The sequence below is a fragment of the Paraglaciecola aestuariivivens genome (assembly GCF_052983255.1).
The window spans coordinates 1-57671 of record NZ_JBRKBA010000003.1; the positions used below are offsets into that span (position 1 = coordinate 1).

Below are 57671 nucleotides of genomic sequence, written 5' to 3' on the forward strand. Positions count from 1 at the left end.
AATTTGCCTTGAACTGACGTTGAATTGTTTTGAAAGCAGACGCGAACCTTTGGTGTTGGCTTGCGTTGCTACTTCTAGTTTGAACTCTCTACTGTATGCAGACATAAAACCCCCAGTAATTGGTATGTCCAACTATTGGGGGTCACTTCATAAACAGGGCTTTTTTATTGCTGCTAGCTTTAAGCCGCTTTGGTGGCTTTAGGCTTACGTTTGGCTTTAGCTTTGGGCTTTTCAACTTGTTGCACTAATTCACTGTGTGCAAAGTCATCTACATTGATGGCTCTTAATCGGCCCTTTTCGGCTTCAATCAAAATATCAGCCTGGGCTTGATCTAATACACCTAGCTCAATACCTTTAGCCGCCACTTCATTAAGCTGAGTGAAAGGCAGGTATTCTTTTGCTGCTTTACAAACCTTGTTATACAAAGGCTCGGCAGCAATGATTTGTTTAAGAGTTAGTTCAAGATCGCCCATCAAACTATCTCCATCGGTAGGAATAAATTGCCCTTCTCCTAGACGGCTACGAGCTTCAGACGGCGTTTGTAATATATGCGCGACTTGATGTTCTAATTCATCTGAAGGCTTTTTATAGGCCTTACCTAACGGCATGATCACCAATTTTAGACTTTTACCCAAAAGCTTGTTAGGGAAGTTATCTAATAAGTTTTCTAAGGCTTCTTCTAATTTATACAAACAATCTTGCATAGCCCAATGTACAAAAGGTAAATCTACCGTTTTGCGTCCTTCATCATCAAAGCGTTTTAGCACACAAGAGGCTAAATATAAGTAGCTAAGTAGGTCGCCTAAACGGGCCGAAATTCTTTCTCGGCGTTTTAACTCACCACCTAAAACCGCCATAGACACATCAGAAAGAAAGGCTAAATTAGCGCTATACCTTTGCATAGAGCGGTAGTATTGCGCAGTTTCATCAGTAAAAGGCGCATTGGTTAAACGTGCACCTGTGCAGGAAAACCATAAGCTTCTAAAAAAGTTACTTACGGCAAAACCAATGTGTCCAAAGACTGCTTGATCAAATTGCTCTAGCCCTTGTTCTTGATCAGGGTGACTGGCTGCCAATAGTTCTGATAACACATAAGGGTGGCAACGCATGGCGCCTTGACCGTATATCATCATATTACGGGTTAAAATATTTGCACCTTCAACCGTAATGGCAATGGGGGCCCCTTGATAGGCTCGACCTAAATAATTATTTGGCCCCAACATTATGCCTTTACCCCCATGCACGTCCATTGAGTCGCTAATAATTTCGCGCATTTTTTCGGTGAGATGATATTTACATATAGCTGAAATAACCGAAGGTTTTTCCCCTAAATCAACGCCTTTAGTAGAAAATGAGGTAACTGCGTCCATCAAGTAAGCATTGCCACCAATTCGGGCCAGCATTTCTTCAATGCCTTCCATTTTGCCTATGGGCATTTTAAATTGCCGACGAATTCTTGCATAGGCACCTGTGGCTAGGGCAATACTCTTGGCTCCACCTGCAGAAGTTGAAGGTAGAGTAATGACTCGCCCAACTGACAAACATTCAACTAACATGCGCCAGCCTTGACCAATCATAGTTTCACCACCAATGATGAAGTCTAATGGCACAAAAATATCTTTGCCTCGAATGGGACCATTTTGAAAAGGCACATTAAGTGGGAAGTGGCGGTTGCCAATTTCTAGACCTTCAGTATCTCGTGGTAAAAGTGCACAAGTAATGCCTAATTCTTGTTCTTCACCCAATAATCCTTCAGGATCGTACATTTTAAATGCTAAACCAATAACAGTAGCAACAGGCGCTAAGGTAATATAACGCTTATCAAAAGTTAGGCGCATGCCTATCACTTCTTCACCTTGCCATTGGCCTTTACAAACAATACCGGTGTCGGGTAATGAACCTGCATCAGAGCCTGCTTCTGGTCCTGTTAGGGCAAAACAAGGAATTTCATCACCTACAGCCAGCCTAGGCAAATAATGTTTTTGTTGTTCGGGGGTACCATAATGTTGCAGTAGTTCCCCTGGACCTAATGAGTTAGGCACCCCTACAGTGGTAGACAAAACTGCACTTACGCTAGACAGCTTTTGTAATACGCGAGATTGGGCATAGGCAGAAAAGTCTAAGCCGCCATATTCTTTTTTAATGATCATGGCAAAAAATTTATTATCTTTTAAGTATTGCCATACTTCTTTGCTTAAGTCAGCGTTTTTGTGTGTGACCTCCCAGTCGTCACACATTTTGCAAACTTCTTCAACTGGCCCGTCTAAAAACGCTTGTTCTTCTGCACTTAATCGAGCTTTAGGAATATTGTGTAAGGTTTGCCAATTAGGGTTGCCACTAAAAATTTCGCCATCCCACCAGACTGTACCGGCATCAATGGCTTCTTTTTCGGTGCTAGACATTTCTGGCATTATGGCTTTAAACATTTTAAGCATAGGTTCGCTTAAATACTGTTTACGAATAGATTCTATATTTAATGGCAGGGCCACGACTAAAAATAGCAACCAAGTTAATTCACCCACTATGTCTAAGATGCTGCCTATTACCAGTAAACAAAACATCGCCACAGTGGCATTAAATAATTTCATTCTAAAATAACTAACGGCGCCTAAAGCCGCAAATAGATAAATACACCAAATTAAAACTTGCATATGTACTCCGGTTACTAGAGGTCTGACCACGCTCTTAACAGTATAAGCTTGCCTCGAAAAAAGCAAGGGTATCAACTGTTTTAGTGGTGAATTTTGTTGCCTTAATTCAGAGGCTTATCTTAATAAATGGGTTGATAAGCAATACTGATAATTACCCATCAAGTATAGAAGAGATGTTTTTTATTGAGTGACTTTTTGTTTTTTACTTGTGTCGCCAAGGGTAAATTTACGTAGTCTTAACTCACCTTGTTCATCACCGTCTTTATATTGTTTTAGTTTAACTAATTGGTAATTTAGGCTAGGAGAAAACCAAACTAGGGTTTCGCGCGAGGAGTTGTTACGAATGATTTTAACTTTTATGGCTTCAACTAAACCATAGGGTAGGTCAAGCTGCTCTTTACCTACAACTTCTAGGTCGTAGTGGCGTAACTCGCCTCTATTATTAATAATATCGTAACTAAAGGTCTTTTTGCCGCTGGCTAATTTTAGTTGAATATCTAACCGATAAAGTTGATTGTCTAGCTGTCCTGCCCAATTAATGGGTTGACCCTGATTAATAATAATTTGTGAATTGTTAGCATCAAATTCAATTTTTGTGCTTTTGTCTGAGCCTGTTCCACTGCGGCTATAAGCATAGGTTTGTGGCTGAAGTTGATTTTTCTGAAGGGTAAAAATACTGGTTTCAGAGCGAATGTCAGATAAGAAAAACGCCGAGACTTTAGAGTAATAGTCTAACCTGTACTGGTTGTTTTGCTCAGGCTGTAAACTTAATTTAGCTTGGCCTAAGCTTCGTCCAAATCGATAAAAAATGTATTCGGCATCAAATGCGGTTAATTGCATAGAATCGGCTAAAGCTTTATTGGGGTTTGCCCAAGCTAAGCTTAGAAATAGTACTGCTGATAAAACTACTGATTTAACCAAAAGCATAACCTTTATCATTTAATATCTCGTCATCTAATACCGCTTTGTTTTGTACCATCTTTAGACGGTCTTCACAAAACCATTTTATCACTAAGGGATACATTTGACGTTCTTGTTGTTGCACTCGCTCAATCAGTTCGTCTACTTCTTGGTCGGCAAAAATTGGCACTTTGGACTGCAAAATCACCGGACCACCATCTAATTCAGGGGTGACAAAATGAACCGACGCCCCATGCTCAGTATCGCCTGCTGCTATGGCTCTATTGTGGGTATCTAAGCCTTTATATTTGGGCAATAGCGATGGATGAATGTTTAGTACTTTTCCTAAATAATGGCTTACAAATTGTGGGGTAAGGATCCGCATGAAACCCGCTAACACTATTAAATCTGGACTAAATTCGTCAATTTTAGCCATCAGCTGTGCATCATATTCATCACGACTAGCTGTTAGCTTATGATCTAGCACTATCGCAGGTATGCCTGCATTTTTAGCGCGCTCTAGTCCGTAAGCATTTGGATTATTCGCAATAACAGCGCGGATCTCACCCTGAATTTTACCCTGCTTTATCTGGTCGATAATGGCTTGAAGATTCGAGCCATTACCAGATACCAGTACCACTATGGATTTTGTTAACACTGGCTGAGTCACTTATTTGATCTCAACTTGTTGCTCTGTGTCACTGGTTTCAATGTGACCAATTTTCCAGGCGGTTTCACCAAGTTCATTTAGAATTTTCACCGCTTGTTCTGCTTTCTCATGGGGTAGGGCAATGATAAGACCCACACCACAGTTAAAAGTTCGGTACATTTCGTGCGTTGTGACATTGCCGTTTTCTTGTAGCCAATTAAAAATAGCTGGCCATTGCCAACTTGACCCATCTATCACGGCTTTAGTATTAGCAGGCAATACTCTGGGGATGTTTTCCCAAAATCCGCCGCCAGTAATGTGCGAAATGGCATGAACTTCAATTTGCTCTAATAGTTGTAAAACAGATTTAACATAGATACGCGTGGGTTCGAGTAGGTAATCAGCTAAGGTTTTGCCTTCAAAAGCTTGGGTCGGATCGCTATTTGATACTTCAATGATTTTTCGGATCAATGAAAATCCATTGGAATGAGGACCGGAAGAAGCTAACGCAATTAAGGTATCACCAGGCGCTACTTTAGAACCATCTATTACGTCATCAGCTTCTACTACACCAACACAAAAGCCTGCCACGTCGTAATCTTCACCATGATACATGCCTGGCATTTCAGCCGTTTCACCGCCAATTAAGGCACAACCCGATAATTCACAACCTTTGCCAATTCCAGTAACCACTTCTGTGGCTGTGTCTACATTGAGTTTTCCAGTAGCGTAATAGTCGAGGAAAAACAGCGGCTCAGCCCCTTGAACAATAAGATCGTTTACGCACATAGCCACTAAATCTATGCCTATGCCATCGTGTTTTTTAAGATCCATGGCCAGTCTAAGTTTGGTACCTACACCATCAGTACCAGATACTAATAAAGGTTTTTTGTATTTTTCAGGTAAAGAGCACAGGGCACCAAATCCGCCTAACCCGCCTTTTACTTCTGGTCGGTGGGTTTTTTTAGTGACCGATTTAATTCTTTCAACTAACTGGTTTCCTGCGTCTATATCAACCCCAGCGTCTTTGTAACTTAATGATGAATTTTTATCGCTCACGAACTTTCCTCAAGATGGCCGCAAAAAAGAGCGACGATTTTAACAGCTTGATGCGCTATTACCAACGAGAGTTAACGACTTTTATAGAATTACAAACAATTGATGAATTTTGTCGGTAAATAAAAGACAATAGAGATTAATTGTTCTGAGGTTAAATTTTTAAAAGGAGAATGGATCCCAATGCCATTCATGCGTTTGATTGTGGTTAAGCTATGCATTTTTCTTTGCTTAAGTTGTATGTCTAGTGTGCAAGCGTCCATTATTGATGATCTCTATCAAGCTAAAATTGCGGTAGAAGATCAATCAGAGCGAACTCAGCAACAGGCTTTTTCTGTAGCACTCAGAGCTGTGTTAGTTAAAGTGAGAGGCAACCCAGACCTGCTAAAGCATGCGGATATTAAACGCATGATAAATAATCCAAAGCCATATGTACGTTCATATCGATATGATATTGAAGCAGCACAATTATTTGTGGTGATAAATTTTGATCAGACTAGGGTCGATGCCGCGATTCGTGATGCAAACTTTCCTATTTGGGATAAACGTCGTCCCGACACTTTAGTGTGGATGGCGATACAACCAAGTATGCAAGACAATAAAAAAATCGCACGGGTGGCAGATTATGCCGAAATTTATCAGCAATTTAGTGATGTCGCTAAAACCCGAGGCATTCGACTTATCTTTCCTCTTTGGGACATTGACGATCTTCAAAATTTAGATGTATATGATATTTGGGGAGAATTTAGTCGCCCCATCAAACTAGCAAGCGAAAGATATGATGTGAGCTCTATTTTATCTCTTAGGGTATATCCTAGCCAAGCATCAATAACAAACACTGAAGAAGGGCAAACCAGCAGCGTTGCGTTACCCGAGTGGACAGCTGATTGGACTATGTTTGAAGCATCTAGTATTTTGTCTGGCAAAATTCAGCAACAAAGCTTATTAGCTTTAGCGAAAATTATGGTTGATATCTTGGCCGACCAATTGGCGGCAAAATATGCCATAGATCTAGATCAAAACAATCAAAATAGACAAAAAGTAGAAATAGTGATTAACAATATAAACTCGTTAACTCTGTATCAACAGGCGTTAACCATGTTAGAAAATCTAAGTGTGGTCACTAGTGCAACTTTAGTTAAGCAACAGGGTAACCAGGCTATTTTCGCGCTAGATTTGTTAGGTGAGGTTGAAAATTTGCAAAACGCTTTAAGTTTAGATAATCAAATTAAACCTGTAGTGGATGATTTTGGACAACCTATTGGGGAGTTGCAGTTCTTTTGGGTCAAGTAAGTAGTCAGCTGTCTTTACCCGTTGCACTAAAAGAAACGGGTTCATTTAGTAGTTTTATTGCGGGTCAAAATGCACAAGCGCTTAACCATGTAAAAAACTTATTAAATAGCCAGCCATCACAGCGTAAACATAACTGGTTAACTTACCTTTTTGCCGAGCAGGGATTAGGTAAAAGTCATTTATTGTATGCCGCCTGCCAACAAGCTCAAAATAATGGGCAAATTTGCGTGTATTTAAGTTTCAATGAAAAAAGTAATCTAACTCCAGAGGTACTGCAAGGGCTGGAGCATTATCCGTTAATTTGCTTAGATGATATTCAACATTTAACTGGCGAGCCAGAATGGCAAGTGGCGGTTTTTGATTTAATAAACCGAGTCAAAGAACATGACACCAGTTGCTTAGTGATAACAGGCAATCAACCGCCAGCCAAGCTAAATCTAGAATTAGCAGACCTAGTGTCGAGATTGTTATGGGGAACAAACTTTCAGTTGCACTCATTAACAGATGAACAAAGACAGCAAGCCTTAATTGTTAAAGCTCAGCACAGAGGGCTACATATGCCCAAAGAAGTAGCTAAATACTTAGTTAATCATTGGCGCAGAGACATGCCAGCCTTAATAGCGTCATTAGATATTTTAGATGAGCAATCTTTACAACAGCAAAGAAAGCTCACCATTCCCTTTGTTAAATCAATTTTAGGCAACGATACGCCAAGCTGATTAGTTGTCTGATTGGCCTTTAGCTCCTTCAAAGGCCTGTTTTTCGGCGAGCAGTTCGTCTTTTAATTTTCCTACTCCTAAACCTAACTCACGACCTCTAAGACGAGCATAAAAACTACAGCCAGTGAACAACATACAACAAAGTATGATTTCAACCAGTGCAAATAACCTTTCACCTTCAACCGCATAAACAGCTGTTAATCCATGTAACAAGTAATACATGACAATAAAATTGGTCCACGCATAGGTATAGGGTTTGCCTTGGAATAAACCTTTTATTGGCAATAATATTGGCAGTACCCAAAACAATAAGGTAAATAGGGTAGAGGTTGGTTTATCTGGGGTAAGTAAAAAGTGCCAAACTAGTAGCCATAAGATCAATAAAACATAACTCACCAAGCTAAGTTTCTTAAAAAATACCGTATTAAAAGTCATATTAATTACTCAGTTTTTTGGCTAAATCAGCCAAACGTTTGCCTTGTTCTATGGCTAATTGAAATTCTGCTTCACTTAATTTACCGGCGCTTACTTTGCTGGCTAAATGGCTTACCCCATAAGGTGTACCACCTGTGGTAGTGGTATGCAGTTGAGGATTTGAATAGGGCAATCCAGAGATCAGCATGCCATGATGTAGTAGCGGCAGCATCATGGATAACAAAGTACTTTCTTGACCACCATGCATACTAGAGGTTGAAGTAAACACACAAGCTGGTTTGTTTTCTAAAGCGCCGGCTAACCATTGAGCGCTAGTGGTATCTAAGAAATATTTAAGCGGGGCGGCCATGTTGCCAAAACGAGTAGGACTGCCCAATGCTAAGCCGCTGCAATCGGCTAAATCTTCTAGGCTTACGTACGGATCGCCTGTGGCTGGTACAGCCGCTTGAGACTGAGAAATATTGTCACTCACTTCTGGCACTGTGCGTAGTTTGGCTTCTAAGCCAGCTTGTTCTACTCCCATTGCTATGGCATTGGCTAACTTTTGCGTACCACCATGTTTACTGTAATATAAAATCAGTACAGCTTGGCTCATAAAATATCCAAAACTGCTTCAGGAGGACGGCCAATAGCGGCTTTTCCGTTGGCTAACACTATAGGTCTTTCAATCAGTTTTGGAGTGTTTAACATAGCTTCAATTAAGGCTTGTTCCGATAAGCTTGGGTCAGCCAAATTTTGCTCTTTATATTCGCTTTCACCTTTTCTCATTAAATCACGAGGCGAGCTTAAACCTAACTGAGTGATGATGGCACGCAGTTGAGCTTCATCTGGGGGAGTGGTTAAATATAAAGACACTTGAGGCTCAATTCCACGCTCATTCAGTAAGGCTAAGGTTTGACGGCTTTTAGAGCATCTTGGGTTGTGTAAAATGGTTATATCTGACATAAGGTTGACTTCACTTTTACTCGGTTTAATTTAATTTTACCTGTATTCTACCGACAATTAAAATTGTTATGAAACTAAGCGTTAAAAGGAGCGGTTTATTTTGCAAAAGTTGTGGATTTTTGTTCTTGCTGTAGTAGCTATTTTAGCCGGTGTGTTTGTGCATCAAAGCCTAAGTAGTGATTTTAAAACCCTAGATGAGCAACAGCTTAATTGGCAAAATAAACAACAAAAGTGGACAGTGGTGAACTATTTTGCAGAATGGTGTGCCCCTTGTCTTCGCGAAATTCCAGAGTTAAACCATTTCTACCAGCAGCATAAACAACAGGTTGAAGTGTTTGCGGTTAATTTTGATAAGTTACCTAAGCCTAAGTTAGTTGAGCTACAACAAAAGTACCAAATTGCTTTTCCTATTATCACTGAGTTTGACTCTATGCCTTGGCAACAACCCCCAGCTACTTTACCCACTACTTATATTTTAAATCCGCAAGGGCAGGTGATAAAGCAGTTAAAAGGTGAACTCAGTGCCGACAAATTATACCTGACATTGCAGCAATTAAAGAGTTTGTAATCTTTCTTGCGCGGTTCTAAATTGTTCAATTCGGGCTCTAATCCGTTGCTTTTCGATTTTGCGATCATTGGCAAAATTATAAGCCGTATGTAACTCATCAATCGCTCTGGGGTAGGCCGCCACTAAGGCATAAATTTCAGCTTTTACCTGATGCATTTCTAACGACTGTTGACTGTTTCTATACGCATCAGACAACAACTGATAGGCCAGCATGTTCTCTGGATTAACTAGCAAATAATCTTTTAATAATGCAATGGCTCGCTCTATTTGATTATTTTTAATTAAAATATTGGCCAAATTTAAGGTTAACACTGGGTTATGAGGGGTATGCACTATGTGAGCAGATAACCTTTCAATAGCTTGTTGTGCTTGATCGATTTGCATTGCAATGTCTGTGTAAAGATCTAGATAAAATAAATTATCTGGATCTCTGGCTAAAAGTTTCTGAATGATAGTGTTTGCCGCTTGATAGGCTTCGTTTTCAAAATGTGAAATCGCCAAACCGTATTCAGCCGCTTGTTTAAACACATAACTTTGGTTGTCTAACTGCGCACTAAAATAGGCAATGTTATTCTTAGGGTTTCCATAATATCTGGCCGTTACCCGGGCTTTAGCTAGATGAAAAGGTAAACTCTCTGGAATGTTTCTTACTGCATAAGTAGCGGCTCTGGTGCGCGCGTCGGCTACCCGAGATTCAGGCAAGGGGTGAGTTAATAAAAAAGCCATTGGGCTAGATTTAAGACGACTTTTTTCTGTTAAGGTCGAAAAAAAGCTACTGGCGCCATTTGGGTCAAATCCTGCTTGAGCTAATATGCTTATCCCTACACGATCAGCTTCTTTTTCGTTTTGTCTAGTGTAATTGATAGAAGACTGGGCTGAAGCTGCATTGGTAACTGAAATTGCCGCCATACCCGCTTCAGGGTTTGCTACAGCTAACAATATGCCACCCAATAAACTGGCAATTTGTAAAGGTGAAGATTTTTGTTGAGCTTCTATGCGTCTGGCTATGTGTCTTTGTGTCACGTGGCTAATTTCGTGAGCTAAAACAGAGGCTAACTCAGATTCATTTTTAGCGTTTAATATGAGACCAGTGTGAATACCAATATGCCCACCAAAAAACGCAAAGGCGTTAATTTCAGAATTGTTAATGATAAAAAATTTATACGGAAACTTAACATTATCTGCTTGGGCAACTAAGCGGTTGCCAATATCTTGAATGTATTCGTCTAACAAGGGATCGTTTACTAGTGGCGCTTGGCCTCGCATTTGACGCATAAAGGCGTCACCAATAATCACTTCTTTATCTAGGGTAATGGCACTAGAGGCAACCACCCCAATTTCTGGTAAATCGTTTTTTTTATTCGCCGCACTGATCCACTGAGGAATAGCTAAGGTTAAGATTAAAATGCATGTGCGTATTAAAGCTTTATTCATTATTTGGGTGTTTCTTTTTAGGTCATTTTGCAAAAAAATTAGCGGTTCAACACTGGGTGTTTAGTATTGAGCGCGACTCATAGCATTAGTTCAATTGAAGCCAGTTAACCCATTTGATTTTGGGGTATTTGCTGTTGAATGTCTGTCGCCACTTTTTGTATAGATAAACCACGGATTTCCACTACCTCTAATCTTTGTTCTATTAATTCAATAGTTTGCTGTATAAGCATGTGGGCATATTTTAATAATGCTAGATCTGCGTCATCGGGGCAACGAATATAAAGTTCAATAAGTTCACTTAATTTAGGGATCCTAACTATAGGACCTATGCTAGCAGGATTAAATTCCTTAAAACCTGATTTAGGGTGGTAATCTTTTACCATAGCTTGAATTTCATGGTTTATAAGCGGAAAACAATGTAAATCAAAAGCATAAGGAGTGATTTGTTGCACCAATACAACCTGAGGTTTGCCATTAATACAATTTTTTAATTGCCAATTCTGTGGGTTTAATAGGTAAGTAATATTATTGGCAAAACCATCGGTAAAGGTGCCTTCTAATTCCTTTAATTTGTTTGCAACTATATTAAAGTCATCAGGAACTTGGCCTAGTGTTAGGGTTTTCTTTAGTTGAATAATGGATTTTACATCCATATATTCTATTGACCAATTTTGTTGCAAAAAATTACCCCTTTGGTTAGTGCTGAGCGTTATATTAACCTATCGCTTATGCGATAATGAAGCTTTAAAGCACAGACTCTTTTTCTGAGCACAGCTAAATAGAACAAGGAATATTCATGTTAAACGTTTTTGAACGTTGGTATAAGCGCAAGTTTTCCGATCCGGATTCGTTAATGCTACTGCTGCTTATATTGTTTAGTTTTATATTGTTGGCGATGTGGGGCAAAATTTTAATGCCTGTACTAGTGGCGGCAGTCATAGCTTATTTGTTGGACTGGCCTGTATCGCAATTATCAAACCGTGGGTTTTCTAGAGCCGCCAGCACTGCGTTAGTATTATTTGGCTTTATCAGTATCTCAATATTCACATTTGTTGGTGTGGTGCCAGTCGTTGCGCAGCAAAGTATCAATCTTATTAGAGAAATTCCACAAATATGGGATTCGGGGCAAGTATGGTTGCTTACCTTGCCAGAAAACTATCCCGATCTGATTCAATTAACCCAAATTCAAGATGTATTAGATAGCCTAAATCAAAGGGTAGTGGTGTTAGTTGAACAATTATTATCTGCATCTGTCAGTTCACTTGGCGGCATTGGTGCTTTACTGATCTATATGATACTGGTGCCGTTAATGGTGTTTTTTATGCTTAAAGATAAATCCATGTTAGTGGAAAACATCTCGGCATTGTTGCCCACAGAGCGCAGATTGATCAAACAAGTTGGCACTGAAATGAATGTACAAATAGCCAATTATATTCGCGGAAAAGTCATAGAAATAGTCATAGTGGGTACAGTTTCAGCGTTAACTTTTGCCTTTATGGATCTGCGTTATGCGCTGCTTCTAGGCGTCTTGGTAGGCTTTTCGGTATTAATTCCTTATATAGGTGCTGCAGTGGTCACTATACCTGTGGCGATAGTGGCGTTATTTCAATGGGGAGTCACACCAGAGTTTTGGTATCTATTGATAGCTTATGCAGTGATTCAAGCATTAGATGGAAACGTGTTGGTGCCTATATTGTTTTCAGAAGCAGTCAGCTTACATCCTGTATATATCATTATTGCCGTACTGTTTTTTGGTGGTTTATGGGGATTCTGGGGAGTGTTTTTTGCTATTCCATTAGCGACCTTGGTTAAAGCGGTCGCCAATGCGTGGTCGAACCCTGTTGATGTTCAAGAGCCAGCCTAAACCAGCCTTAGACTGGCTTAGGCAAAGCGGTTTAGGCATTAGTTAAATAATCTAACACTACTGTATGGTGGTCTTTGGTTTTAAATTTATCAAAGACCTTTTCGATATTGCCTTGTTCATCAATTAAAAAGCTAATTCTGTGAATACCGTCGTACTCTTTACCCATAAACTTTTTAGGTCCCCACACACCAAACTGGTCGGCTAGGGCATGATCTTCATCTGATAATAAAGTGAAATTGAGTTGCTCTTTTTCGATGAACTTAGGCAACCTTTTGACTGGATCAGGACTCACGCCAAACACTACTACATTGGCTTGGGTTAATGCATCCTGACTGTCTCTTAAATTTTGTGCTTGCACAGTGCAGCCTGGTGTCATGGCTTTGGGGTAAAAATACACTAATACTTTTTTACCTAAATAGTCAGATAAAGACACCGCTTGGTTATCTTGATCTGGCAAGGTGAATTTTGGCGCTGGATCGCCAGCTTGTAACATTTGCATGGTGATAAACCTTTTATGTTTAGAATAAATTTGGCTAGCAAAACCTAATGGTTTGGTTTAATCGTGCCTTGTAACTTTAACGGCTCGAGAAGTTTTTGTAAGGCGCTTTCAATTTCTGACACTTCTAATTGATGGGGTATCGAAATCACCATCTTACATTTCATTTGTTTTTGTTCGGTACTGTTTTCTTGCAGCTCTACAAACTTAAGCCTAAATGCGCTGACAGAAATGTGTCTTTGACTGAAAAATGCGGTGATTTGATCGATAGCACCAGGGGCACTTTTACCAACAATGATGACATCAGCTAGATGTTCAAGGTTTTGTTTACAATGTTGCTTAGTGCGTTTCATCATAGATAATAAATTATGTTTATGACAAGTTTGCGGTAATAAGCATTCTGCTTGGGCAATAGCACTTTGGCTGCCTTCAATAATCATGGTCAATGAAAAGTCCTGACCGTACACCGCTTGACGACTATCTAATATGTTGCAGCCCACGCCAGACACAGTGTCAGCTAAGGTGCTAAGCACGCCTAATTGGTCTTGACCTAATATTGTTACTATTAATTGTTGCGGCATTTTTAATCAAATTGCTTGGTTTAGAATAGATATGTATTACATGATAGCCGTAAGCAGGATTGAGTTTCAATTCTAATCCTTAAATAGCGTTATTCAGTGCTTGTTTTTAACAGGCCAGATCTTTACCATTAGGCGCTTATTTTTTGGGAGAAAGCATGTTTACTGGTAGTTATGTGGCGCTGATTACGCCAATGTATGAAAATGGACAAGTAGATTATTCTTCGTTAAAGAAACTTGTTGAGTTTCATATCGAAAATGGCTCAGACGGCATAGTGTCTGTTGGTACCACAGGTGAATCTGCTACCTTACCTTTTGAAGAGCATATTGAGGTGGTATCTAAAACCGTTGAATATGCCCAAGGTAAGATCCCAATTGTTGCTGGAAGTGGCGCTAACTCTACTGATGAAGCGATTTTCTTAAGTCAAGAAATGGCCGAAACAGGGATTAAGGGTTTTTTAAGTGTGGTGCCTTATTACAACAAACCTCAGCAAAAAGGCATGATAGCGCATTTTCATGCCGTAGCAGATGCCACAGATTTGCCGGTGATTTTATATAATGTACCAAGCAGAACTGTGGCTGATATGCTGCCTGAAACCGTTGCTGAATTGGCTAAACATCCCAAAATTGTTGGACTAAAAGACGCCACAGGTGATATTGAGCGTTTGCTTGAAACGCAAAAATTAGTTGGCCCTGACTTTTTAATGTTAAGTGGCGACGATCAAACTAGCTGTGAGTTTTTAGCAAAAGGTGGGCATGGAGTTATATCTGTTACTGCGAATATTGCGCCAAAACAGATGGCGGACATGTGCAAAGCTAGTCGAAACAAAGACTTTGCTTTAGCCAGTAAAATTAATCAGCAAATTGCTGAATTACACACAGGGTTATTTATTGAGCCTAATCCTGTGTTGCCTAAATGGGCTTTATTTAAAATGGGATTAACCAGTTCGGCTTTTCTACGATTACCTTTAGTTGAATCGGAACTTGCTAGTCAAAATTATATCGAACAAGTCATGCGCAGTTCTGGCGTATTATCTTAAGGAGATAGCATGACCCTAAAACTTCAATTCGTTGGCATAGCAATAGGTACTCTATTGGCGGCCTGTAGTTCAATAGAAGAAAGAGAATTAGCCAGTGGCTCGTTTAAATATGTTCAAGAGCAACCCGGGCAGAAAATTAAAATCCCAGAAGGGGTAGATACGCCAAAATTTAACGATGCGTACAAATTACCACAAATTAGCCCAGAGGCGCCAAAAGACAAAGTGGGCAAAAATTTAAGTGTGTTATCTCCTTCATTGGTATTACCTGTAGTGGCGGGTTCACATGTAGAAGAAGGGTCTAAAGCGCCTAAAGTATGGTTTGACCAAGTAGACGACAGTCAGCCTCTTGATACTGCAATCTGGAATTCTTTAATCCGTTTTCTAGAAAAAGAAGGCATTGGCATTCATGAGTTTGATAAAGACAACCAGCGTTTATTAACCGATTGGATCATGCAAGATGAAGCCAAAAGTAATAAGTGGTACACCATTAATAAGTCTGAACGCAAAGTAGGTCAACGTTTTGAATTTAGGCTAGATAAAAAACCACATGGTAGAACGGCTGGTTTAAGCGCTAAATTGGTAGATTATAAAGAAAAAGCCAGCGCTGACAGTCAAGAGATTACTCAAGCAAAAGACACTAGACGTAACGAAGTTGAATTTTTAAATCAAGTAGTCAAAAACTATGAGTTTGAATTAAAAGTGGCAGACGTAAAACGTTACCGCCAAATTCGTCAAGGTCTGCCTATGGAGCTAGGTTTTGACGCCGATGGTGAAGCAGCTTTTGTAGTCAAGGCTGACTATGATGTGACTTGGCCTAGATTATTATTAGTTTTACGTAAGTTAGGTTTTGATGTTAAAGATTACGACAAATCTAATGGTTTGTTATTTGTTAAGTATAATGGCGCCCAAGAAGGGTGGTGGAGTAGCTTATTCTCTAGCAGTGAAGATGCCCTTAAGTTAGATACTAAAGAATATCGAATTAAAGTAGCCTCGGCTGGTGAAAACACCTCAGTGACTCTTTTGAACGAAGAAAGCCAAGCATTTGCAGTAGATAAGTTAACAGATTTATTTGCTACATTTAGCCGCACTATGGCGGCAGACGACTTAGATATTTAATCCATTAAGACTTCTGTTTGTGTAGGCAAGCAGAAGTCGCCCTTTCTCTCGGCAAGTAGCACAGCAAGGAGTTGGCAAGGTATGTCAATTGCAGATTCAATTTTAGCAGTCAATAATGATTTACCCATTCGCAGTCACTTACCGGTTCATAGTGGTAAAGTTCGCTCAGTCTATTGGTTAACTGAACAAGATAGCCAAAGGCTGATCCAACAGAAAAATTATCCAGTACCAGCAGATACTCCTCTTGCCATAATGGTTATTAGCGATCGCATTTCTGCATTTGATTGTATTTGGCATGGCGAAGGGGGCCTAAACGGCGTACCTGGTAAAGGTGCTGCATTAAATGCTATTTCAAATCATTGGTTTAGCTTATTTAAACAACATGGTTTAGCTGACAGTCATATTTTAGATATTCCTCATCCTTTAGTGTGGATAGTACAAAAAGCCAAACCAGTGATGATAGAAGCTATCTGCCGTCAATACATCACAGGCTCTATGTGGCGAGCCTACCAAAACGGCGAGCGCAACTTTTGTGGCATTGAGTTAGAAGAAGGTTTAAAACAAGACGGTAAGTTATCTGAATTATTAATGACGCCTTCGACTAAAGGGATCCTTAAAGGCATACCCAATGTACCTGAAGCCGATGATGTAAACATAAGTCGTCAGGATATTGTTGAGCACTATAAGGCCTTTAATTTTTCGCATCCCGATGATGTGCAATATTACGAAAAGTTACTGCGTGAAGGTTTTAATCTGATCAGCCAAGCGTTAGACCAACAGGGGCAAATATTTGTCGATACTAAGTTTGAATTTGGTTACGTCAAAGATTTATCCGGCAATCAAAAACTCATTTATATGGATGAAGTGGGTACCCCTGACTCATCACGTATTTGGGATAAACAAGCTTATAAAGACGGGCAAGTAGTGGAAAATTCTAAAGAGAGTTTTCGTCAAATGTTGCTTAATTATTTTCCTGACCCAGATATTTTATTAAATAAAAATCGTATGCAAGAACGTTTGGCTTTAGCTGAAGATAATGCTCTGCCTGCTGAGGCATTTAAGCAATTATCTGATACCTATGTGTCTATAGCAGAAAAAATTACCGGGCAAAAAATATTCCTTAGCAAAGATCCAAAAGCTGAAATTATTGAGATTTTAACGGATCAATATCAGTTAGTTGATTAGAAAGTAAGAACCTTTGTATTAAGAAGCTAGGCAGTTTAAATAGCGAGTTAAAATGAAAAAAAACGGCGATAGTCTCAATGCCTATCGCCGTTTTTTGTTAACTTACTAACAGTTGACTTTGCCTCACTAAACCAAGTTAAGTACCTGATTTATTAAAGCTTAGCTGCTTTAACTAACACTCAATTATATTTACCGCTAATCCACCACGGGCGGTTTCTTTATATTTAGACTTCATATCATTACCTGTATCCCACATGGTTTTAATGACTTTATCTAAAGAAACTTTGTGTTGACCCGTGCCGCGTAAGGCCAGGCGCGAGGCATTGATGGCCTTGATTGCGCCCATAGCATTTCGCTCAATACAAGGCACTTGCACTAGTCCACCTACCGGATCGCAGGTTAATCCAAGGTTATGTTCCATGCCTATTTCGGCGGCATTTTCTACCGCGTCCACCGAACCGCCTACTATTTCTGTAAGCGCCCCCGCAGCCATAGAGCAGGCAACACCCACTTCGCCTTGGCATCCAACTTCGGCACCAGATATCGAGGCGTTCTTTTTATATAAAATGCCTATTGCTGCGGCAGTTAATAAATATCGACTAACAATCTCTTTATTAACCGGTTTTACAAACTTATTGAAGTAACACAATACAGCTGGAATGATGCCAGCTGCACCATTAGTTGGGGCTGTTACTACAGTACCGCCAGCGGCGTTTTCTTCATTAACCGCTAATGCAAATAAGTTTACCCAATCCATGGCCACCATAGGATCGGCAGATTGTTCACTTTGCAAACGGCGATACAAGGCGGGTGCGCGTCGTGTCACTTTTAGGCCGCCAGGCAAAATACCTTCTGACTCAATACCTGTTTCTACACTTTTATACATGACCTGCCAAATATGCCAAAGCTTGTCGATAATTTGTTCTTTGGGCTGAAATACTTGTTCGTTTTTCATCATTAAAGAACTAATGCATAAGCCGTTTTCTTTACACATTTCTAAAAGTTGTGCAGCACTGCTGAAGTTAAAAGGCACGGGCTGCTCTTCATGGATAAGGGCAGCGACTTTTTCATCTTCAAAGTCTTGTTCACGAATGATAAATCCCCCACCAATAGAAAAGTAGGTTTGCGAACTAATACATTCATTTTTAGACAAGGCATGAATAGTCATACCGTTTGCATGTTGTTTTAATGATTTTCGTCTGTGGAATACAATGGCGTTTTCATCCGGAAAGCGAATGACTTTCTGACCATTTAAGTTTAATTGTTGTTGCTCTCTGACTTGCACTAACAATCCATCAACTATTGAGCTATCAATGGTTTCTGGGGCATAGCCTAACAGACCTAAAATGACCGCTTTACCTGTGCCATGGCCTTTACCTGTTTGGCCTAGTGAGCCAAATAATTCCACTTTAATTTCGTCTGTTTGCTCAAACAAAGCTTGTTCGATTAATTGCTCGCAAAATGCTTTTGCGGCACGCATAGGGCCCACTGTGTGAGAGCTCGACGGCCCAATGCCAATACTAAACATATCAAAAACGCTGATCATAGTCGCTGATCCATAGAGATAAAAATAATGAGGTGAATTGTGCGGGTTTAGTGGCTACAGCACAATAGGCATGGGAACTTAGCTTAGGCTTAACTGTGTAAAGATAGCTTTATACAAAGCCACTTAAAAGTGATTAGATAAGTTGCGAACAAAGGCTGCCGTGGCCCCCCAAATGTGATGTTGTTTCCAAGGGATAAAGTAAACAGGAAAATGCCCATTTTTGCGCTTAACCCAATGAATATAGTGGTTGTTTTTGTCTAACAAAAAACTAAGAGGGACTTCAAAGGTGCTGTCTACCTCATTTTTATCCAGTTGTAATTTTATTGGGGCCGAAATAAATCCTATGTATGGCAAAACCTCATAACGAGTAACAGTGCGATATAGAGGTAAATTGCCAATGATTTCAACGTCTATTGGCGCCACTCCCACTTCTTCTTGGGTTTCTCGTAAGGCAGTGTCGATAAGGGATTTATCTTCTGGCTCTTGTTTACCCCCAGGAAAGCTCACTTGCCCAGCGTGATGCTTTAATTGCTTGGAACGAACAGTAAACAACACAGTGAGTTCTTCGTTGTACTCTAAAATAGGCATTAATACAGCGGCGGGTTTTCCCGCTTCTCGTAACGGAAAATCTGCCACTTTGCTAATTTGTCTAGCATGGTGAAATTGATTTAGAAACGCCGCTTTATCCATAGAGTGTTAACCTAGTTCAATATCTGTTTGCTTGGGATTTAATATAGGCAATATTTTAGACACTTTGTCTAAAGATTCCTGATATTCAGCCTCTGGATCAGAATCAAGCACTATGCCACCGCCAGCCCAGCAGTGTAGTTTTTTGGGAAGCTGATCTGTTTCACAGAGTAAGGTACGAATACAAATACTGGTATCCATATCGCCCATTGCACTCATATAGCCTATGCTACCGCAATAAATATTACGATTATTAGGCTCTAATTCGTCAATAATTTGCATGGCTCTTATCTTAGGCGCACCGGTAATAGAGCCGCCAGGAAAGGCACCTTGCAATAAATCTAGGGCATGACTTTCACGAGGTAAGGTGGCGGTAATAGTACTGACTAAATGGTGTACCGCAGCAAAACTTTCTACTTCAAATAAAGCTGGCACTTCTACCGTTCCAGCTTGGCAATGTTTGCTTAAATCGTTTCTTAGCAAATCTACTATCATCAAGTTTTCGGCCTGATCTTTTTCTGCCTGTTTTAAGGCTTCGATTTGGGCCTGATCAAGGCTGGCATCTGTGTGCCTAGGGCGCGTGCCTTTAATGGGTTTAGTTTGTACCTGGTTGTCTTGATCTACAGAAATAAAGCGTTCTGGGGAAATACTCAGTAGGGTGGCATCTTTTAACCGAATAAAAGCAGAAAAAGGCGCTTTATTGGCTTCTCGCAACATTTGATAGGCCTGCCATTCATTGCCTTGATAATCAGCAGTAAAGCGTTGAGCCAAGTTAATTTGATAACAATCTCCAGCCTGTAAATAATGCGAAATTCGGCTCATTTTTTGGTTGTATTGGTCTTGGCTCATATTGGCTTGCCAGTCGCTAGTCAAACTAAAGCCCTGAGTAAGCGCAGGCTTATCCAACAAGTTTTGTATGTCTTTTGCGCTTGGATGCGCATATTCTTGCAGATAACAAAGGTAAAACCGCTGCTGATGATTATCTTTAATGAGACTCCAAGCATAAATACCTACAGCCATATCGGGTGCACTATAATGATCCAGATTTTTATCTGGTAGGGCTTCAAATACTTTGCCTAAATCGTATCCAAACATACCTAAAGCACCAACTTTAAATGGTAATGGCAAAGAAGATAATTGACTACACTGTGATTTATCCATGCATTTATGAAGCAAGTCTTGAACCAGTTTTAGTGGGTTTTGTTGGTTGTTTGTTTGTTGATTATTTGATTTTGTCCAAACTACACTATTTTTGCCCTTAGTGGTAACTGTGGCAATGGGATCTGCTACCAAAATGTCAAAGCGCCCGTCTTGATGTTTACTGTCTGCTGAGTCGAGTAACATAGCCCATTCTTGTTGCGCATAATGAGCGAAAATATCGGTAATTGGGGTGTGCTTTGGTAAGTCAAGGGTGTCTATGGCGAGGTGGTATTTTGAGCTATACATGATAAAAACTTTTACAAACCTTAAAAATAAAGAGCTAGTGGCTAAATGTCTTGATGCTGGGCTGAAATGTCGTGGAGCAATAAACCGGTTCAGGTTATCATAGTCAGCATAGTATTCATTTTAAAAAATATAAGAGGCAACTATGGCTGTTATTCGTCAGCAGGATTTTATCGATAGTATTGAAGAGTCACTTCAGTTTATTTCTTATTACCACCCTTTAGATTACATAAAGGCAGTAGAAAAAGCCTACAACAAAGAGCAAAGCCAAGCGGCAAAAGATGCCATGGCACAAATCTTAATTAACTCAAGAATGTCTGCTGAAGGTAAACGTCCATTGTGCCAAGACACAGGTATTGTAACCTGTTTTGTTAAAATTGGTATGGGCGTGCAATGGGATAAAACCGATTTAACTGTGCAACAAATGGTAGACGAAGGAACCAGACGTGCCTATTTAAATCCAGATAATCCATTACGTGCATCAATAGTTGCTGATCCTGCAGGTAAGCGCATTAATACCAAAGATAATACGCCAGCAGTAGTGCATATAGATACTGTACCCGGTGATAAAATCGAAGTGATGATAGCGGCTAAAGGTGGTGGTTCAGAAAATAAATCTAAGATGGTAATGCTTAATCCTAGTGATGATATTGCTGAATGGGTAGTCAAAACCTTACCCACTATGGGGGCAGGGTGGTGTCCACCTGGCATGTTAGGCATAGGCATTGGTGGTACAGCAGAAAAAGCCGCTGTATTAGCCAAAGAAAGCTTAATGGATCCTGTGGATATTCAAGAGCTAATGGACAGAGGCGCTCAGACCACTGAAGAAAAATTACGTTTAGATATTTTTAAGAAAGTAAACGACTTAGGTATAGGCGCACAAGGTTTAGGTGGGTTAACCACAGTAGTAGACATTAAAATTAAGTCTTTACCAACACATGCTGCTTCTAAGCCTGTTGCTATGATCCCCAATTGTGCTGCTACTCGCCATGCCCATTTTTATTTAGATGGCTCAGGTGCTGCCGAGTTTACTCCGCCTAAATTAGAAGATTGGCCAAAAGTAACTTGGGAAGTAGGCGAAAGCACGCGCAGAGTTGACCTAAACTCAGTGACGAAAGAAGACATTCAAGATTGGAAAGTGGGCGAAACCTTATTATTGTCGGGCAAAATGTTAACTGGCCGTGATGCGGCGCATAAGCGCATTCAAACTATGCTAGCCAATGGTGAAGGTTTACCAGAAGGGGTCGATTTTAATAATAAATTTATTTACTACGTAGGCCCAGTCGATGCGGTTAGAGATGAAGCCGTAGGTCCTGCAGGCCCAACTACTGCCACACGCATGGATAAGTTTACTGACATGATGCTAGAGCAAACCGGTATCAGCGGTATGATAGGTAAAGCTGAGCGTGGCCCCGCAACTGTTGCTAGCATTGCTAAACATAAGTCTGTTTATTTAATGGCTGTGGGCGGTGCGGCATATTTGGTTTCTAAAGCAATTAAAAAGGCCAAAGTAGTGGCTTTTGAAGATTTAGGTATGGAAGCAATTTATGAGTTTGACGTGAAAGATATGCCAGTGACTGTAGCAGTTGATAGCACAGGAGCTAATGCCCACGAAACGGGCCCAGCTATTTGGAAAGTCAAAATTGCTGACATGCAAAAAGACTAACCGCTAACACTCACGAGCGGCGAAGAAACAAAGACTTCGCCGCTTTTTTTAATATTTGGTATAGAAGAATCTATTAGTATGAGTCAATTGAATGACCCCTTTATTCTAACCTGTTTATTTGTTGCACTAATTATTGGCATTTTTCTGGGTACTATTTTTATGGCTAGAAAAGCCAAGCAGGCCGCCCAGCAACAAATAGACCAAAATCATCTTATTTTTGCCCAACAAGAAAACCAACTAAAAGAACGCATAGCCCAACAAGAGGCGAGTTTAGATGCCCTAACTCAAGAACAAAAATTAGCCCAAGCCGAGCGAATGGAAACGCAAAACAAGCTGGGGCAATTAACCCAACAAGTGGCCAGAATAAGTGAGCTCGAACACGAAAAAAATTATTGGCAGACTCAATACCAAAACAGCAATAAAGAAGCGGGGAATTTACGCACTCAGTTAGAAGCTCAAGCTGCACGTTTTGAACAAGAACAAATTGCCAGCCAAGATAAATTACAATTATTAGAAGCCGCTGAGAAAAGACTACAAGACCAATTCGAAAACCTTGCCAATAAAATATTTGAACAAAAACAAGAGAAGTTTAGCCAAACCAGTAAAGCTGGGCTGGATTCAATTTTAACTCCGTTAAAAGAACAAATAGAAGGCTTTAAAAAACAAGTTTCAGATCAATATGTAAAAGAAGGCCAAGAGCGCGCCTCTTTAAAGACTGAAATTTTAGGCCTAAAAGAATTAAATCAACAAATAACGCACGACGCCGCAGCCTTAACCAAAGCACTAAAAGGCGACAACAAAGCCCAAGGTAATTGGGGTGAAGTGGTACTAGAGCGCGTATTAAAAGAATCTGGTTTGCGTGAAGGGCATGAGTTCGACACTCAAGTGCCATTAAAAAATGAGCAAGGAAAAAGCTTTCAACCTGATGTAGTGGTGCACTTACCCAACGACAAAGATGTGGTGATTGACTCTAAAGTGTCTTTGGCCGCCTACGAACGCTATTTTAATGAACACGATGATGAACTCGCGCGCGCCGTGCATTTAAAAGAGCATATCAATTCAATCCGCAGCCATATAAAAGAATTAGGCAAAAAAGACTACCAAGATTTAAAAGGCATTCGCACCTTAGACTATGTGTTAATGTTTATTCCCATTGAATCAGCCTTTTTGCTGGCCGCAGATCAGGCGCCAGAGTTAATGAAGTTAGCTTTCGACCACAATATTATGTTGGTGAGTCCGACTAACTTGTTGGTAGCCTTACGAACTATTAACAATATATGGCAATACGAATACCAAAATCAAAACGCACAAAAAATTGCAGAAAATGCCGCCAAACTCTACGACAAATTTCATGGCTTTATTGCCGACATGGATAAGTTAGGTAAAAGCATTGATTCTGGACAAAAACATTTTGATGCCGCCATGAACAAATTATCTAGCGGTAAAGGCAATTTAATTCGCCAAGTTGAACAGTTTCGTAAGTTAGGGGTTCAGAGCAATAAAAAGCTGGACGCTAATTTATTAGACAGTGCCCATGCCCAAGACTTGGATTAAAAACCAAACGGCCTAAATACAGGCCGTTTTTAATTTTATAGATAAAATTATATTCTGCTTTTTAGAGCAGCAAGAATGGGGGAGTCAGCTAAGCCTTTTTCTTGAGCCCAAGCTATCACTGTTTTACCGTCTTGTTCTGGTGAGCTTAAATCACCCTTAGGCATTTTTTTCACCATTAAGGTGCCTGTTTCTACTGCATTACTTAACATAGCAGTGCGAATTAAACTGTTACCACCACAAGTAATACCAGAATAATAATCTTTTAAGCTTAGCTTGTAGTCTGATTGAACACGCTTCATCTTTTGGCGTAGCTCTGCTTTGTCGTCAGCTTTTACAATAGTGCATATATTTTGCAGAGCATCACTCACTTCTGCTTGGGCAAAAGCTAAAGGTAAACTAGACATTAAAGCTAGTGAAATTGCGGTGTTTACGATTTTCAACATGATCAATTTTCTCGAAATAAAATTTTTTTGATTTAAGGTTTTCTAAAGCAGTTTTGCTTAAGTGCGCGGATTAAAATCTATTTCTGGATTTGGGGATATAAAAATGACAATACATAGGTATTAAGATGTATAACTAACAATTAATAGATGGGCCTAAAAGCCCATCTGTGGCGCGAATGTTGACGGTTAAGTTGAGTTTTAAAATGTTATAGATATTCACTCAAATCTTGGTTGGGTTGCAGACTTAACTGCTTAGTTCCTTGAAAGACTACCCCGGTTAAATCCCCAATAAGGCTTAACTTATTCCCTTGAACTAACAAAGCGCTACCTTCACGAATGCCTACTACCGGCATATCTGGATTCAAAATACAAAACTCTTGGATGCGCTGTGCGCGAGTTTCACCATTGTGTCCTGGTGGTTGATAATCTGTGTAATGTGGGTTGAGTTGAAATGGCACCAAATTTAACGCATCAAAGCTAGGAGGTTGAATAATAGGCATATCGTTAGTGGTTCTTATACTGTTGCCACAGATATTAGAGCCAGCGCTCCAGCCAATATAAGCTGTACCTTGGTTCACTTTAGTCTGAATATCCTTGATTAACTCTTGTTGGTATAGTTGATTCAGCAGGTTAAAAGTATTGCCGCCTCCTACCAAAATAGCTTGAGCTTGCTGGATGGCCTGTTTGGCATCGGTAAATTGATGAATGCCTTGCACCTGATACTGAGGTAAAGCATTTTGTACTTTTTGGGTATAGTCATCCCAACTTATAGAAACACCAGCATAAGGAATAAACACAAGTTTGGTAATGCCGGCTAAATGCGTGTCTATAAGGGGAATGGCATGCTGTAAGAAATCTTCGTCGGCTTTTCTTGAACTACTTAACATTAAAAGCTGTTTTAATTGAGACATTTTTAAAATTAATCCGTTTTACTACTAGACGCACAATTATAGCTAGTTAGAATAGTTTGCATAGCCAAGTTCTTTTACCGACTCATTGCAGAGGGATCACATGTCTGGTTACCGCCCCCGTGTACTACTAGTATGTTTAGGAAATATTTGTCGTTCACCTAGTGCCGAAGCGGTACTGATTAAAAAGGCCTCGGAAAATGGAATAGATCTAGAGATAGATTCAGCTGGCACTGCGGGTTACCACGATGGAGCTGCACCTGATAAACGCTCACAAGCCGTTGCCATAGAACGAGGTTATCAATTTGACGGGATAAAATGCCGAAAAGTCACAGAGCAAGATTTTGTGTATTTTGATTATATTTTGGCTATGGATAAAGAAAACCTATCTAATTTAACCGCTATTTGCCCTTCTGAGTATCAACAAAAATTGGCATTATTTTTAAGTTTTAGTACAGCCGAAGAAAGTGAAGTGCCCGATCCCTATTACGGTGGCAAACGTGGCTTTGAGTATGTACTTGATTTAATTGAACAAGGTGCTGATGGTTTGATTGCACACTTAAAATTAACTGAGACATAAGTTATCCCAATATAGTTGTTTAAAATTAATCTTAGTGATTGAATTTTTGTTTTATTCCCTCTAAGTTCACCAACTGCTTGTTGATAAGTGATTTTATCGACTACCTTAGTTCTACTATCCTACGTTTTGAGGACGCATTGTGAGTAATTGGCAACCTGATAGTTGGCGTGCAAAGCCAATATTGCAACAACCGGTTTATGAAGACCAAAAACAGTTAAGTGATGTTGAGGCTACCCTTAAAAGTTATCCGCCTTTAGTATTTGCCGCCGAAACACGTGATCTGTACAAACAATTAGGTGAAGTCTCTAAAGGCAAGGGCTTTTTGCTCCAAGGGGGCGATTGCGCCGAGTCATTTGATGAATTTAATGCACCAAAGATCCGCGATACCTTTAAAGTTATTTTACAAATGGCCATAGTGTTAACTTATGCAGGGCGCTGTCCTGTGACTAAAGTGGCACGAATGGCAGGGCAGTATGCTAAACCTCGATCAGGTGATTACGAAACCATAAATGGTGTTTCGCTGCCGAGTTATCGTGGCGATATTATTAATAGTTTTGAATTTACAGAAGCGGCGCGCCGCCCCGATCCTAACCGTATGATCGAAGCTTATCACCGTGGTGCTTCAACATTAAACTTGTTGCGAGCCTTTGCACAAGGCGGCTTAGCAGATCTACATGAAGTCAATCGTTGGAATATGGCCTTTGTAGAAAATAACCCGTTAAAAGATCGTTACCAAGACTTGGCTAAGCGTATTCAAGATACCTTAGAATTTATGGATGTGATGGGGATTAACTCAACTAATACCCCAACCTTACATGAAACCACCTTGTTTACCTCACATGAGGCCTTGTTATTAAATTACGAGCAAGCTCTAACGCGAGTCGATACGCTAACAGGAAATTGGTACAACTGTTCTGCGCATATGTTATGGATTGGCGAGCGTACTCGTCAATTAGATCATGCGCACTTGGAGTTTTTCCGCGGCATTCATAACCCTATAGGGGTAAAAGTAGGGCCAAGCATGCAAGAAGATGAGTTAATTCAACTCATTGATGCCTTGAACCCTGACAATGATCCAGGGCGCTTAACTCTGATTACCCGAATGGGGGCTGATAAACTCGAACAACATTTGCCAAAACTTTTAGCTAGAGTGAAAAGAGAAGGGCGAAATGTAGTGTGGAGTTCTGATCCAATGCACGGCAATACTTTTAAAGCTTCTAGCGGATATAAAACCCGAAATTTTGATGACATTTTACGTGAAATTCAGCAGTTTTTTGCCGCACATAAAGCCGAAGGTACCCATGCCGGCGGGATCCATTTAGAGATGACTGGTCAACATGTGACTGAGTGTACAGGTGGCGCGTACAAAATAAGTGATGACGACTTAGCCCAAGCCTATCAGACTCAATGTGATCCTAGGTTAAATGCAGATCAGGTGTTAGAAATGGCATTTTTAGTAGCTGATCACCTAAGAGTGGCTTAGCCAATTCATGAAGCACTGATTGAGAAGTTGTCATACGCCTTTGGCTAAGGCGTATGACAGGTTCACTGAGAAAGCAGACACTGTCCAATTAACCTTTCCCCGTCGTTCTCGCGAAAGCGGGAACCCACTTCAATACCTGTGAAATGACGATAAACAATGTCAATGCTGTCTCTGTTAAAAGCACGCTTCGCGCCATCATCCGTGATGGTTTATGTCTCGAATCCCTTCGAGCCAGCTACTCTTTTTCAACAGCCAAAAAGAGTAGCCAGAAAAGGCCGCTCGTCACTATGTTCTTCATCCAATAATTTAGGTAATTTAGCAGGTCGTTTTCCATCGTTCCCTACGATGAAAACTCAATTTGCTCCCGGCAAATTGCCCTACTAAATTACCTAAATTATTGGCGAACATACACACGAGTCAAAATCAAAAGAAAAAAGCATCGGCTTTGCCGATAACAGCATAGATTTTAGTGGCTCCGCCACTGTTAATCGCCTTTAAAGTTTCAGCAAAAAATGGCTTATTTTAGGGGCAAATGGCAAGGACGCCATTTGAGTGAAATCCGGAGGGAACTATATTTAGCGACCATAAAATAAGCCTTTTTTTGCGGTTAAGAACTTTAAGTGGCGAGCGGCCTTTCTTGCTTACTTCTTTTGGCTGTTGAAAAGAAGTGAGTCGCACAGAAGGGATTCTGTGTGAAAAACATCAGGACGATGGCGCGAAGCGTGCTTTCAAAAAACCAAGCCCAATGACGGAGTGACAAGTAAGAGTGTAAGCGACCGCAATTGACACCAAGCTGAGCTTTCCCAATCGAGTTGGGAATGACGGTTATTGGCATTTAGTTGCAATTTAAAAACCGATTTTAATAACCTTCTGTAATTTGTCTTTAGTTACCTGTTAGAGGGTGTCTGAACCTTAAACTGCAAGTGTAAAATCAGAGAAGAGTGACTAAAAGTAACCAAATACTTAGGCTTTTCCTGCTAAATATCCCTTAGATAAAATCTCTAAGATAAAGCTTATTGCAACAAGTCTTGTTCTATTTTAACAAATTCGTTAGTTGCCTGAATAAGTGACGTCGCGGTAAGTTGCTCGACCCCATAGACTATGGTTTTACATTGGTATTTTTGTTGTACTTTATTTAGCAATAAATCAAAATCCCCATCGCCAGACAAGAGTACTATGGTATCGGCTTGTGGAGCTTGCTCTAGTACATCTATAGCAATGCCTACATCCCAGTCACCTTTAGCTGAGCCATCGCTGCGTTGTATATAAGGTTTTAATTTAACCTCAAAGCCTATGTGTTTTAACGCACTTTGAAATTTTTGCTGCTGTTGATCGCCTTTATCTATGGCATAGGCAGTGGCACTAATGATTTCACCTTGATTGCTAAGGTGTTGCCAAAAACGTCGGTAATTAAATTGTCGGCCAAATGCCTGTCGGGTGGTGTAATAGATATTCTGCACATCTACAAATAACGCTATGCTCGACAAAATACTGCCTCAAAAGTAAATTAGCTTTAAAGCATAACACTTTTAATAGGTAAAATTTTGCTTGAAAAGTCTATTTATTGACCATATAGTCAAATTATTATTGCTTATTGGATAAAAGCAACGTATCTTGCTGGTCGGTTTGTTGACCCTCTCTCAACACAAACCTTCAATGTTATGTCTTTCTTTGATCCAGTCAGCCAACATTAATAATGTAATGAAGCAGTTATTAGCTGTGTATTTACCCGAACAAGCTGAATTATCGTACGACGAAATAGTGAGTATTTAGTCTTCTGGCAAAGGAAAATTGCCGATTTCTCAATCAATGAAAAACCTTAGGGTAGTATCGTCAAAACTATAATGGGCTTATTTTAATTATGAGCAAGTTAATCCTTGGTCTTTTTGTAGTGAGTTTTATTATGTCTTATACATACAATGGAACACAGATTTCAGTGAGTTGCCCAGTGCAAAACATCTCTGTGAATAAAAATAAAGTGGCCTTTGCCGATAAGTGTGGACTAAAAGTTGGAACTTTTGCCAACACCACTGAAACCAAACAATTTGTGTCTTGGTTATTAAATATTAAATAACTGAGCCAGTTACAGGCTGTAGGCAAACAGCACGAAGTAAAAAAAAGCATAAAAAAACCGGATTAAAAATCCGGTTTTTTTGGTTTTAGCTTTTAAGCCAACTTCTAAACCCCTTGGCTGGCCAAGTAGCTTTCGTAGTCGCCTTTAAAATCAACTATGCCAGTAGGTTGCATATCAATAATGCGAGTGGCCACTGAAGATACAAACTCTCTATCATGACTAACAAACACTAAGGTGCCTTTGTAGTTTTCAAGGGCTAAGTTAAGTGATTCGATAGATTCCATATCTAAGTGGTTAGTGGGTTCGTCCATCACTAAAATATTAGGCTTTTGTAACATGAGTTTACCAAACAACATACGACCTTGTTCACCACCAGAAATAACTTTTACCGATTTGTTAATTTCATTTTGCGAGAATAACAAACGGCCTAAAGTTCCACGTATGACTTGTTCGTCGTCACCTTCTTGGGCCCATTGATACATCCAGTCCATCAGTGTCATATCGGTTTCAAAGTCAGCAGCATGATCTTGTGCATAATAACCAATATTACTGTTATCAGACCATTTAACTGTGCCTTGAGTTAGCTCTGTATCGCCCACTAAACATTTAAGCAAGGTGGTTTTACCTACACCATTTGGGCCGATAACCGCTACGCGTTCACCCACTTCAACCATTAAGTCGAGGTTTTTAAACAATACTTCATCATAGCTCTTAGCCAAACCTTCTACTTCTAAGGCTAGGCGGTGAAGTTTTTTATTCTCTTCAAATCGAATAAAAGGGCTTTGACGGCTAGAAGGTTTAACTTCATCTAACTGAATTTTGTCTATTTGTTTAGCCCGAGAGGTGGCTTGTTTAGATTTAGACGCATTTGCCGAAAAGCGGCTCACAAAGGCTTTTAACTCAGATATTTGGGCTTTTTTCTTAGCGTTATCTGATAATAATCTTTCTCGTGACTGAGTGGCGGCTGTCATATATTCATCGTAATTACCCGAAAACAAACGAATTTCACCGTAATCTATGTCTGCCATATGGGTACAGACTGAGTTTAGAAAGTGACGATCGTGCGAAATAATGATCATGGTACAATTACGTTCGTTTAATACCGTTTCTAACCAACGAATGGTGTTAATGTCCAAGTTATTGGTTGGCTCATCCAGCAGCATAATGTCGGGATCAGAAAATAATACTTGAGCTAATAACACCCGTAATTTCCAACCTGGGGCGATCTCGCTCATTGGGCCATAATGTTGCTCAACAGGAATGCCAACCCCAATTAATAATTCACCCGCTCTGGCTTCGGCGGTATAGCCATCCATTTCTGCAAATTCTGACTCAAGATCGGCCACTCTTATGCCGTCTTCTTCGGTCATTTCTGCTTTAGCGTAAATTCCATCGCGTTCAGACTTTACTGCCCAAAGCTCGGTGTGCCCCATCACTACAGTATCAATCACACTAAATTCTTCGTAGGCAAATTGGTCTTGCTTTAATTTACCTATACGCTCACCGGGATCGATAGACACGTTGCCTGAGGTTGGCTCTAGATCGCCACCAATTATTTTCATAAAGGTTGATTTACCACAACCGTTGGCACCAATTAGACCGTATTTATTGCCATTGCCAAATTTAGCTGACACATTTTCAAACAACGGTTTTTCACCAAATTGGATTGTTATATTTGCAGTTGTAAGCAAGTTCTTTACCTCAGTCGTAGTATTTAGCTAAGTTTTGCCAAACTTAGGTTCATTGAACAAATTCTCGGCAAAATTTCGGCGCGCATTATGGCATAAAATGGCAAGCTTAGCTAAGCGCAATAGCAGAATCTTTAGGCTTTTTGCTTGAGCTTAATTAAGGCTGACTTTAGTAATTTAATTTGACTACGCATGTGTTTATGCGCACGGTTTACAGCGTCTTTATCTAGATGTTGCGCTTGGTAGGTTAATTTAAGGTATTGGCCAGTAATAGAGGCTAAAGGCTGACTAACCTCTGTGGGGAAGGCCAATTGTACTTGTTGCTCAAATTCAACAGGGCCTTGCCAATTTTGCCTTGGGTTAGTTGTGTTAGCAAAAAGCTGCAAGGCTTTTAAGTATAATTTTAAGCTGGTAGGAACAGGTTGTTTTAACCAATGGGGTAAAAAGAATACCAGTAATAAAGCACAGATAATAAATAACACAGCAAAACTAAAAAGGGTTAATCGCATGGGCGTAAGTTGCCCCAAAATGGATTGAAATAGTTGCCTTTGTTTTTGTTGATTAAAGCCTAGTACCCAACGACTCCAATTATAATCGAGATCAGCTAAAAATAAGCGTATGTCATTCAGCCAAGAAAATTGACTCAATCTAGCTAAAGCAAAGGGAGAGTCAGCTAAAAAACTGCCTTCTGCTAGCATGGCTTGTTGTAAGCCAAATTCAATTCTATCTGGCGCCACTAGCGCGGTTGGATCAATACGTTGCCAACCCGTTTGGGCGGTATAGGCTTCTACCCAAGCATGGGCATCGTATTGATACACACTAATATAAGGAGAACTTTGTGGTCGATTAATTAATTCGCCGCCAAGATAACCCGTTACCACTCTGGCCGGTATATCAGCTAGCCTTAGGGCATAAGCCATAGCGCTGGCGTAATGACTACAAAATCCAGCTTGTTGCTCAAATAAAAACTGATCAATTGGATCTTGTTGCATCAGAACTGGCCTAAGGGTGTAGACAAAGGCTTGTTGAGTAAAAAAGTCTTTTATTGCCTGAATAATTTGCTGCTCATTTTGGCTAGACTGTTTAAGTGTTTTTACCCAGTTTTGGGTTTGTGGATTGGATTGAGTTGGCACAGTTAAATTAATTTGTCGATCTTTTGCGCTTAATGCTTGCTCAGCTAAAGCTGTAGGATAAAAGTTAAGGGAATAAACGCTCTGACTAATTAACGGGCGTTGACTGCTAAGGGTGTAATCAGTATTTAAAATGACCGCTTGGTTAGTTAACTCTGAACTAGGTAGCGATAAAGCGAGTGTGTAAAGCCAATCTTGATTGTTTGGTTCTACTATTAATTCGTAGTTTAAGCCAGCATCTGAAAATTTAGGTTTTAGTCTTTGTTTATTGTTAATTAGATACGCTTTGCTTTGTGGTCTATAGCTATTTACCTTCCAAGTTTTACCGTCAAAATCTTCCATCACAATGGCGCGCCAATAACGTTGTGAAGGACTAGGGGGGGCAAAATTAAAGGTTGCTCTAAAGGCCAAATCACTCGACTGAGTAAGCTCTGCTATATCGCCGGGCGTAATAGAATCGGCGAGTCCAGTTTGCATACCTTTTGCTGCAGGCAATCGCCACATAGGTGACAATTGAGGCATCACCAATAATAATAATAAGCCAATAGGCAGGGCTTGTAAGCTCAGAGTTCGAACCCTAGCTAGTTGGTGACTAAAAGCTAAACCAGGTGCATGTAAGCTGAGCAGACTTACTAACAAACCAAAAAGTAATACCAAGTAGAGCAGACTAAAACCAATAGATTGATTAAATATAAATCCACAACCAATTAAAAAACACACACTTAAAATAAGCTGATACACATCTTTTAGATGGCGAACTTGCATTAGCTTTAAAGCACAGGCCAATACCAGCAAATTTAGCATGCTAAACAATAAGCCAGAGGAAAAGCCAAAATAAGCTAATCCAAGCATACTTAGCACTGCGAGTAAGTTTAGGCTGCGAACGCTAGGCAAATGTTTATACCATTTTAGGTAAAGAGAGAGGCGAATAATAAAGGCGCATATTGCCAACAGCACAACCCAAGGCAAAAGGGTTTGAATTAAGCTCAAGCTCACACTAACCATGACTAGGGCTACTAAAAGTATAGCCAAAGGGTTTATTTGCCGCTGCTGTGTGTGATGTTTTCTAGAGGTAAATATCACCTTTGATTACTGCCATTGGAAAACTGCGCTAGGGCATTTAAACATTTGATTCTGTGCTCAGCGCCAGTATTAGGTGAAATTGCTAAGGCGCCCAGTTTCATGCCAAAAGGTTGATTAAGTCGGCTCAGTTCAAGCACATGAAAACACAAATGCCCAAGAGTCACTTCTAATTGCTCAGGCTGATAAGTGGGGGAGAGACATGGCTGGGGTAAAGATAACCATCCTATTTTATTGGTCTCACTAGCAAAGACTTTAGAGACCAATCCTTGACCTTTAGCTAATTGTTTCCAAGCTAAATGTTTTAAAGGGTCGCCCAATTGATAAGCTTTAAGGTGTGAAAAATCTTCTTGTCCGGTGGTTCCTTGTGCACCATACAATGTGTGAGAGTTATGCCCATGCTCGACCCAATATAAACTTAAATCGCTGGCGATAGGTTTAGGATAAACCCATTGAGTATGCTGAAAAGCTAGATGACTCCAGCATCTAAATAAGCCTAATGGAAAAAAGCTTTCAATTGTCACCCTAGGCAAAACCATTTTCCCGCGTTTTAGACAGGGGTAACTTAAATGCAAGGGGTTAGTAAATTGATTGGCATCAAACTCAATAAAATCATTAAGTGGATTTTCAAGTTTGGATGCTTGCTGATAAAAATACAGGTTGATTAACCCATTAGTGGTTAAATTCGCCGAATTAGCATTTACCCATAATGGTAAGTGCAGATTATCTCCGGCAAAAACTTCTGGGCTTTTTCCTATTTGAATATGCAGGCCTGAAAAATTTCGGTAGCTAGACAATAAACAAACTAAAAACAGCGCCAGTAAAAAGTAACATAAAAACAAAATTAAGTTGTTTTGATAATTGCTACCTAAAACAAATAACAAGCCAACTAGTAGCATATAGCCACAACCAAATTTGGCCGGAAAAATAAAGATGTTACCCTGGTTTAACAAAAATTCTGAAGCGGCGGGGATCCGCTTGTTTAACCAGTTTAATCGCATGTTTTGGGTAAACAAAGTTGACTCGCTTTAAGCTGCAATGGGATCTATGGCTTCTAACAAAACCTTACTTAGATTACCTAAAGTACTAAAATCGCTAGAGGCACTTCTTAATCTATGCTCTGTCACAGCGGGTAAAATCGCTTGTATATCTTCAGGTATAAGAAAGTCACGCTTATGAATACAAGCCCAGGCTTTGGCTGCGCCTAACAGGGCTTTACTGGCTCTAGGAGATAAAGGGTGGGCAAAGGCTTGGCTTTCGCGACTGTAGGTGACTAAGCGTAATATATAATCTAAAACTTGGTCAGATGCGTAAACTTGCTGGGCTTGGTTTTGTAACACACTAAACTCACTAAGTGTCATTACTGCTTGCAGCGATTTATTTTGAGTTTGCAAAGAAGACTTTAACATCTGCTTTTCTGATGCAGCATCGGGATAGCCTAATTGGATCCGCATTAAAAAACGGTCTAGCTGAGATTCTGGTAAGGGATAAGTGCCTGACTGATGCGATGGATTTTGCGTGCCTATAACAAAAAATGGCGTGGGCAGGGCATGGGTTTCGCCATCTAAACTCACTTGTCTTTCTTCCATGCCTTCAAGCAAGGCACTTTGGGTTTTGGGGCTGGCACGGTTAATTTCGTCGGCTAACACCAGTTGATTAAATATAGGGCCAGGGTGAAAGTGAAAACTTTGTTCTTGGTTGTCAAAGATGTTGATGCCTAGCATGTCTGCTGGCAAAAGATCTGAGGTAAATTGAATACGTGCATAGCCTAAGCCTAATACCTTAGCTAAAGCGTGGGCTAGGGTGGTTTTACCCATACCGGGTAAATCTTCAATTAATAGGTGGCCATTAGCCAATAAACAAGTTAAGGCTAGTTTTACTTGTTGATCTTTGCCTATTAATACTTTGCCGCATTCTTGTATAGCTAAATTAAGTTTATCTTGCACCATAGTAGCGAGTCTCAGTTAGGTATTTCGCGTTCTTGGCTTAGTATTCTAGTCTAATGTGTTTAAATTTTGGGTGATTGAACTAATACTTGAGTATCAAACTAAATTAATCGATGAATTGATTGGCTCAATCCGTATAATCTTAGTTAAAGGAATCTAATTAAAAAAAGAGCAATATGAAATCCATTCAAATAGACGACGACCTTTATCACTTTATCGCTTCACAAACCCAACACATTGGCGAAAGTGCTTCAGATATTTTACGCCGTTTGGTGATGCCAGATTCGGTAGCATCAGCCAAATCATCAAGTGCAGAAGCCGCTAGTCCACAGGCACAGCAAGATAGTGACTATGACTCACTTCCAGTATGCCAAGCACAAGCTGTCTTTGATGAACTAGACAAGCAGCAGTTACAAGCTGTGCCTAAGATGGTAGACAGATGGTTAAAGGTTTTGTCTGTAATGCATAAACACCACAGCGCTCAGTTTGCTAAGGTTTTAGGTATGAGTGGACGAAATCGCACTTATTTTGCATTAGATAAAGATACGCTGTTAGAAACCGGCAGTAGTACCAACCCAAAAAACGTGCCAGATTCACCGTATTGGGTGATAACCAATAATAATACGGTAAAGAAAATTAATATGTTAAAAGAAGTCGCTTTAGTAGTAGGCTTTACAGACACAGAGATTACGCGTTTATTAAGCATATTCGCCCCAGAACACTTAGATTAAATGCGTAGTCCCATGGGATTGGTATAACACTAAAAGTAAGGAAAGATATGGCTCTGCACCCTGAAGCTGGAAAACCTGCAACAAAACAACAATTGATTAATGTAGCTAAATTGGTCAGTGCCTATTATTCGCTTAAACCAGAAAAGGGTAACAGTGCCCAAGCTGTAACCTTTGGTACCTCGGGACATAGAGGTAGTGCTTTACTCAAAACCTTTAACGATACCCACATAGCTGCCATATGCCAGGCTTTAGCCGAGTATAGACAAGCCAACAATATCACAGGCCCCTTGTATATGGGCATGGATACACATGCTTTATCAGAAGCGGCTTTTTCAACTGCTGTTGAAGTATTTGCGGCCAACAACATAGCGTTAGTGGTGCAAGAAAATCGTGGTTATACCCCAACTCCTGTCATTTCACATGCCATATTAGAGCATAATCAAAATGCTGGTGGCGATAAAGCCGATGGCGTAGTGATCACACCATCACATAACCCACCTGAAGATGGGGGCTTTAAATATAATCCGCCGCATGGTGGTCCTGCAGATAGTGACGTAACCGGACTCATTCAAAAAAGAGCCAATGAACTCATTGACCAAGACCTGCAAGGGGTAAAACGTATTGGCCTAGAGCAGGCTTATCAGTCTGAGTTAGTTAAAGAAATTGATTTTTCTGAAAATTACATTGCGCAGTTAGAGCAAGTCGTAGACATGCAAGCGATAGCAAAAGCAGGCTTAGTGTTAGGGACAGATCCCTTAGGCGGAGCAGGGCTAGCATATTGGGATAAAATTGCCGCGCGTTATGGCCTAAATATCCAAGTGGTAAACGATAGTGTTGATCAACAATTTAGTTTTATGCACAGAGATAAAGACGGCAAAATTCGCATGGATTGCTCGTCACCTTATGCCATGTCTGGTTTGATCCAATTAAAAGATAAATTCGACTTGGCTTTTGGCAATGATCCAGACTTTGATCGCCATGGCATTGTTTCAGGCAGTGCAGGTTTAATGAATCCTAATCATTACTTAGCTGTGGCCATACATTATTTGTATCAACATAGACCTGATTGGCCACAAAATGTCAAAGTAGGCAAAACCCTAGTGTCTAGCAGTATGATTGACAGAGTGGTGCAAGGTTTAGGACGCGAGCTTGCTGAAATGCCCGTTGGCTTTAAGTGGTTTGTACAAGGTTTGTTAAACAGTGAGATAGGCTTTGCTGGTGAAGAAAGCGCAGGGGGCATTTTCCTACGCCGCAACGGTAAAACTTGGGCCACCGACAAAGATGGCTTTATTTTGTGTTTATTAGCAGCCGAAATATTAGCTGTCACAGGCAAAAATCCCGCTGAGCATTATGCTGAGCTCACGCAAAAATATGCCGCGCCAGTTTACACCCGTATTGATGTACCTGCGAGTCATGAGCAAAAACAAGCACTCAGCAAAATGGATAAACAAGCGATTCAATCTACTGAGTTAGCAGGAGAAGCGATTCTACAAATTCAAACTCATGCTCCAGGTAATAATGCCGCCATAGGGGGAGTGAAAGTTAGTACTGAAAATGGCTGGTTTGCCGCTCGACCTTCTGGAACCGAAAACATTTATAAAATTTATGCTGAAAGTTTTAATGGTGAAGAACATTTAAAAGTACTAATAAATGAAGCACAAGATTTGGTTGAACAAGTGTTTAAATCAGCAAATGTGTAAATAACTTTGAATAAATGTTAACGGCTTGTTAATTAAAGCGGTTTTGTTTGTTGAATACGTATGCTTTATGCGTTTTTTAACGTTTTTTTAACAAACTTTAGTAAAAAATCCTGCTACAACTATCTCATTCTAAAATTAATGGATGGATTAAATGCACTAACTAATCCTTAGTCGCATTTAATTCATCAGTTTGATTAGCTAGTTTGAGGTGTGAAATGAGTACTAAGTCTAAGAAAAGCCAAGTTTCGTCTGTGTCAAAAAATGACATTAAAGACGCAATAGTGAAGCATTTACATTGTTCGTTAGGAACAGATGAAAATAAAGCGAATAACCATGCTTGGTGGAAGGCGACTTGTGCGTCGGTTCAAGATCATGTGTTAGAGCAACTACGTAAAACCCAAAAGTCACATTATGTAAACGATACCCGTGCAGTACATTATTTCTCAGCTGAATTCCTAATGGGAAGATTAATGTCTAATAACCTGCACAACTTGGGGTTATTTGAGCAAACCGATCAAGCCTTGCAAGAGCTAGGGGTAAACCTAACTGATATTATGGAAGAAGAGCCAGATATGGCTCTGGGTAATGGTGGCTTAGGACGTTTAGCCGCTTGTTTTATTGATTCTTTAGCTACCCTTAATTTGCCTGCAGTAGGCTATGGCTTACATTATGAACACGGACTATTTCGCCAAGAAATTAAAAATGGTGAGCAAATCGAACGTCCAGATAGCTGGCGTGATTATGGTAACCCTTGGGAAATTTGTCGTCCTGAGTCCATTCAAGAAATTCCATTATATGGCTATGTAGAAACTAAATATGGTGAAAAGGGCCAAATTAAGAAAGAGTGGCACCCTGGTCATATAGTAAAAGGTTTACCTTGGGATATCCCTGTTGTTGGTTACGGTGGTAAAACCGTGAATGTTCTGCGCTTATGGCAGAGCCAAGCCTCTGGTTATTTCAACTGGGATGTATTTAATGCGGGTGGTTATGTGGATGCACAAAAAGAAAATGTGCAAGCAGAAACCATTTCTAAAGTGTTATACCCCAATGATGAAACCGAAGCGGGTAAAGAATTACGTCTTATTCAGCAGTACTTTTTTAGTGCCTGTTCATTAAAAGATATTATTCGCCGCTACAAACGTGCACATGGCGATGATTGGAGTCGTTTTTCAGAGCAAGTAGTGGTTCAATTAAATGATACCCACCCAGCGGTTGCCATTCCTGAACTCATGCGCATATTGATTGATAAAGCCGAGTTGGATTGGGATAGTGCTTGGACTATTTGTACTAAAACTTTTGCCTATACCAATCATACTTTATTGCCAGAAGCTTTAGAAAAATGGCCTGCACGCATGTTTGAAAAAATCTTGCCTAGGCATTTAGAAATTATTTATGAAATTAACCACCGCTTTATGAAAGAAGTGGAAAAAATGTGGCCGGGCAATAACGAAATCAAACAAAAGCTTTCGATTATTGAAGAAGGGCATGAAAAAATGGTGCGTATGGGTAACTTGTCGGTTATTGGCTCTTTTGCAGTTAATGGCGTGGCAGAAATCCATTCTTCTTTAGTGAAGAAAAACCTGTTTCCAGAGTTTGATCAAATGTGGCCTGGAAAATTAACTAACGTTACTAATGGTATTACCCCAAGACGTTGGTTAAAGGCCTGTAACCCTAAACTTTCTGCTTTAATCGATAGCAAAATTGGGGACGATTGGCCGCTGCATCTGAATAAATTAAATGACTTAGCCGAATATGCAGATAATGCTAAGTTTCAAAAACAATTTATGAAGATAAAGCATGAAAACAAAGTTGCATTGGCTAAAGAAGTACTGGCCTTAACAGGTATAAAAATTGATCCTAAGGCGATTTTTGATATTCAAATAAAACGTTTGCATGAATATAAACGTCAGCATTTAAACCTATTACACATTATGGCCTTGTATCGTAGGTTATTAGAAGATCCTAATTACCAAATGCAACCAAGAGTCTTTATGTTTGGGGCTAAAGCTGCACCAGGCTACAAGCTAGCCAAAGATATTATTTTTGCTATCAATAAAGTGGCCGATAAAATTAATAACGATCCGCGAGTACAAGGCAAAATCAAGGTGGTGTTTTTGCCTAACTATTGTGTGAGCTTGGCGGAAAAAATGATCCCAGCTGCGGATATTTCAGAGCAAATCTCTACAGCAGGTAAAGAGGCCTCGGGTACAGGTAATATGAAATTATCCTTAAACGGCGCCTTAACTGTAGGTACTTTAGATGGTGCTAATATTGAAATTGCCGAAGAAGTGGGTGATGAAAACATCTTTATCTTTGGACTGACAGTAGACCAAGTACATGAGTTAAATATTCAAGGCTATAACCCCTTTGATTATTATTACAATAATCAAGAGATTAAAGCTGTACTAGATTGGTTAGAAACTGACTATTTCACGCCAGGTAGACCAGGGGCACTAGTGTCAATTAAACATAGTTTATTAGAAGGCGGTGACCCATATAAAGTGTTAGCTGACTTTGAGTCTTATTCTGAGGCACAAATAAAGGCTGATAAAGCATATGCGGACAAAACAAAATGGGCTAAAATGGCAATTTTGAACACAGCACGTATGGGTAAGTTTACGTCTGACCGATCTATTGAAGATTATGTCGAAAAAATTTGGCATTTAACGCCCTGTACAGTAAATTAGCCTTAGTAGCTTAACTATCACTTAACTTGATAGTGATTTTTGTTTAAATAAAGCTCAAACATTGGTTTGGGCTTTATTGTTTTTTACAAGATAGTTTTATGGAGTGATTCTTTTTTAATGCAGCATGAATCTTTAACGACTATACCCAATCGCTATGTGTTTTTAGAACAAATAGAGAGCTTGGTTAAAAGTGAACCCAATCAGTCGTTATTGTTGATAGATGTGGTGCGATTTTCAGACGTCAGTGCAACTTTTGGTTATCAATATGGTGATAGAATACTGCTTGATATTGCCAATCGTATTGGATTTTTATTTTCCAATAAAAGCATTCTTGGTCGAATTGACGGCGATGTATTTGGTTTAGTGATCCCAGGTGTACATCAACAAGAAAAACTACACGAGTTATACCTACATTTAGTCGATCATTTTAAAACCCCATTACAATGCGATGATTATTCTTTTATAGCAGATTTTAATGTAGGGGCCGCTGCAAACCCGGCGAATAATACCAATATTAATACTTTCTTTTCTTTGGCAGAAACAGCCTTAAAACAAGCTAAAGACAATAAGTTTGATAATTTTCAATACACTTATCACCTAAATAAAAGTGAATCAGGTCGTGGGCTAACTCTAAAAGCAGACATTAACCGCGCCATTAATAATCACGAACTAGAACTTTATTACCAGCCAAAAATCGACCTAAATAGTTTAAAAGTTATTGGGGCAGAGGGATTGCTGCGTTGGAATCACCCACTAGATGGCTTGTTATTTCCAGGGGCGTTAATCGAAGCCGCAGAATCATTTAACATGATGAACGAACTAGGCTACTGGGTGCTAGAACAAGCATTTGAGGGCATTGCCTATTTAAATAGCGTGGGTTTAGATATTAAAGTCTCGGTTAATATGTCACCTTCACAATTATATGATTTAGGCTTTGTAAAAAGACTGGTCGATATGGCGAGACTGCATCAAGTGGATTTTAGTCAGTTAGAGTTAGAGCTGACAGAAGATGTGGCCTTATCTAATTCAGTGTTAGTTAAAAAACAACTTTCACAAATACGTGCCTTAGGGGTCAGTATTGCCATTGATGATTTTGGTAAAGGCTATTCTAATTTAGCTTATCTGCGAGATATTAAGATAGATAACATTAAAATTGATAAGTCTTTTATCATGCAAATTGATCAAGGACCGGTCAATAAAGCCATAGTGGAAGCGAGTTTAGTGATTGCTAAAGCGGCCAAATGTGAAGTCATAGCGGAAGGCATTGAATCTATTGAGCATCTTCATATTTTGCGAGAAATTGGTATTTTAAGTGGCCAAGGTTTTTTATTTTCTCGCGCCATTCCATTAAAAGATTTTGTTGAATTAGCCAATCAAGATATGACAATTGGCACCTCTTATATTCGTAATCAATATTCTGCATGATTATTTAACGACAAGAAGTAACTATTCTTAGTCTTATTTAATCCTTGCAAACATCTACAGTCAGCATTATTTAGCGTATTATTGCGCTTAATGAATTCAAATTAAGAATCCTTATTTATGCATGAGCAAAACCAAGTTTTAGATACTATTTCTGAATTACAATTAACTGGCGATTTTTTGCGCCTGTCGCGCCAACAACCTGAGCGCTTTAGACAAACCTTTGATTTTACTTTATCGGATCATACAAAAGTCAGTGTGGTGGCTGAGGGGATCATAATTTTTGAACCCTTAACAAAGAGTGACTCTGACATAGTGCTGTCCTGTGGGGTGCATGGCAATGAAACAGCACCAATAGAAATTTGTGATGAGTTGGTAAAAGCTCTGTTGACAGAAAAACTAAAAGCTAAACAAAGGGTATTGTTTTTATTTGGCAATCTAGCGGCTATGGATATAGCAGAGCGTTTTGTTGAAGAAAATATGAATAGGTTGTTTAGCGGTGCCCATCAGGTATTTGAAGCAGGACAACAACCTAATCCAGAACGTTTACGAGCTCAACAATTAGAATTAGCCATTCAATCATTTTATTTGTCGGCTCTTGAGCAAGGTAAGCGCCAACGGCTACATTACGACCTTCATACTGCGATTCGAGCCTCAAAAAACGATAAGTTTGCAGTTTACCCTTTCCAAAACGGCAAGCCTTGGAACAAAGATCAGCTGCGTTTTTTACTAGCTTGTGGGGTAAATACCATTTTATTATCAGGGAGCCCAACCACCACTTTTAGTTATTTTAGTGCCAGCCAGTTTAATGCCCATGCCTTTACCGTTGAGTTAGGTAAAGTACAGCCATTTGGGCAAAATGATATGAGTCAATTTAGTCAGGTTATTCAAAGCCTAACCTTGTTAATTAGTGGTCAAAACTTAGATTTACCCGAGTTTGATGCAAGCAACTTTTTGATCTATCAAGTAAACCAAGTGATCAACAAAGGCCAAGCAGACTTCAAATTGAATTTTGCCGATGACACGCCAAACTTCAGTGATTTTCCTAAAGATCACTTATTAGCCTACGAACATGGCAAAGAGTATCGAACCCAAGTAGAAGGTGAGGCCATTGTTTTTCCTAATGCAAATGTAGAAATTGGCCAACGGGCTTTGTTAACTGTCATTCCTACTACTATATGAGATTGTTATGTCTGAATTTGTGTTACATCCTCAATTAGCAAAAGACAGTGAATTAATTTGTGATTTAGCCCTTTGCCAAGTTCGGTTGATTAACGACTCTCATTACCCTTGGTTAATCTTGGTACCAAGGCAGGCAAATATTAGCGAAATAATAGAGCTAGACTCAAGCCAACAAAGGTTACTGTGGCAAGAGTCGGCGCTAGTAAGTCGTGCTCTTACACAATTGTTTACACCTGATAAATTGAATATTGCTGCGCTAGGCAATATGGTAGCTCAGTTGCACATTCACCATATTGTGCGTTACGAATCGGATATAAGCTGGCCTAACCCCATTTGGGGGCGAGTTGCGGCAAAAGCTTATACTGAGCAGGAATTGAGTAAAAGATTAAGCTTACTTGCTGAAGCAATAAGGAGTCAGGAATGATAGTTACCACCACAAATTCACTAGAAGGCAAAAAGATTGAACAATACTTAGGGGTAGTGGTAGGAGAAGCAGTGATGGGAGCAAACATATTTAAAGATGTTTTTGCTTCTATTCGAGATATTGTAGGCGGGCGTTCAGGTGCCTACGAAAATGAATTAACAAAAGCACGTAAAATTAGTTTTCAAGAGCTCGAAAATGAAGCGCGTACAATAGGCGCTAATGCAGTAGTGGGCATTGATATTGATTATGAAGTAGTGGGTAAAGGTGGCAGTATGCTAATGGTTAGCATTAGTGGTACGGCCGTAAGGTATTCAGATAGTTATTAATAAAAAGCCCTAAACTAAAAAAAGCGACCGAATGGCCGCTTTTTTTATGCTTAACTTGAATAAGTTTTAACTCGAACAACAGAATTTAATTTAATCTGCCAGTTGAAAATGTGCCTACAACCGTCATTCCCAACTCGATTGGGAATCTCAGCTTGGTGTCAATTGCGGTCGCTTACACTCTTACTTGTCACTCCGTCATTACCGCGCAGGCGGTAACCTCCTTCAACACCTGTGAAATCACGTTTATATTAAAATTAGCACTACAGCCGCTTGTAAAAGGTTCTCTCCTGCGCGCCAATGACGGTGTACTAGAGCTTGTAGTAGATAGCAGTCGTTGGCTTATTATTCTAAAAGCATTCGCTTACGCTCACTGGCGTCCTGCCAGTTTTGTCTCGAATCCCTTCGAGCCAGTTACTTTTTCTTCAACAGCAAAGAATAAAGTAACCAAAAAGATGCCGCCGCCGCTTAAAGTTCTTAACCGCAAAAAATGGCTTATTTTAGGGGCGCGAAATAATGAGTCCATCCAGATTTCGCTCAAATGGCATCCTTGCCATTTGCCCCTAAAATAAGCCATTTTTTGCTGAAACTTTAAAGGCGGAAAGTCTATGGCTTCGCCACCAAAGCTTTAAAGCAAATGTCGCATCGCGACTTTGCTTTTGTCTTTTGATTTATCTCGACTCGAGGCTCGCCACTTATTTACTGCTTTTTGTAGGGCAATCGCCGGGATGGGCGATTGAGTAATAGTTCGCCTGGAGCGATTTATTACGACCTGCAAAAAGCAGTAAATAAGTGGATGAAGAGCATTGCGTCGAGCGGCCTTTTTTCCTTAGTTTTTGTGGCTGTAGACAAAAAGTAAGTCGCACAGAAGGGATTCTGTGTGAAAAACCGACACGGAAGTCGGTAAGCGATAGCGCATGCTTATTCAAACAATGAAAAGTCTGCTTTCTTAGTGAACTTGTCATACGCCTTAGTTAAGGCGTTTGACAAATTCTCTTTCATAGCTGTCTGTCAAATGAAGTCCACTCTTATTAATCGAATCTATAAGATCAGATATGAGCTACTATACTTAACTAATTATATACGTTCATTTAATGCGGCAACTATTGCAGAGCCAGCTAATCCGTTTTCTGCTGCCCAATCTAATACAGTTTTACCATCTTTCTCAGGCGCTTTAAGTTCACCTTTAGGCATCTTTTTAACCATTAAGGTGCCAGTCTCTATGGCATCATTTAACATGGCAGTGCGAATTAAGCTATTTCCACCACAGGAAACACCAGTGTAATAGTCTTTAAGCTTTAACCTGTAGTCAGATTGTACGCGTTTCATTTTTTTGCGTAATTCACCTTTGTCATCGGCTTTAACTATGGTGCATATATTTTGCAATGCTTCATTTACATCTGCGTAAGCGTTACCGGCTGTAAAAACAGTTAGGGCGGCGATAGCGATTGAAGTGTTAACTATTTTCAACATGGTTAAGTTCCTCTTTATATCGATTGCTTGATTCAACGTGCTGCTGATGAGTTGATTAAAAACCATACAAGTAGATTTAAAAATCTTTAGGTCGATACATGGGTATTTATATTCATACTTAATAAGTGATCTAAACTTGCCTTTCTAAGTAGGCTAACAATTTAAATTTGTGGCTATTTTTGTTTAAAAATACGCCGTTTTTTATAGCATTAGCAGGCAAATACCCTTAGATTAAAGATTAGAGTAGCATTTAGTGGTTTTGACCAAAGAACCACTCCTATTTAACTCTTGTATCTTTTAAGCAAATTATGCCAAAGGTACTGTATTAGAGGGCAGTCAATGGATTTAACTAGTCAAGAAGCGTCAGCTATTAAAGCATCGTTTAAATTGTTGCTTGTACGTAAAGTCAACTTAGCCGGGAGTTTTTATGACATGTTGTTTGAATTAGCTCCATTGATCAAACCCATGTTCAAAAATAAATCACCAAACTTAGAAGTTCATTTTAATTCTTTGATCGAATCGGTAGTAGAAAATATTGATAATTTTGCGCAAATCCAAACTCAATTATTTGATCTTGGACAAATGCATAAATCATTTGGGGTAGAGGAAAGCCAATTTTCCGTGGTTAAATCGGCCTTATTGTTATCCATACAATATCAATTAAAACAAGATTGCACTGAGTTAACTCTTACTGCCTGGGCTAAGTATTACGACATAATTGCCCAAACGATGATTAAAGGACTCAATGCTAAGTAATACTTTTTGTCAGTTAAATTGATTATTTAGATCAATTTAAATAGTGGCCTAGATTAAGCTTAATAGCTTTCAATTTGCGCAAGTTGCTGACTAAATTCGGCCAGTTTCATTTCGCTATTTTGTTCGCCAGAAAGTGGCCAGTTAAGGCCAATCATCACGCCGTCTTCGGCTAAGTCTTCGACCCAATACTCTAACCATTCTGCTAGGGGAATTTCACTTACTTCATAGTTAGACCAATCATCTACGCAATGTTGTTTAGCTAAACTGGGATCTGACCAAAGAGGCATAAGATCGGTATTTTCGAAACTTTCTGAATCGACCACTACCCAGCCTTGGGTTGCACTATCTTGGAGTGCCCATAATGTTTGATTGGACTTTACTTGTTGAAAAATCTCATTTATTGACGCGCTTGAAGACATTTTATTGCTACTTTAATCATTAATTAGCTAGAGAGTATAAAGCTGAGTGGTGTGGCAAACAATCTTTGTAAAAAAGTAATTGCAACTAACGCTTTTGAACTGGATTTCACAACAAAAAAAGTAGTAAAAAATAAAATTAATGGTTCTTTTTGGGAATTATTCTCAGTCGAAAATGTCATATCCAAAGTTAATCACTATAAATATGAATGATTATCTGTTATAAATGCCGCGCTGTTGTTTTAACAAGCTATTTACAAAAGATTGTGTGAACTTGTAACATTTCGGTTAGTAGTAGAGGTATTGATCATGACCGGTAAACGTTTTTTAAACTTTCTAGCCCATAAAGGCATTCCAGCTAGTTGTTTTGCGCAACGCTTAGGTTGTAAGTTATCAGCGATTCAAAATCTGCAACATTGTGACACAGTGCCCAAACACTATATTAATATGCTAATTAAGGAATTTGGCCATTATCTACAAGGTAGCGACATTGAGCGAATGAGCGCCCATTAGCCTACATTTTTCTCCCTTTACTCATTAATTGGGGTGAAAAGCATTAGCAACTTTAGTTATCTGATCTCTCATCCAAATATGAGCGTCGTCTAAATCGGCGCTCACGTGCCAATATAAAAAATACTCCAATGGCGGTAACTCTATAGGTAGCTCATACATAGATAAGTCGTAATGTTTGGCTAAATGATAGGGCAGACAAGCGATTAAATCGGTTTTTACTAAGGTAGAAGGCACAGTTAAAAAATGTTGGCTACGCATTACTATTCGACGTTTTTCTCCTACTTTATCTAAGGCTACATCTATGGGGCCTGCTCCGGTTTTGCGGTGTGACACATGAATATGCCCCAAGCTCAAAAACTTTTCTAAACTCATACCTTGGGCAAGAGCAGGGTGGTTTTTACGTGCTAGCACTACAAACCTGTCTTCAGCTATTTTTTGTTTACATAAATGTTGATCACTAAAAGACGAAGCATCAGCATAAAAGTCTAAATTACCACTGGCCATAGATGACACTATGTTTTTACGTTCAATTTCGTAATTGGTAAGAGAAATTTTAGGCGCACTTTTTTGTAGCCTGCCTAAAAGTCTTGGAATGATGCTGACTTCTAGTAAGTCTCTAGCGGCAAAGTTAAAGGTTTTTTCGGCTTTTAATGGATCAAATATATGACTTTCTTGCACGCTTTTACGTAATAAACCTAAGGCTTCTCTAGCTGGACCAATAATATTTTGGGCGACAGGGGTTGGCGTCATGCTGTGTCCTGTACGGACAAATAAAGGATCGTTCAACATCTCACGTAAGCGAGCTAATGAGTTACTAACTGCAGGTTGAGTAATACATAAAACGTCTGCTGCTTTAGTTAAACTACCAGCTGTGTAAATCGCATCAAAAACAGCAAAAAGATTTAAATCAATGCGGTGTAAATTCATTTTATTTTCCCTCACTTTATTTATTCCTAGAATACTTTATTTATTAGTTAAATCAATGTTTGGCTATAGTAAATATTCATTATATTGATAATGAAAATCTTGTTAGACTTTTTAGGTCAGTTAATTTAAGGAGTGATCTATGCTTAAAACCATGCGTGATTTACAGATAGGAGACTGTCTACCCGCTAGCGATTGGCAAGCAATAAGCCAAGCCGATATTAACTTGTTTGCAGATGCCACCCATGATCATCAATGGATCCATGTTGATCCACAGCGTTGTGCTAAAGAAAGCCCATTTGCTTGTACTATTGCCCATGGCTACTTAACTGTGACCTTAATGCCTAAGTCCTTGTACCAGGCTATTCAGCCAGACCCAGAATACCCAACCTTGTTAAATTATGGGGTTGATAAAATTCGTTTTATCGAACCAGTTAGGGTGAATGACAAAATTCGTTTTGTTACCCAATTAGAAAAAGTCGAACAAAAACACAGTGGTAAATTATTTTATTTTGCTACTACGGCTGAGATCCAAGGTCGAGACAAACCCGCTATGAAGGGGTTATTTTTAACACTCCTAGTTGGCGCTTAGCTTAAAGGTCTTTGTGCTGGTCTGACCATAGAGTTAATCAATGTTTACATATAAATAACAATTTATTTACATAAGGGGCGCTGCAACCTACTATCCTAAAGAAGTGCCTAAATTAGTGTAGAACTGGCACTTAGCAAAAATAATATGATTAGAATTAAATAGTTTAGTGTGAGCTTTGAAAGTTGTTGTGGGTAAGCGCGCCAAGTTGTAGCTGTTTAATATCTAATAGCTTACTTATTGGGGACACAGAATGAAAATGAACACAAAGTTAACAGCATTGGCGGTGGCAGTTTCAGCGCAACTAATGGCTTCAGGTAGTGTTGCTTACGCACAGGAAGAGCAAGCAAAAGATGATCAAAATATTGAATTGATCATGGTTACAGGAAGTTTTGTTAGACGCAGCGAAAATTTTTCTTCACCTTCACCTCTTGCTGTTGTAGACAGTGTGGCCATTGATGCTATAGGTGCTAAAAGTATTGGTGATATTACCCAAACCTTAACCATCAATACTGGTGCCGAAAATACCCCAGATGCGTTTACCCAAAATGCTACGGCTGGTACCTCTAATATGAATTTAAGAGGTTTGGGCGTAGCGTCAACCTTAATATTGTTAAATAACAAAAGACAAGTGGTTACTGCACAGCCTAATAATAGTGGGGTCAATTTTGTTGATACCAGTTCATTAGTGCCAATGATTGCGTTAAATCGTATGGAAGTTGTAAAAGATGGTGCCTCGGCTTTATATGGTTCTGATGCAGTAGCTGGGGTTGTGAACTTTATCACTAAAAATAATTATGAAGGCGCGCAAGTCTCGCTAGATTATCAAGATGGCGCACATGGCGATAATAAAGAATACACAGTACAAGGATTGTGGGGCACAGTGGGTGACGACAGCAGCATTATGGCAGCTATTAGTTATACCAACCGTTCGCCTTTATTTACTGGTGATAGACGACTAAGTCGTATTCAAGATGATACCAGCTCATTAGGTAGCCCAGGGTCATTCTTCTTAGGTGCGGTGCCATTTATCGATCCTACAGGTTGTGAGCAATTTGGCGGATACCCAAGATTGTTAGCCCCATCCGGTACTGTACCGGGCTTAGAAATCGGATTTTGTGGCTTTGATTTTGGTAATGTGTATTCCTTTGTACCCGACGAAACCCGAGTTTCTACTTTTGTACAAGCCAAAAAACAAATCAATGATTCAATCGAATGGACCACCGAAATTTCCACTGCCAGAAACAGGGCAGAGCGGGGCGGATCACCTAGTTTTCCAATCTTAACTTTCCCCACAGTGCCCGCTAGTCATCCAAGTAATGTATTTGGTACAGATGTACAATTTTTTGGTCGTGAGCTAGGCAATAATGGCAATGGTGGCACTTATCCAGGGGATCCGGCTAACACAGAGTCAGATACCTTTAGATTTAGCACTATGTTGCAAGGCGAGTTAGAAGACGGATTTTGGGAGGTCAGTTATACCGCTGCGCGTAATAACTATTATTTTGCAGTTAACGACACTTTAGCCCAAGAGTTTCAAAACGCTCTACGTGGTTTAGGCGGGCAAGGTTGTGATCCTGTTACTGGTACTCCAGGTGTTGGCCCTTGTGAATATTTCAATCCTTTTGCCACACAATTTACTGTGATGCCTAATTCACAAAACGTCATCGACTCGTTTACCGCTCGTGAAGAAATTGACTCTAAATCTAATATAGAAGTAGTAGAAGCCTTTATTTCTACCGAGCTTTTCGAAATGGATGCAGGGGCCGCTGGTTTAGCTTTTGGTGCTCAATACAGATACCAAGACCTAACTCAAGATTATGATGCCCTAGCTAACCAAGATAGATTTGCCTTTGTGATAGGTAACCCTGATATATACGGCAAACAGGATGTAATTGCGGTATTTGGTGAACTCGCTTTGCCTATGAGCGATGACTTAGATGTACAAATTGCTTTGCGATATGAAGATTACGGCGGCACTACAGGTGATACTTTAGATCCTAAATTTGCTTTGTCTTATAGAGTAAACGACGACTTTTCATTACGTGGTTCGATATCTACCTCTTTTAGAGCTCCGTCTATTTTCCAACGAGACGGTGGAGCAACCAGTTTAAATCAAATGGTTGATCCTCTAACTGGCAGTGCGGCTTTTGCCGCAGCCAGAGCATCAGGTAACGAAGACTTAGTACCAGAAGAGTCTACAGCTTATAACTTAGGCTTTTCTTTAGAGCCTACCGATGATTGGTCAATCGAAGTAGATTATTGGAACTTTGACTTTACCAATTTAATTATTCAAGAAAGCTTTCAGGCCATTTTAAATGCCGAGCCACAAAACCCTGATAGGGTGGTAAGGGCTGGTGACCCATTAAATGGGCCGTTGTTGCAAGTTAATACTACTTATGTCAACGCCAGTTCACTAGAAACATCAGGTTTAGATGTTGTCAGCAGTATGACCTTTGAAACAGATTCGGGAAGTTTTACTCCTAGTTTAAGTGCCACTTATATATTGGCCTACGACTTAGTGGATCCGCAGGCAGGGCCTATAGACGGAGTAGGGCTTAGAAACTTTAATAGTATTGGGGTTTCAACTCCAGAGTTACGCGCTAACTTTGGTTTAAATTGGAAACATCAAGCCTATTCAGCTAACATTTTTGCCCGTTACATAGATAGCTATTCGGACGATCAAAACTGTGCCGACGGTAATGCTTTCTCTGCCGCTTGTAGTCAAGGTTATAAAGAAATTGACAGCCACCTGACTTGGGATGCGCAGCTTAATATTGATCTTGGCCAACTATTTGAAACCGAAAGTGCTTATATTTTATCTTTAGGCGGCGTGAATTTAACTGATGAAGAACCACCACAGGTATTTACTAATGCTGGCTTTGATTCAAAAGTGCACGACCCCAGAGGACGACAAATCTATGCACGCTTGGCTATAGAGTTCTAGTTTAATGCTTATCATATAAAATCCCGGTTCAACCGGGATTTTTTTTGTAAAAAATTTGTTCCATCTAAACTAAAGCTAAAATCAGCTTAGTGCTTTCATTGTGTTGGCTAGCCTTACACAATAAACTCAAAACTACAGATGTTAAAAGGGTAACTATCAATATGGAAAAGTACACAGAGCAACAAATTGTTTCTGCCTTAACAGAATTAAATGCCAATTTAGATGAAACTCAGCATTGGCAAATTAAAGCTGGTAAGTTGCACAAAACCTTTAAGTTTAAAAGTTTTATTCGCGCTTTTGGGTGGATGTCTCAAATTGCTATTTGGGCGGAAAAGTTAAAGCATCACCCTGAATGGTTTAACGTATACAATAAAGTTGAAGTGGACCTCACTACTCATGATGTGGGCGGGATCAGCGAGTTAGACTTTAAATTAGCCACTAAAATGGAATTATTGGTTAATTAGCTAGTTGGGGGCAATAAATCGCAAGAGGCCATACATTAATTGATTTGAGTCACAGGATTTATTTTTGGCCTTTGCGGGTTTTATCAGCAAATCGTTTGCCAAATGAACAGTTGAACAGGTTTTTGATAATAATAGTTAATCTCCTCTTGCGTGCTAAAGTTTGCTATGTATAATACGCCCCACTTGAGCAGAGACGGCCAACAAGCCAAATCACTCAAAGAAGATTTCAAGCGCGGGATGGAGCAGTCTGGTAGCTCGTCGGGCTCATAACCCGAAGGTCGTAGGTTCAAATCCTGCTCCCGCAACCACTTTTTAATGCTTGGCAAATGGCTAAGTTTTAGTAAGATTAGTGGACTAGGGTCCAGAAACAAATTAACCCCGCTTGTTCGGGGTTTTTTGTATTTGCAATTTAGAGTTTGTTTCTGGGCATTAAGCCCTTTTTTTGTTTTTGGAGCATGGTTTTGTCGCAACTCGAGCAAAAGCTAACGGAAATGTTAACCGCACCAGTCGAGGCCTTAGGTTTTGAATTAGTTGGGGTTGAGTTTATTCGAGCTGGTAAACATTCAACTTTACGTGTGTACATAGATCACCCAGATGGCATAGGTGTAGAACATTGCGCAGAAGTGAGTCATCAAGCTAGCGCAGTGTTAGATGTAGAAGATCCTATTAGCACAGAATATAACCTAGAAGTGTCGTCACCAGGCATGGATAGACCATTGTTTAAAGAAGCCCATTATTTGGCTTGTTTGGGCGAAGTAGTAACAGTTAAATTGCGCCTACCTATGGGTGATAGACGTAACTTTAAAGGGAAGGTTTTGGCTTGCGAAGCAGGTAATTTAACCTTAGAAATTGATAACCAAACCCATGTTTTGGCTATTGTAAATATAGAAAAAGGTAATCTTGTCCCGTCTTTTGATTAAGGTGGAGACCCGACAAGGGCTGTCGTATAAGAGTAATCAGTGAGGCAACAATGAATAAAGAAATTCTGTTAGTGGCTGAAGCCGTATCAAATGAAAAACAGGTTCCAAGAGAAAAGATTTTTGAGGCTTTAGAATTTGCTATTGCCAGCGCCACCAAAAAGAAAAACGAAGGCGAAATTGAAGTACGTGTAAGTATAGATCGTGAAACCGGCCATTTTGATACTTTTCGCCGTTGGTTAGTAGTACCAGACGATCATGAACAAGAACATCCTATGGCAGAAATGTCGATTTCTGCTGCACAAATGGATGAGCCAGACATTCAGTTAGGTGATTACGTCGAAGAGCAAATTGAATCTATTGCTTTTGACCGTATTACCACACAAACCGCTAAGCAAGTAATAGTACAAAAAGTACGTGAAGCTGAACGTGACCAAGTGTTAGCCGAGTATGAAGACAGAGTAGGTGAGTTAGTTACTGGTACGGTTAAAAAGGTTAATCGCGACAATGTGATTATTGACCTTGGTAACAATGCTGAAGGTGTGATTTATCGTGATGACATGTTGCCTAGAGAAACTTTCCGTCCAGGCGACAGAGTACGTGGTTTATTATACGTTATTCGTCCTGAAGCTCGTGGCGCTCAGTTATTCATCAGTCGGACTCACCCAGATATGTTGGTTGAATTGTTCCGCATAGAAGTACCAGAAATTGCTGAAGAAACACTAGATATTAAAGCCGCGGCACGTGATCCAGGTTCGCGCGCTAAAATTGCGGTTAAAACCAACGATAAACGCCTTGACCCTGTAGGCGCCTGTGTAGGTATGCGCGGCTCTCGAGTCCAAGCTGTATCAGGTGAGCTAGGTGGCGAGCGTGTTGACATAGTACTGTGGGACGACAATCCTGCGCAATTTGTTATCAATGCTATGGCTCCGGCCGAAGTGGCGTCAATTGTTGTTGATGAAGATAAAAAGTCAATGGACGTTGCGGTTGAATCTGACAACTTGGCTCAGGCCATAGGTCGTAGCGGCCAAAACGTACGTCTAGCTAGTCAATTAACTGGCTGGGAATTAAATGTTATGACAGTGGAAGATTTAACTGCCAAACATCAAGAAGAAAATGCAAAAGTATTATCTGTATTTACTGCTGGCTTAGACATTGATGAAGATTTTGCATCAGTGTTAGTAGACGAAGGTTTTACAACCTTAGAAGAAATTGCTTATGTTCCTATCAATGAATTGTTAGAAATTGAAGGCTTAGATGAAGAAATGGTTGAGGAGTTACGTGAACGAGCTCGCGCCACGTTAACCACCCGAGCCCTAGCCACAGAAGAAACCCTTGAAGCAGCTGAGCCTAAAGAAGAATTGCTCAATCTTGAAGGAATGGACAGACATGTTGCCTATATGTTGGCAAGCCGCGGTATTACCGATTTAGAAGGCTTGGCTGAACAAGGTACAGATGAAATTGCAGATATAGAAGAATTAAGCGAAGAGAAAGCCGGTGAATTGATCATGGCAGCTCGTAATATCGTTTGGTTCAACGAAGAATAGGTCACCAGGAGGAATACCAATTATGGCAGAAGTATCCATAGAAAAACTCGCCACTGACATAGGTACGACCGTTGACCGTTTGGTTCAACAGTTTAAAAGTGCAGGTATTGAAAAAACCGTAGGTGCTAATGTTACTGAAGACGAAAAACGTCAATTATTAGACTTTTTAAGTAAACAGCATGGCGGTACTGGCTCAGAAGCGCCAAAGCGCATGACGTTACAGCGTAAAACAACCAGCACTTTAAGTGTAGGTAAGTCCAAGGCGGTAACAGTTGAAGTACGTAAAAAGCGTACTTATGTAAAACGCTCTGATGTTGAAGAAGCTAAATTGGCTGAAGAAGAAGCAAAACGCTTAGCTGAAGAACAAAAAGCCAAATTAGAAGCAGAACAAAAAGCTGCGGAAGAAGCCAAAAAAGCTGCTGAAGAAAAAGCTAAAAAAGCTGCAGAGGCGAAAGCCAAAGCGGATGCAGAGCGCGCTGCGCGAGCTGAAAAAGCAAAAGAAGCCGCTGAAGCACGAGCTGCAGAAGAGTCAGCTCTTAGCCCTGAAGAAAAAGCAGAGCAAGAACGTGCCCGTGCAGAAGCAGAAAAAATTCGTAAAGCACAAGAAGAAGAAACCCAACGTAAGTTAGAAGAAGATGCGAAAAAAGCCGCAGCTGAAGCTAAAAAGCTTGCCGATGAAAATTCGTTGCGTTGGAAAGAAGAAGAAGAACGTCGTAAAAAGCAAGAAGCTGAAGAGGTTCATTTACATTCAAATCGTTACGCTCAAGAAGCTGAAGATGTTGAAGACATGCAATCTGAGCGTGGTGGCCGTAGACGTAAGAAGTCTAAGAAAAACGCGGGTTCAGAACTTAAGCATGCCTTTAATAAGCCAGCCTCGCCAGTTGAACGTGTTGTACGTTTAGGTGAAACCATTAGCGTTGCTGAGCTAGGAAGTAAGTTAGCGGTTAAGGCTACTGAAGTCATTAAAACCCTAATGAAAATGGGTGAAATGGTGACAATTAACCACGTACTAGACCAAGAAACAGCGGTCTTGGTGGTTGAAGAAATGGGCCACAAATACGAGCTAGTTAATGACAATGCTTTAGAAGATGAGTTAATTGCTGAAGCCAGTGGTGGCGAAAAAGCCAGCCGCGCACCAGTTGTAACTATTATGGGTCACGTTGATCATGGTAAAACTTCATTACTTGATTATATTCGTCGAGCCAAAGTAGCAGACGGCGAAGCCGGTGGTATTACTCAGCACATAGGTGCTTATAGTGTTGAAACTGAAAATGGCCGCATTGCCTTTTTAGATACTCCAGGACACGCGGCATTTACCGCTATGCGTGCTCGTGGTGCCACAGCGACTGATATTGTAATTCTAGTAGTTGCTGCAGATGATGGCGTTATGCCACAAACCAAAGAAGCAGTACAGCATGCTAAAGCAGCAGGTGTTCCTCTGATTGTGGCTGTTAACAAAATTGATAAAGAAACAGCTGATCTTGACCGAGTTAAAACTGAATTATCACAACTTGAAGTGATTTCAGAAGAGTGGGGCGGTGAACACCAGTTTGTTAACGTTTCTGCAAAAACCGGCCAAGGCATTGATGAGCTATTAGAAGCCATTAGCTTGCAAGCCGAAGTATTAGATTTACAAGCTGTACCTACTGGTCCTGCTAAAGGAATAGTCATTGAATCACGCTTAGATAAAGGTCGAGGCCCTGTTGCTTCGGTACTAATTCAAGAAGGTGAGCTGCGTGCAGGTGATATTATGCTTTGTGGTGTTGAATACGGACGTATTCGTGCCATGCGCGATGAGAACGGTAAAGATGTAAAAGTTGCCGGTCCTTCTACGCCAGTAGAAATCTTAGGCCTTTCAGGTGTGCCAGTAGCTGGTGAAGATGCTTTAGTGGTTCAAGATGAGCGTAAAGCCCGTGAAGTTGCTACCAAGCGTCACACTAAACAACGCGAACTTAAACTTGCTAAGCAGCAAAAAGCTAAGCTAGAAAATATGTTTGCTAACATGGAAGCCGGCGACGTAAGCGAATTAAACGTAGTATTAAAAGCTGACGTACAAGGTTCGGTTGAAGCGATTTCTGAATCACTAACTAAGTTGTCTACTGAAGAAGTGAAAGTCAACATAGTGGGTAGTGGTGTAGGTGGAATTACCGAAACTGATGCCAGTTTAGCCGCTGCGTCAAGCGCCATTGTGGTTGGTTTCAACGTTCGTGCCGATGCATCTGCTCGCAAAGTAGTTGATTCTGAAGAAATTGACTTACGTTATTACAGCGTTATCTATCAATTAATTGATGAAGTTAAACAAGCCATGAGTGGTATGTTAGCCCCAGAATTTAAGCAAGAAATTATTGGTCTTGCTGAAGTTCGCGACGTGTTTAAGTCGCCTAAGATAGGTGCTATTGCTGGCTGTATGGTAACTGAAGGTATAGTAAAACGTAGTAATCCAATTCGTGTATTACGCGACAACGTAGTAATTTACGAAGGTGAACTAGAATCACTAAGACGTTTCAAAGACGATGTACAAGAAGTACGTAATGGTGTGGAATGTGGTATTGGCGTTAAGAACTACAACGACGTTAAAGCCGGCGACCAGATCGAAGTATTTGAAATTGTTGAAGTTAAACGCGAGCTTTAATCTAGTATAGATTAAGCTTTCTGCTAACAAGTTAAATTGAACGGAGGCTGCGGCCTCCGTTTTGTTTGTATCAGGTACAAGTAAGTATCAGGAGAATTAAATATGGCTAGAGAATTTTCTAGAACTGACCGTGTGGGTCAGCAAATTCATAAAGAAGTTGCCAGTATTTTACAAAATGAATTCAAAAACCGTGACCCAAGATTAGGCATGGTTACAGTGTCGGCCGTAGAAGTGTCGCGAGATCTTGCACATGCAAAAATTTATGTCACTTTTTTTGAAAATGACGAAGAACAAATCAAAAACTATTTAACCATACTGGATGATAACAAGGGGTTTATTCGTACTCTTTTAGCTAGTCGCATGCGTATGCGCGCAGTGCCAGCGGTTAAATTTGTACGCGACGGTTCATTAACTGAAGGTATACGTATTGCCAATTTAGTCAGTGAAACCTTAACGAAAGATGCAGAGCGTGCTAAACAAGCAGGCCGCTCACTTGAGCAAGAAAACTCTGATCAAGACGAGAAAAATTAGTCATTATGGGTAGAAAAAGAAAAGGCCGTGCAATTAACGGCATTATCCTACTTGATAAAGGTTTAGGATTGTCGTCTAACCATGCTCTACAACAGGTTAAAAGAATTTTTAATGCTGCTAAAGCAGGCCATACTGGGGCACTCGACCCACTAGCATCTGGCATGTTGCCTATTTGTTTGGGCGAAGCCACTAAGTTTTCACAATTCTTATTAGATGCGGATAAAACTTATCAAGTAACAGCCAAATTAGGGGTTCGCACTACCACCTCTGACGCTGATGGTGAGGTTGTTGAGCAAAAGGTGGTAGATGTTAGCCAAGCACAATTAATGCAGGCTG

Annotated in this window: 55 protein-coding genes and 1 tRNA gene (1 of these 56 running past the window's edge); 32 read left to right on the forward strand and 24 right to left on the reverse strand. The window is 40.0% G+C overall.

Translation table 11 applies throughout. From position 1 onward, the window contains the following. Positions 1-179: 179 nt before the first annotated feature. The 4 genes from fadE to purM form a co-directional block, all read right to left on the reverse strand. Complete coding sequence (gene fadE / locus ACVCDT_RS05090) at positions 180-2651, reverse strand: acyl-CoA dehydrogenase FadE (RefSeq protein ID WP_447131683.1); 2472 nt, start codon at positions 2649-2651, stop codon at positions 180-182. Between the two features lie 180 nt (positions 2652-2831). Beyond that, complete coding sequence (locus ACVCDT_RS05095) at positions 2832-3578, reverse strand: DUF3108 domain-containing protein (protein ID WP_447132015.1); 747 nt, start codon at positions 3576-3578, stop codon at positions 2832-2834. Beyond that, entirely contained in the window at positions 3565-4209 is a 645-nt protein-coding gene (gene purN / locus ACVCDT_RS05100; RefSeq protein WP_447131684.1) for a phosphoribosylglycinamide formyltransferase, read from the reverse strand. Before purN ends, ACVCDT_RS05095 begins: the two co-directional genes overlap by 14 nt. Before the next feature lie 12 nt (positions 4210-4221). Continuing rightward, entirely contained in the window at positions 4222-5259 is a 1038-nt protein-coding gene (gene purM / locus ACVCDT_RS05105) for a phosphoribosylformylglycinamidine cyclo-ligase (RefSeq protein WP_447131685.1), read from the reverse strand. Positions 5260-5496: 237 nt separating this feature from the next. On the opposite strand from purM, the gene ACVCDT_RS05110 reads away from it, so the two are divergent. Both ACVCDT_RS05110 and hda read left to right on the forward strand, forming a co-directional pair. Continuing rightward, on the forward strand, positions 5497-6549 hold the full coding sequence (locus tag ACVCDT_RS05110; protein ID WP_447131686.1) for a DUF2066 domain-containing protein: 1053 nt from the start codon (positions 5497-5499) through the stop codon (positions 6547-6549). Then, complete coding sequence (gene hda, locus ACVCDT_RS05115; protein WP_447131687.1) at positions 6537-7268, forward strand: DnaA regulatory inactivator Hda; 732 nt, start codon at positions 6537-6539, stop codon at positions 7266-7268. The genes ACVCDT_RS05110 and hda overlap by 13 nt, the downstream gene beginning before the upstream one ends. On the opposite strand, the gene ACVCDT_RS05120 is transcribed toward hda, so the two are convergent. Genes ACVCDT_RS05120 through arsC form a run of 3 tightly spaced genes read right to left on the reverse strand, consistent with a single transcriptional unit; the run spans position 7269 to position 8648 of the window. After that, positions 7269-7703, reverse strand: coding sequence for a DUF2069 domain-containing protein (locus ACVCDT_RS05120; RefSeq protein WP_447131688.1), 435 nt, complete (start codon positions 7701-7703; stop codon positions 7269-7271). Between the two features lies 1 nt (position 7704). Then, on the reverse strand, positions 7705-8298 hold the full coding sequence (gene wrbA, locus ACVCDT_RS05125; protein ID WP_447131689.1) for an NAD(P)H:quinone oxidoreductase: 594 nt from the start codon (positions 8296-8298) through the stop codon (positions 7705-7707). Next, entirely contained in the window at positions 8295-8648 is a 354-nt protein-coding gene (gene arsC / locus ACVCDT_RS05130) for an arsenate reductase (glutaredoxin) (protein WP_447131690.1), read from the reverse strand. Before arsC ends, wrbA begins: the two co-directional genes overlap by 4 nt. Before the next feature lie 100 nt (positions 8649-8748). Between arsC and ACVCDT_RS05135 the strand changes: the two genes are divergently transcribed. Next, on the forward strand, positions 8749-9216 hold the full coding sequence (locus ACVCDT_RS05135) for a TlpA family protein disulfide reductase (protein WP_447131691.1): 468 nt from the start codon (positions 8749-8751) through the stop codon (positions 9214-9216). Here ACVCDT_RS05135 and bepA read toward each other — a convergent pair. Then, a complete protein-coding gene (bepA, locus tag ACVCDT_RS05140; RefSeq protein WP_447131692.1) occupies positions 9202-10650 on the reverse strand; it encodes a beta-barrel assembly-enhancing protease in 1449 nt (482 codons plus the stop codon). The two genes, ACVCDT_RS05135 and bepA, sit on opposite strands and share 15 nt — an antisense overlap. Positions 10651-10754: 104 nt before the next feature. Further along, positions 10755-11330 (reverse strand): hypothetical protein, encoded by a 576-nt coding sequence (locus ACVCDT_RS05145; protein WP_447131693.1) that lies wholly within the window; start codon positions 11328-11330, stop codon positions 10755-10757. Positions 11331-11446: 116 nt separating this feature from the next. On the opposite strand from ACVCDT_RS05145, the gene ACVCDT_RS05150 reads away from it, so the two are divergent. Beyond that, positions 11447-12514 (forward strand): AI-2E family transporter, encoded by a 1068-nt coding sequence (locus ACVCDT_RS05150; RefSeq protein WP_447131694.1) that lies wholly within the window; start codon positions 11447-11449, stop codon positions 12512-12514. Between the two features lie 31 nt (positions 12515-12545). Here the strand turns inward: ACVCDT_RS05150 and bcp are convergent, their stop codons facing one another. Then, positions 12546-13013 carry a thioredoxin-dependent thiol peroxidase gene (bcp, locus tag ACVCDT_RS05155; RefSeq protein ID WP_447131695.1) on the reverse strand — a complete coding sequence of 156 codons (468 nt, stop codon included), beginning with the start codon at positions 13011-13013 and terminating at the stop codon, positions 12546-12548. A 44-nt stretch (positions 13014-13057) separates the two neighbouring features. Then, positions 13058-13591, reverse strand: a complete 534-nt coding sequence (locus ACVCDT_RS05160; RefSeq protein ID WP_447131696.1) for a glycine cleavage system transcriptional repressor — start codon at positions 13589-13591, stop codon at positions 13058-13060. Positions 13592-13746: 155 nt separating this feature from the next. Between ACVCDT_RS05160 and dapA the strand changes: the two genes are divergently transcribed. From dapA to ACVCDT_RS05175, 3 genes are all read left to right on the forward strand, one after another. Continuing rightward, positions 13747-14628 (forward strand): 4-hydroxy-tetrahydrodipicolinate synthase, encoded by an 882-nt coding sequence (gene dapA, locus ACVCDT_RS05165; protein WP_447131697.1) that lies wholly within the window; start codon positions 13747-13749, stop codon positions 14626-14628. A gap of 9 nt (positions 14629-14637) precedes the next feature. Further along, a complete protein-coding gene (gene bamC, locus ACVCDT_RS05170) occupies positions 14638-15744 on the forward strand; it encodes an NlpB/DapX family lipoprotein (RefSeq protein ID WP_447131698.1) in 1107 nt (368 codons plus the stop codon). Between the two features lie 81 nt (positions 15745-15825). Further along, a complete protein-coding gene (locus tag ACVCDT_RS05175) occupies positions 15826-16929 on the forward strand; it encodes a phosphoribosylaminoimidazolesuccinocarboxamide synthase (protein WP_447131699.1) in 1104 nt (367 codons plus the stop codon). A gap of 172 nt (positions 16930-17101) precedes the next feature. Here the strand turns inward: ACVCDT_RS05175 and ACVCDT_RS05180 are convergent, their stop codons facing one another. The 3 genes from ACVCDT_RS05180 to pabB form a co-directional block, all read right to left on the reverse strand. Beyond that, on the reverse strand, positions 17102-18475 hold the full coding sequence (locus ACVCDT_RS05180) for an L-serine ammonia-lyase (RefSeq protein WP_447131700.1): 1374 nt from the start codon (positions 18473-18475) through the stop codon (positions 17102-17104). Positions 18476-18598: 123 nt separating this feature from the next. Further along, entirely contained in the window at positions 18599-19165 is a 567-nt protein-coding gene (locus ACVCDT_RS05185) for a CoA pyrophosphatase (RefSeq protein WP_447131701.1), read from the reverse strand. 6 nt (positions 19166-19171) lie between these two features. Beyond that, positions 19172-20608 (reverse strand): aminodeoxychorismate synthase component I, encoded by a 1437-nt coding sequence (gene pabB, locus ACVCDT_RS05190; RefSeq protein ID WP_447131702.1) that lies wholly within the window; start codon positions 20606-20608, stop codon positions 19172-19174. 142 nt (positions 20609-20750) lie between these two features. Between pabB and ACVCDT_RS05195 the strand changes: the two genes are divergently transcribed. Together ACVCDT_RS05195 and rmuC are read left to right on the forward strand one after the other, a co-directional pair. After that, entirely contained in the window at positions 20751-22271 is a 1521-nt protein-coding gene (locus tag ACVCDT_RS05195) for a fumarate hydratase (protein WP_447131703.1), read from the forward strand. 78 nt (positions 22272-22349) lie between these two features. Continuing rightward, on the forward strand, positions 22350-23825 hold the full coding sequence (gene rmuC, locus ACVCDT_RS05200) for a DNA recombination protein RmuC (RefSeq protein WP_447131704.1): 1476 nt from the start codon (positions 22350-22352) through the stop codon (positions 23823-23825). A 47-nt stretch (positions 23826-23872) separates the two neighbouring features. On the opposite strand, the gene ACVCDT_RS05205 is transcribed toward rmuC, so the two are convergent. Together ACVCDT_RS05205 and pepE are read right to left on the reverse strand one after the other, a co-directional pair. Continuing rightward, on the reverse strand, positions 23873-24268 hold the full coding sequence (locus ACVCDT_RS05205) for a DUF3718 domain-containing protein (protein ID WP_447131705.1): 396 nt from the start codon (positions 24266-24268) through the stop codon (positions 23873-23875). 206 nt (positions 24269-24474) lie between these two features. After that, positions 24475-25179: a dipeptidase PepE gene (gene pepE / locus ACVCDT_RS05210; protein ID WP_447131706.1), complete on the reverse strand. Its 705-nt coding sequence runs from the start codon at positions 25177-25179 to the stop codon at positions 24475-24477. Positions 25180-25279: 100 nt separating this feature from the next. Between pepE and ACVCDT_RS05215 the strand changes: the two genes are divergently transcribed. Both ACVCDT_RS05215 and ACVCDT_RS05220 read left to right on the forward strand, forming a co-directional pair. After that, positions 25280-25756: a low molecular weight protein-tyrosine-phosphatase gene (locus ACVCDT_RS05215; protein WP_447131707.1), complete on the forward strand. Its 477-nt coding sequence runs from the start codon at positions 25280-25282 to the stop codon at positions 25754-25756. Between the two features lie 139 nt (positions 25757-25895). Next, a complete protein-coding gene (locus ACVCDT_RS05220; RefSeq protein ID WP_447131708.1) occupies positions 25896-27239 on the forward strand; it encodes a class II 3-deoxy-7-phosphoheptulonate synthase in 1344 nt (447 codons plus the stop codon). A gap of 1013 nt (positions 27240-28252) precedes the next feature. Here ACVCDT_RS05220 and ACVCDT_RS05225 read toward each other — a convergent pair. Then, positions 28253-28726 carry an NYN domain-containing protein gene (locus ACVCDT_RS05225; protein ID WP_447131709.1) on the reverse strand — a complete coding sequence of 158 codons (474 nt, stop codon included), beginning with the start codon at positions 28724-28726 and terminating at the stop codon, positions 28253-28255. 142 nt (positions 28727-28868) lie between these two features. Between ACVCDT_RS05225 and ACVCDT_RS05230 the strand changes: the two genes are divergently transcribed. Together ACVCDT_RS05230 and ACVCDT_RS05235 are read left to right on the forward strand one after the other, a co-directional pair. Next, on the forward strand, positions 28869-29012 hold the full coding sequence (locus ACVCDT_RS05230; RefSeq protein ID WP_447131710.1) for a hypothetical protein: 144 nt from the start codon (positions 28869-28871) through the stop codon (positions 29010-29012). Positions 29013-29100: 88 nt separating this feature from the next. After that, complete coding sequence (locus tag ACVCDT_RS05235; RefSeq protein ID WP_447131711.1) at positions 29101-29313, forward strand: hypothetical protein; 213 nt, start codon at positions 29101-29103, stop codon at positions 29311-29313. 104 nt (positions 29314-29417) lie between these two features. On the opposite strand, the gene ACVCDT_RS05240 is transcribed toward ACVCDT_RS05235, so the two are convergent. The 4 genes from ACVCDT_RS05240 to ACVCDT_RS05255 form a co-directional block, all read right to left on the reverse strand. After that, positions 29418-31004 carry an ABC-F family ATPase gene (locus ACVCDT_RS05240; RefSeq protein WP_447131712.1) on the reverse strand — a complete coding sequence of 529 codons (1587 nt, stop codon included), beginning with the start codon at positions 31002-31004 and terminating at the stop codon, positions 29418-29420. A gap of 131 nt (positions 31005-31135) precedes the next feature. Then, positions 31136-33214: a transglutaminase TgpA family protein gene (locus ACVCDT_RS05245; protein ID WP_447131713.1), complete on the reverse strand. Its 2079-nt coding sequence runs from the start codon at positions 33212-33214 to the stop codon at positions 31136-31138. Continuing rightward, positions 33211-34227 (reverse strand): DUF58 domain-containing protein, encoded by a 1017-nt coding sequence (locus ACVCDT_RS05250; RefSeq protein WP_447131714.1) that lies wholly within the window; start codon positions 34225-34227, stop codon positions 33211-33213. The genes ACVCDT_RS05245 and ACVCDT_RS05250 overlap by 4 nt, the downstream gene beginning before the upstream one ends. Before the next feature lie 12 nt (positions 34228-34239). Continuing rightward, the gene (locus ACVCDT_RS05255; RefSeq protein ID WP_447131715.1) at positions 34240-35160 is read right to left on the reverse strand and encodes an AAA family ATPase; all 921 of its coding nucleotides are present in this window, start codon (positions 35158-35160) and stop codon (positions 34240-34242) included. 173 nt (positions 35161-35333) lie between these two features. Here ACVCDT_RS05255 and seqA point away from each other — a divergent pair, with 173 nt between their 5' ends. The 8 genes from seqA (at position 35334) to ACVCDT_RS05295 (ending at position 44198) form a co-directional block, all read left to right on the forward strand. Next, complete coding sequence (gene seqA / locus ACVCDT_RS05260) at positions 35334-35888, forward strand: replication initiation negative regulator SeqA (RefSeq protein WP_447131716.1); 555 nt, start codon at positions 35334-35336, stop codon at positions 35886-35888. 47 nt (positions 35889-35935) lie between these two features. Beyond that, positions 35936-37588 carry a phosphoglucomutase (alpha-D-glucose-1,6-bisphosphate-dependent) gene (pgm, locus tag ACVCDT_RS05265; RefSeq protein ID WP_447131717.1) on the forward strand — a complete coding sequence of 551 codons (1653 nt, stop codon included), beginning with the start codon at positions 35936-35938 and terminating at the stop codon, positions 37586-37588. Between the two features lie 215 nt (positions 37589-37803). Next, positions 37804-40275: a glycogen/starch/alpha-glucan phosphorylase gene (locus tag ACVCDT_RS05270; RefSeq protein ID WP_447131718.1), complete on the forward strand. Its 2472-nt coding sequence runs from the start codon at positions 37804-37806 to the stop codon at positions 40273-40275. Between the two features lie 117 nt (positions 40276-40392). After that, positions 40393-41700 (forward strand): putative bifunctional diguanylate cyclase/phosphodiesterase, encoded by a 1308-nt coding sequence (locus tag ACVCDT_RS05275; RefSeq protein ID WP_447131719.1) that lies wholly within the window; start codon positions 40393-40395, stop codon positions 41698-41700. Between the two features lie 117 nt (positions 41701-41817). After that, on the forward strand, positions 41818-42879 hold the full coding sequence (gene astE, locus ACVCDT_RS05280; RefSeq protein WP_447131720.1) for a succinylglutamate desuccinylase: 1062 nt from the start codon (positions 41818-41820) through the stop codon (positions 42877-42879). 7 nt (positions 42880-42886) lie between these two features. Continuing rightward, the gene (locus ACVCDT_RS05285; RefSeq protein WP_447131721.1) at positions 42887-43303 is read left to right on the forward strand and encodes an HIT domain-containing protein; all 417 of its coding nucleotides are present in this window, start codon (positions 42887-42889) and stop codon (positions 43301-43303) included. Beyond that, on the forward strand, positions 43300-43629 hold the full coding sequence (locus ACVCDT_RS05290; RefSeq protein ID WP_447131722.1) for a heavy metal-binding domain-containing protein: 330 nt from the start codon (positions 43300-43302) through the stop codon (positions 43627-43629). Before ACVCDT_RS05285 ends, ACVCDT_RS05290 begins: the two co-directional genes overlap by 4 nt. 155 nt (positions 43630-43784) lie before the next feature. Beyond that, positions 43785-44198 carry a hypothetical protein gene (locus ACVCDT_RS05295; protein ID WP_447131723.1) on the forward strand — a complete coding sequence of 138 codons (414 nt, stop codon included), beginning with the start codon at positions 43785-43787 and terminating at the stop codon, positions 44196-44198. Positions 44199-44703: 505 nt separating this feature from the next. Here ACVCDT_RS05295 and ACVCDT_RS05300 read toward each other — a convergent pair. Next, a complete protein-coding gene (locus ACVCDT_RS05300) occupies positions 44704-45099 on the reverse strand; it encodes a DUF3718 domain-containing protein (protein WP_447131724.1) in 396 nt (131 codons plus the stop codon). A gap of 339 nt (positions 45100-45438) precedes the next feature. Between ACVCDT_RS05300 and ACVCDT_RS05305 the strand changes: the two genes are divergently transcribed. Further along, positions 45439-45855, forward strand: a complete 417-nt coding sequence (locus ACVCDT_RS05305; protein WP_447131725.1) for a globin domain-containing protein — start codon at positions 45439-45441, stop codon at positions 45853-45855. A 59-nt stretch (positions 45856-45914) separates the two neighbouring features. Here ACVCDT_RS05305 and ACVCDT_RS05310 read toward each other — a convergent pair whose 3' ends face one another. Further along, positions 45915-46274: a DUF2750 domain-containing protein gene (locus ACVCDT_RS05310; protein ID WP_447131726.1), complete on the reverse strand. Its 360-nt coding sequence runs from the start codon at positions 46272-46274 to the stop codon at positions 45915-45917. Between the two features lie 306 nt (positions 46275-46580). On the opposite strand from ACVCDT_RS05310, the gene ACVCDT_RS05315 reads away from it, so the two are divergent. Next, the gene (locus ACVCDT_RS05315; protein WP_447131727.1) at positions 46581-46784 is read left to right on the forward strand and encodes a hypothetical protein; all 204 of its coding nucleotides are present in this window, start codon (positions 46581-46583) and stop codon (positions 46782-46784) included. A 24-nt stretch (positions 46785-46808) separates the two neighbouring features. Here ACVCDT_RS05315 and ACVCDT_RS05320 read toward each other — a convergent pair whose 3' ends face one another. Then, the gene (locus ACVCDT_RS05320) at positions 46809-47711 is read right to left on the reverse strand and encodes a LysR family transcriptional regulator (protein ID WP_447131728.1); all 903 of its coding nucleotides are present in this window, start codon (positions 47709-47711) and stop codon (positions 46809-46811) included. 139 nt (positions 47712-47850) lie between these two features. On the opposite strand from ACVCDT_RS05320, the gene ACVCDT_RS05325 reads away from it, so the two are divergent. From ACVCDT_RS05325 to truB, 9 genes are all read left to right on the forward strand, one after another. After that, entirely contained in the window at positions 47851-48300 is a 450-nt protein-coding gene (locus ACVCDT_RS05325; RefSeq protein WP_447131729.1) for a MaoC family dehydratase, read from the forward strand. A 250-nt stretch (positions 48301-48550) separates the two neighbouring features. Further along, entirely contained in the window at positions 48551-51244 is a 2694-nt protein-coding gene (locus tag ACVCDT_RS05330; RefSeq protein WP_447131730.1) for a TonB-dependent receptor plug domain-containing protein, read from the forward strand. A gap of 161 nt (positions 51245-51405) precedes the next feature. After that, positions 51406-51708: a 4a-hydroxytetrahydrobiopterin dehydratase gene (locus tag ACVCDT_RS05335; RefSeq protein ID WP_447131731.1), complete on the forward strand. Its 303-nt coding sequence runs from the start codon at positions 51406-51408 to the stop codon at positions 51706-51708. 231 nt (positions 51709-51939) lie between these two features. Further along, a tRNA-Met gene (locus ACVCDT_RS05340) sits at positions 51940-52016 on the forward strand. Between the two features lie 153 nt (positions 52017-52169). After that, positions 52170-52628 carry a ribosome maturation factor RimP gene (gene rimP / locus ACVCDT_RS05345; RefSeq protein ID WP_447131732.1) on the forward strand — a complete coding sequence of 153 codons (459 nt, stop codon included), beginning with the start codon at positions 52170-52172 and terminating at the stop codon, positions 52626-52628. 50 nt (positions 52629-52678) lie between these two features. Beyond that, positions 52679-54172 (forward strand): transcription termination factor NusA, encoded by a 1494-nt coding sequence (gene nusA / locus ACVCDT_RS05350; protein ID WP_447131733.1) that lies wholly within the window; start codon positions 52679-52681, stop codon positions 54170-54172. 22 nt (positions 54173-54194) lie between these two features. Further along, positions 54195-56804, forward strand: a complete 2610-nt coding sequence (gene infB / locus ACVCDT_RS05355) for a translation initiation factor IF-2 (protein ID WP_447131734.1) — start codon at positions 54195-54197, stop codon at positions 56802-56804. A gap of 102 nt (positions 56805-56906) precedes the next feature. Further along, positions 56907-57335 (forward strand): 30S ribosome-binding factor RbfA, encoded by a 429-nt coding sequence (gene rbfA, locus ACVCDT_RS05360; RefSeq protein ID WP_447131735.1) that lies wholly within the window; start codon positions 56907-56909, stop codon positions 57333-57335. 5 nt (positions 57336-57340) lie between these two features. Then, positions 57341-57671: the 5' portion of a tRNA pseudouridine(55) synthase TruB gene (gene truB / locus ACVCDT_RS05365; RefSeq protein ID WP_447131736.1), read on the forward strand. It continues 629 nt past the right edge of the window; the window shows 331 of its 960 coding nt (coding positions 1-331); it begins with the start codon at positions 57341-57343; the stop codon falls past the right edge of the window.

Excerpts from the sequence above, each read along its gene's own strand:
- fadE (WP_447131683.1), bottom strand. The coding sequence starts at position 2,651 with ATGCAAGTTTTAATTTGGTGTATTTATCTATTTGCGGCTTTAGGCGCC.
- ACVCDT_RS05095 (WP_447132015.1), bottom strand. The coding sequence starts at position 3,578 with ATGCTTTTGGTTAAATCAGTAGTTTTATCAGCAGTACTATTTCTAAGC.
- ACVCDT_RS05110 (WP_447131686.1), top strand. The coding sequence starts at position 5,497 with ATGTCTAGTGTGCAAGCGTCCATTATTGATGATCTCTATCAAGCTAAA.
- ACVCDT_RS05120 (WP_447131688.1), bottom strand. The coding sequence starts at position 7,703 with ATGACTTTTAATACGGTATTTTTTAAGAAACTTAGCTTGGTGAGTTAT.
- wrbA (WP_447131689.1), bottom strand. The coding sequence starts at position 8,298 with ATGAGCCAAGCTGTACTGATTTTATATTACAGTAAACATGGTGGTACG.
- arsC (WP_447131690.1), bottom strand. The coding sequence starts at position 8,648 with ATGTCAGATATAACCATTTTACACAACCCAAGATGCTCTAAAAGCCGT.
- bepA (WP_447131692.1), bottom strand. The coding sequence starts at position 10,650 with ATGAATAAAGCTTTAATACGCACATGCATTTTAATCTTAACCTTAGCT.
- ACVCDT_RS05150 (WP_447131694.1), top strand. The coding sequence starts at position 11,447 with ATGTTAAACGTTTTTGAACGTTGGTATAAGCGCAAGTTTTCCGATCCG.
- bcp (WP_447131695.1), bottom strand. The coding sequence starts at position 13,013 with ATGCAAATGTTACAAGCTGGCGATCCAGCGCCAAAATTCACCTTGCCA.
- ACVCDT_RS05160 (WP_447131696.1), bottom strand. The coding sequence starts at position 13,591 with ATGCCGCAACAATTAATAGTAACAATATTAGGTCAAGACCAATTAGGC.
- dapA (WP_447131697.1), top strand. The coding sequence starts at position 13,747 with ATGTTTACTGGTAGTTATGTGGCGCTGATTACGCCAATGTATGAAAAT.
- bamC (WP_447131698.1), top strand. The coding sequence starts at position 14,638 with ATGACCCTAAAACTTCAATTCGTTGGCATAGCAATAGGTACTCTATTG.
- ACVCDT_RS05175 (WP_447131699.1), top strand. The coding sequence starts at position 15,826 with ATGTCAATTGCAGATTCAATTTTAGCAGTCAATAATGATTTACCCATT.
- ACVCDT_RS05180 (WP_447131700.1), bottom strand. The coding sequence starts at position 18,475 with ATGATCAGCGTTTTTGATATGTTTAGTATTGGCATTGGGCCGTCGAGC.
- ACVCDT_RS05185 (WP_447131701.1), bottom strand. The coding sequence starts at position 19,165 with ATGGATAAAGCGGCGTTTCTAAATCAATTTCACCATGCTAGACAAATT.
- pabB (WP_447131702.1), bottom strand. The coding sequence starts at position 20,608 with ATGTATAGCTCAAAATACCACCTCGCCATAGACACCCTTGACTTACCA.
- ACVCDT_RS05195 (WP_447131703.1), top strand. The coding sequence starts at position 20,751 with ATGGCTGTTATTCGTCAGCAGGATTTTATCGATAGTATTGAAGAGTCA.
- rmuC (WP_447131704.1), top strand. The coding sequence starts at position 22,350 with ATGAGTCAATTGAATGACCCCTTTATTCTAACCTGTTTATTTGTTGCA.
- ACVCDT_RS05205 (WP_447131705.1), bottom strand. The coding sequence starts at position 24,268 with ATGTTGAAAATCGTAAACACCGCAATTTCACTAGCTTTAATGTCTAGT.
- pepE (WP_447131706.1), bottom strand. The coding sequence starts at position 25,179 with ATGTCTCAATTAAAACAGCTTTTAATGTTAAGTAGTTCAAGAAAAGCC.
- ACVCDT_RS05215 (WP_447131707.1), top strand. The coding sequence starts at position 25,280 with ATGTCTGGTTACCGCCCCCGTGTACTACTAGTATGTTTAGGAAATATT.
- ACVCDT_RS05235 (WP_447131711.1), top strand. The coding sequence starts at position 29,101 with ATGAGCAAGTTAATCCTTGGTCTTTTTGTAGTGAGTTTTATTATGTCT.
- ACVCDT_RS05255 (WP_447131715.1), bottom strand. The coding sequence starts at position 35,160 with ATGGTGCAAGATAAACTTAATTTAGCTATACAAGAATGCGGCAAAGTA.
- seqA (WP_447131716.1), top strand. The coding sequence starts at position 35,334 with ATGAAATCCATTCAAATAGACGACGACCTTTATCACTTTATCGCTTCA.
- pgm (WP_447131717.1), top strand. The coding sequence starts at position 35,936 with ATGGCTCTGCACCCTGAAGCTGGAAAACCTGCAACAAAACAACAATTG.
- ACVCDT_RS05270 (WP_447131718.1), top strand. The coding sequence starts at position 37,804 with ATGAGTACTAAGTCTAAGAAAAGCCAAGTTTCGTCTGTGTCAAAAAAT.
- ACVCDT_RS05275 (WP_447131719.1), top strand. The coding sequence starts at position 40,393 with ATGCAGCATGAATCTTTAACGACTATACCCAATCGCTATGTGTTTTTA.
- astE (WP_447131720.1), top strand. The coding sequence starts at position 41,818 with ATGCATGAGCAAAACCAAGTTTTAGATACTATTTCTGAATTACAATTA.
- ACVCDT_RS05285 (WP_447131721.1), top strand. The coding sequence starts at position 42,887 with ATGTCTGAATTTGTGTTACATCCTCAATTAGCAAAAGACAGTGAATTA.
- ACVCDT_RS05290 (WP_447131722.1), top strand. The coding sequence starts at position 43,300 with ATGATAGTTACCACCACAAATTCACTAGAAGGCAAAAAGATTGAACAA.
- ACVCDT_RS05300 (WP_447131724.1), bottom strand. The coding sequence starts at position 45,099 with ATGTTGAAAATAGTTAACACTTCAATCGCTATCGCCGCCCTAACTGTT.
- ACVCDT_RS05305 (WP_447131725.1), top strand. The coding sequence starts at position 45,439 with ATGGATTTAACTAGTCAAGAAGCGTCAGCTATTAAAGCATCGTTTAAA.
- ACVCDT_RS05310 (WP_447131726.1), bottom strand. The coding sequence starts at position 46,274 with ATGTCTTCAAGCGCGTCAATAAATGAGATTTTTCAACAAGTAAAGTCC.
- ACVCDT_RS05315 (WP_447131727.1), top strand. The coding sequence starts at position 46,581 with ATGACCGGTAAACGTTTTTTAAACTTTCTAGCCCATAAAGGCATTCCA.
- ACVCDT_RS05320 (WP_447131728.1), bottom strand. The coding sequence starts at position 47,711 with ATGAATTTACACCGCATTGATTTAAATCTTTTTGCTGTTTTTGATGCG.
- ACVCDT_RS05325 (WP_447131729.1), top strand. The coding sequence starts at position 47,851 with ATGCTTAAAACCATGCGTGATTTACAGATAGGAGACTGTCTACCCGCT.
- ACVCDT_RS05330 (WP_447131730.1), top strand. The coding sequence starts at position 48,551 with ATGAAAATGAACACAAAGTTAACAGCATTGGCGGTGGCAGTTTCAGCG.
- ACVCDT_RS05335 (WP_447131731.1), top strand. The coding sequence starts at position 51,406 with ATGGAAAAGTACACAGAGCAACAAATTGTTTCTGCCTTAACAGAATTA.
- nusA (WP_447131733.1), top strand. The coding sequence starts at position 52,679 with ATGAATAAAGAAATTCTGTTAGTGGCTGAAGCCGTATCAAATGAAAAA.
- infB (WP_447131734.1), top strand. The coding sequence starts at position 54,195 with ATGGCAGAAGTATCCATAGAAAAACTCGCCACTGACATAGGTACGACC.
- rbfA (WP_447131735.1), top strand. The coding sequence starts at position 56,907 with ATGGCTAGAGAATTTTCTAGAACTGACCGTGTGGGTCAGCAAATTCAT.